This is a genomic window from Thermoflavimicrobium daqui, assembly GCF_003313465.1.
Taxonomy (GTDB): Bacteria; Bacillota; Bacilli; order Thermoactinomycetales; family Thermoactinomycetaceae; genus Thermoflavimicrobium; species Thermoflavimicrobium daqui.
The window spans coordinates 173,015-216,205 of the sequence record NZ_KZ845668.1; the positions used below are offsets into that span (position 1 = coordinate 173,015).

The following is a 43,191-nucleotide window of genomic DNA, read 5'->3' on the forward strand; positions in this document are numbered from 1 at the left end:
GCGAGTAAGACGAAAACGAGTGTTAGTTTGCTCAAATAAACCTGAGATCGTTTTATAGGTAGAGCAAGCAACTGCTTCCACCCTCCACCGATATGTTCACTACGACAAATGAGTGCAGAGTAGATTCCTGTTAAGATAGGCAAGATTAAAGGGCCATAAAAAATTTGTAACTGCGTCCATGCTTCAATCCAACCATTATCACCTGGGCCCATAAAAACCTCATAATTGCCAAAATAATTGCTTATACCAAATAAGATACCAAGTAGGGGACCGATTAGCATCAAAATCCATATTTTTAAACGACGGATTTTGATCCATTCGACTGCAAATAGTTTTATCATAACCAAACCCTCCCTTTAATAAATGTCACGACGCGCAAAGTCTTTGGCCCCAATGAATAACAGAACAATCCCAATTCCTAAACCAAGTAGATTCATCAGAAGTAAATCTGGATTGGGAACCATCCCCTTTTCCGACATGATAAAAGCGAAGGATTGGAGTGGATAAGCCCAAGGCAGCCAGCGCGTAAAATCACCGAAGTTTAGGAATAGTCCTACCATAGCTGATACGGTACCGATCGTAATGGAGAAAGCTTGGTTACGGATGACCATCGATAACCATAGTTGAAAGGCTATAATCGGTAGGGAGGAAATATAAGGACCAAAACTATTTTTGAAAAGGATGATCCAAGGAATCGGGTCTTTTGCACCCAAACAGAGTCCAAATAGAGCGAGTCCAACGGTTAGAAGTAATGCTGAAATCAACGAACAGATCACTGCCCAAGTAAATTTACTAACATAAACTCCTGTGCGTGACAAAGGAAGGGCTAGCGTATGTTTCCACCCTTTTGACTGATGTTCGGTATTGGCGATTACGGAGCATGTAATGGTAATCCCAACAGGAACAGCGAATACCATAATTCCGATTAAGATATTAAGATGGGTGGTCCACCAGTCTCCCGTTTTATTCACTTCTTTTACATAGTAATCGTAACGGATAAGCGATTCTGCTAGCTTCAGTAAGACAGTGACAAAGGGAACGAGTATCGTCACCAGCCATAAGGAAGTTCGTTTCATTTTCAGTTGATCTGAAGTTAATAGTTTTCCAATCATAAGCTTTCCCCCTTCCCAGTTAGCTCTAGGAAGATATCCTCCAAAGAAAGTTTCACTTCTTCTAACCGCGATACACGAAATCCTGCTTGTATTAGAGAGATATTAATATCTGCCGCCTGATCGTGATTAGTTTGTGGAAGCCAAATCGCTTCGTCTTCCACTTTCGCTGAAATCCCTTGTTTATGAAGGAACTGAACAGCATACTGAGGAGAATCGATGACGATTTTAAGTCGAGCACCACTTTGCTCTCGTAGAGTTTCGATCGAATTTTGGAAAATCATCTTTCCTTTATGGATGATTCCTACTTGTGTAGCCATTTGATCAATTTCGCTTAATAGATGGCTAGAGACAAGGATAGTCATACCATATTCCTTAGGTAGGTTTTTGATAAGCTCACGTATCTCTTGGATACCTGCTGGATCTAAACCATTAGTGGGTTCGTCGAGAATCAGTAATTTGGGCATTCCTAGCAATGCAGCGGCGATTCCCAATCTTTGTTTCATTCCCAAGGAATATTCTTTTACCAAGCGATTAGCTGATTCAGTTAAGCGAACAATATCGAGTACTTGATGGATACGATTAACAGGAGCTTCTAATAATCGACGAATAACCTCTAAATTTTCATAGCCAGTAAGATGTCCATAATAAGATGGTGATTCAACTAAAGAGCCAATTTGTCGTAGAATTTCTAAGCGATTCTGTTTTAATTCTTTATTAAAAATACGAACTTCCCCTGAAGTGGGCTTTATGAGATTCAGTAACATCCGAATGGTTGTTGTTTTTCCTGCTCCATTGGGTCCTAAAAAACCATAGATCTCACCTTCTTTTACCTGCATATTTAAGCGATTAACAGAGATGCGATCTCCATATTTTCTTGTCAACTGAAGGGTCTGTATAATCATTTCTGCCATGTTGATCACCTCGATATTCATTAAATAATGCTCAGGTTAAGTAGAAGGAAACCAAAGGTTAAATAGAGGTTAATCTTAAGCAAAAATGAATGTGTACAGGTTTTAATCCAAAAAAACAAGGGGTATTACAAAATTGGAATGATACTATACTTTTATTCTGTTATAAAATGAATGAAGATAAGGGAATATATTCTATCACCGAGGAGAAAAATCTTCATGTACCTTCGAATAAAAATGAAATGGATGACAAGTTGTTTATTCTCGCTACTCCTAATATGGGTAATTCCTTCGTCGATCAGGGCAGAAGAAAAAGAGAGCTTCCTTCCTCAATTGCAAGCAAAGTCTTTTGTTCTCATGGACGCAACAACAGGAAAAGTACTCATATCGAAAAATGCAGATCAGTCTTTACCGCCAGCAAGTATGACTAAAATGATGAGTGAGCTCCTTGTTCTTGATGCGATTCAATCAGGAAAATTAAAATGGACTGATAAAGTGAAGATGAGTTCACGAGTTGAATCGGTTGATGAATCGCAGATGTATTTGTTGGCAGGGGAAGAAGAGACGGTAAGAGAGCTATTTATTGGGATGGCTGTACGCTCAGCAAATGATGCAACCGTTGCGCTAGCTGAAAAAGTAGCGGGTAGTGAAGAACGATTTGTTGCTCAAATGAACCAAAAAGCGAAAAAAATAGGGATGAAGCATACTCACTTTTATGCTACAACGGGACTCGAAAAATCAGACTATAAATACCCGCCTAAAACTTCTGGAAATCATGTGATGTCTGCTTATGACTCAGCTCTTTTAGCCAGATATTTAATTAAAGAGCATCCTGAAGTACTAAAGATCACTTCATTACCACGTTATATATTTCGAAAAGGCACCCCACGTGAGCTTCAAAGTAATAGTACCAACCGCATGCTTATAGGGCTTCGAAACTATTATCAAGGAGTTGATGGGATAAAAACTGGCTATACAGATCAAGCAATGTTTTGCTTTACTGGAACCGCCAAGAGAAATGGAATGCGCTTGATTACCGTAGTAATGGGAGCACCTACTGCTGATTTAAGCTTTCAAGAGACCGCCAAACTTCTCGACTATGGTTTTACCAATTATCAAATAAAAACACTAATCAAAGGTCGTAAATCTCTGCCTAACTATCCATCGGTTCCAGTAGAAGATGGAGTGAAAGAATCGGTTTCGGTAGTGACCAAGAAAGATATTATTCTGCCTATTCGCAAGGGAGAAGAAAGTAAATATACGTATCAAGTAAGCTTACCCAAAAAAATAGAAGCCCCTAAGAAAAAGGGGGCAGTGATTGGAAAAATAGAGGTGATTTACGCTGGGAAAAAAGTAGGGAACAAAACAGATTTAGTTGTAGCCGAAGAGGTTGAAAAGTTAAGCTGGTTTAAGCAATTATTTCGTGATATCACGGCGAAATTTACCGCTATTTTTTAGAGGGGAATATATTTCACTATTTCATTAGAGCACCAGAATATCTAGATTTGGAGCGCTCTGTTATTCATAGAGGAGGAATAACAAAGCGCTCGTTTGCTAAAATAAAGGCGTTTGCCCTTTTTGTCGATCCAGTGAGCTTAAATATTTTCCAATTACCATGCACATTTCTTTAATACCCAAAGTTATTTCTTCTTCATCCACATTTGAGAAACTAAGGCGGAGGTGATTCCACTCGATATCACTGGGGAAGCAAGCTGAACCGGGTAAAAAGCTGATATTCTTTTGTTTACACATACTTAGTAGCTCGATGGTATTGGCACCTTTAGGAAGGGTAATCCAGATATTGAACCCTCCTTTGGGAGTCAGCCAAGACATACCAGGAGGAGCATACTCTTTCAGTAACTGTAAAGTAAGGTTTCTTTTCTGTTTAAGAGACTCACGAAGCTCTTTTAATAATCGTCTAATCCACTGGCTTTGGAAGATCGGTAAAATAACTTTTTGATTAAGAAGTGGATTTCCCATATCTGCATTTGTTTTCGCAGCGATAAGTCGATTTAGAATCATGTCTGAAGCGACCATAAAGCCAATTCTACAACCTGGGGAAAGAATCTTACTTAAACCTTTAAGATAGATCACATTTCCATAGCGATCCATCGCCTTTAGATGAAGAGGAGGAGACTGATCAAAAAAGATTTCACTCCAAGGATCATCCTCTAAAATCAAACAGTTGATATGGCGCGTGAGGTCAATGAGCTCCCTTCTTCTCTTCTGATTCATCACATAGCCTGTAGGATTTTGAAAGGTAGGCATGGTATAAATAAGTTTAGGTGTGTAAGTGTCAAGTAAAGCCGTAAGCTTGTCGATCCGCATACCTTCTTGATCCACCGGAACAGCGATAACTGTTGCGCCACGACTACGGAAAATATCAATAGCGGCGGTATACGTAGGTTCTTCTGTAAAAACAATGTCACCAGGCCCTAGAAAACAGCGAGCCACTAGATCAATGCCTTGCTGGGAACCGTTTGTAACAAGGATATCTTGAGGAGAAACTTTGATTCCCTCATTCATGAGATAATGGGCTAAGGCTTGCCTAAGTTCTATATCACCTTGGATCTCTCCGTACTGAGCGAGGATTTCAGGTTCCTTTTGGACAAGCTGACTAATACTTTGAGCTAATATTTCTGTCGGAAGTAAATCAGGATGTACGATGGGGCTTGAAAAGTTAATTTGTGCTAGTACTTGATTGTAGTACATTTGCTGTGTTCGATGTAGGTAGTCTGGAATTTGTAGAAAAAGGCTTCCATCCTCTCTCTCTTCTTCTGGTTCTTCAGTTTCCACATTATTTTTAACGGCTACGAATATCCCTTTTCCTTGAATTCGCTCAATAAGTTGTTGTTTTTCCAACAAGTCTAATGCTTGCATTACTGTTACAGGACTTACTTGAAGTGTTTTAGCCAACTGTCTTACTGAAGGTAGGCGAGTACCACTTGGAAAATAGCCAGATAAGATTCGATCTGTAAAGGATTGGTAAATTTGTTGTGCTAAGGGTACATGCGAGCTACGATTTATCTCAATTTTCATATAATCCGCTCCTGAGTGTTACATAATGTTATTGACTGTTACATTTAAGTGTATATAGAATCAAACTGAAAAACAATAAAAGCAACTAGTTTTTTCTAATCCCAATCCAATCCCATTTAGCACATAAACAATATGAATTACTAAGCACTGGTATTTTTGATAAAAGAGGAGGGAAACTCGATGGCGATTTATAAAGCATTAACAATTGCTGGATCAGATAGTAGCGGTGGTGCTGGACTTCAAGCTGACTTAAAAACGTTTCAAGAACGTGGCGTATATGGGATGACAGCCATTACTACTATCGTAGCCATGAGTCCAGAAAATTGGGATCATCAGGTGTTTCCTGTGGATTTAGACACTGTTCGTGCCCAATTAAAAACGATTTTTGAAGCAGTAGGTGTAGACGCGTTAAAAACAGGGATGCTAGGAACTCCTGAGCTGATTGAGCTCGTTGGCGAAGCCCTAGAAAAATATCAAGCAGATCGGATTGTTATTGATCCTGTGTTGGTCTGTAAAGGAACTGAAGAAGTATTAAGTCCAGAGACACTGATCAGTTTAAGAGAAGTATTGATACCTAAAGCGACGATTGCTGTACCAAACTTATATGAAGCGGGGCATTTAAGCCAATTTGGTGCGATTAAAACCGTTGATGATATGAAAGAAGCTGCAGCACGTATTTATGATTTAGGTGCGAAATACGTTCTGATCAAAGGTGGTGGCCGTCTCGAACATGAAAAAGCGGTTGATTTGCTATATGATGGGGAATCATTTGAGCTGCTTGAGTCGGATCGGATCGAGACCACTTATACCCATGGAGCTGGCTGTACTTACGCAGCGGCAATTACGGCAGAGTTAGCAAAAGGGAAATCGGTCAAAGAGGCTGTTTATACGGCGAAAGCATTTATTACTGCGGCTATTCGCCATTCATTCCCACTAAATCAACATTGTGGTCCGACACTTCATGCTGCCTATCGTCTATATGGGGATAAAGAATAGAACAACATAAAATAGCTTGTACTAAGACTGAAAAATGAGGTGCTCCTCAATAGCGGGGACGAGGGACACCTCAAACACATAGAACAACCTTTATAAAAACATATACGTATCTAGTTATACTACAAAATTGTAGTCATGTCGATGAACTAGAAGTAGGTAATGATAGAAAGGCATTTTTGACATCACTGACAAAACTGTGGAAACCGGAGGGGATATCATGAAAAGAGTAGGTACAGATCGTGTGAAACGTGGAATGGCTGAGATGCAAAAAGGTGGCGTTATCATGGATGTTGTTAACGCAGAACAGGCGAAAATTGCTGAAGCAGCAGGAGCAGTTGCAGTGATGGCGTTAGAACGTGTTCCAGCTGATATCCGTGCTGCAGGCGGTGTAGCTCGTATGGCAGATCCACGTATTGTCGAAGAAGTGATGAATGCAGTATCGATTCCTGTGATGGCAAAAGCGCGGATTGGTCACTTTGTAGAAGCACGCTTATTGGAAACACTTGGAGTTGACTATATTGATGAGAGTGAAGTGTTAACCCCAGCTGATGAAGTGTTTCATATTGATAAATCGCAGTTTACTGTTCCTTTTGTTTGCGGAGCACGTAATTTAGGTGAGGCTTTACGCCGGATTGGAGAAGGTGCTTCGATGATTCGGACCAAAGGGGAACCAGGAACTGGAAATGTAGTCGAAGCGGTACGTCATATGCGAACGATGCAAAGCCAGATTCGTAAAGTGCAAAATATGTCTCGCGATGAGCTAATGACTGAAGCCAAAGAATTAGGTGCTCCTTATGAATTACTTCTGCAAATTCATGAGACAGGCAAGCTCCCTGTAGTAAACTTTGCTGCTGGTGGTATCGCTACTCCCGCTGATGCAGCATTGATGATGCATTTAGGTGCAGATGGTGTATTTGTTGGGTCTGGCATTTTTAAATCGGAAAACCCTGAGAAATTTGCACGTGCGATTGTAGAAGCAACCACTCATTATGAAGATTTTGCCTTAATTGCAGAGCTGTCGAAAAATCTAGGGAACGCTATGACCGGGATCGAAATCTCCCAAATCAGCCCAAATGAACGGATGCAAGAGCGCGGTTGGTAAGGAGGAGAAGAATGAAAATAGGTGTATTGGCTTTACAAGGGGCTGTACAGGAGCATTTACATCTTCTCCAAAAACTGGGTGTAGAAGCTATTACAGTAAAAAGAGCAGAGCAATTGGAAGACTTAGATGGATTGATTTTACCAGGTGGAGAATCAACTACTATGGGGAAATTGCTCAAAAAATATGATTTAATCGAGTCTCTCTACCAAATGCATGAGCAAGGAAAGCCTCTATTTGGTACGTGTGCTGGTATGATCCTGTTAGCCAAAGAGATTGAAGGGCAAACAGAATCGCATTTAGGATTGATGGATGTCCATGTAAAGCGAAATGCTTTTGGTCGTCAAATTGCTAGTTTTGAAGCTAATTTAGTAATCAAAGAGGTAGCTGAAGATTTCCCTGCTGTCTTTATTCGAGCACCGTATATCGCATCTGTATCCCCCTCTGTTGATATACTAGCTGAAGTTGATGGTAAAGTAGTGATGGCTCGCCAAGGCCCCCTATTAGCTTCGGCATTTCACCCCGAGTTGACAGATGATGTGCGCGTTCATCAATATTTTGTAAAAATGGTACAAGAATCTATGGCTAAACCTAGTAGAGTTAGAGTATAATAAAGAATAAATCATTATTTAATAAATTAATGATAAATGAACGTGAAGAAGAGGCTAGTAACCATTTGACTTTGGTTTTCAGAGAGGCGATGGTGGGTGCAAATCGCTCCAAGCAAGTGGTGAATCCACCTCAGAGCGATACGTGAAAAAGCGAATGGCTTGAAGCGTAATCGGTAGCGAACCGTTATTTCGCAAAGAAGAGGATCAGTTATAGAATGCTGGTCAATGAGGGTGGCACCGCGGAACCTTCCGTCCCTTTGTGGAGGAAGGTTCTATTTTTATTTGAAGGGGGTTTTTTTATGCTTCATGCAAAAGTGTTACGTGAGCAACTGGAAGTCGTGAAAAATAAATTAGCAACACGGGGAGGAGATCTCCAAGATCTTGATTCGTTTGTAGATTATGATCGAAAAAGACGGGAACTTATCCAAAAAACAGAAGATCTAAAAAATCGTCGCAATACAGTTTCCCGGGAAATAGCTCAAATGAAAAAAGCGAAACAAGATGCTGAAGCCAAGATTTTGGAGATGCGCCAAGTTGGGGAAGAGATTAAACAATTGGATGAAGAAATTGGGCAGCTTGAAGAGAAGATGAACGATATTTTACTTACCTTACCCAATCTACCTCATGAAACAGTTCCGATTGGTGCTTCTGAGGAAGAAAACGTGGTTGTACGACATTGGGGAGAAGTGGCGGAAGCTGAATTTGCAGTGAAACCTCATTGGGAAGTAGGACTGGAATTAAATATCTTAGATTTTGAGCGAGCTGCCAAAGTATCTGGTTCACGTTATGTTTATTATCAAGGATTAGGTGCTCGCTTAGAACGGGCTTTGATCAATTTTATGTTAAATCTCCATACAAGCGAACATGGTTATGAAGAGATGGTAACCCCGTTTATTGTCCAACAAGATTGTATGGTGGGTACAGGACAACTCCCTAAGTTCGCAGAAGATGCCTATCGCCTGGAAGGAGAAGAATCTTATCTAATTCCGACAACAGAAGTACCACTGGTGAATTATTTCCGTGGAGAGATTTTAAAAGATGAAGATCTACCGAAATATGTAGCAGGCTATAGCCCGTGCTTTCGCTCGGAAGCTGGCTCGGCCGGTCGTGATACCCGTGGAGTAATCCGTTTACATCAATTTCATAAAGTTGAAATGGTAAAGTTAACGCATCCAGAGAAATCCTATGAAGAGCTGGAAAAATTAGTATCCAATGCTGAAAAAGTGTTACAACGACTAGAATTGCCCTATCGTGTGATTACACTATGCACAGGAGATCTTGGCTTTACGGCAACGAAGACGTATGACTTAGAAGTATGGTTGCCAAGCCAAGGAGCTTACCGAGAGATTTCTTCGTGTAGCAACTGTGAGGATTTCCAAGCGCGACGGGCTAATATTCGTTTCCGCCGTGATGCCAAATCGAAGCCGGAATTTGTTCATACCTTGAATGGATCTGGTCTCGCTGTCGATCGAACCATTGCAGCGATTCTGGAAAACTATCAACAAGCTGATGGGACTGTACAAATTCCTACAGCATTACAACCTTATATGGGCGGCATCACACAGATTAGCAAGTGATGATATCTTAACAACTCCCCTCATTCTTGTTATTTTGTTTGAATCAGGGGAGTTTATCTATTTTTTATTAAAAATAAATTACTTATCTCTTGACAAAAGCCTATATCCATGTATAATATATTCTTGTAGTTTCATTTTCCAACGTGGAGAGGTGGTCGAGTGGTTTAAGGCAGCGGTCTTGAAAACCGCCGATGTCGTGAGGCATCCGTGGGTTCGAATCCCACCCTCTCCGCCAAAGGATAAAAAACGCACTTACCGTTATGAAGCGGTCAAGTGCGTTTTTTGTGTTGTCTATTCTTGTATTTATAATCATACTAAACTTCGACTTTATAGCTGTCTTTTTATGATTATAACCTCAGTTTTCCACCCAATTGTATAATATAATCTATTCTATATAAAAAATAAATTTGCTAAGTCTTTGTGCCTTATACTACTTGGAGTTACATGCTGTTTTTTTACGATTAATTAAATGAATCCCGATGGGGCGGCTTTTATCCGGCATGGGGCTATACGTTTGATATAATGGACCAAGAGGATAGTCCTTAGAGTTTCTCTAGCCTGAAAATTGAATCACTGATATTGATATTACAATATGAAATTAGAATCTAAAAGAAGTTATTAACAACCTGTACATAAAATGTGAATAACTTGTGAATAAAACTTTTTATGCTGAAAAACAAGTGATTATTCGTGATTTTGAAACCGATGAGAAGCTGTCATAGTGGATAGCCCTTTGTACTACCTTTGAAGAAATTTTTTATCCCATATTTTGTAGATACTCCAACAATAGTAAGAATTATTAGGTTATGATATAGTCCATATAAAAATAGTAGGTAGGTGATAATATTGCGAACCCTCTTTCATCCGAGCCCGAGCGAGATTAGACTAAGTGCGGTTCTTGCATCATTGAGTGATCCGATCCGATTACAAATCATTAAACAGCTTGATGGATGCAATTTTGCAAGCCAAAGAACCTTTTTAATGAGATAGGTTCTTTTGAAGATGAAATTGCGAAAAGGAAAGTCAATGTGAATAGGGCTTGTGGATAACTTGTGAATAATTTTATTTATATATGATAAGATTATGTAAGAAAAGCCAGAGAAATTAGGCGAGTAGAACTCTATTCAAAGCAATTGATATTCTGTGTATAAATTGTGGATAACTTGTGAATAGACATTTTATCTACATTCTATGCCAGATCTTTTCTTATAGAGATTGTCGACTAATTTAACTAATAATTATTTTTGAGCTCATTCCATTAAGGATGCAGAGAGATCACATGTAATAATAATCCACTTTAAAAGTAGATAGTTCAATCGTTTCTACTTTACTTATATATAAAATTTATTTTATATACAGATGATCCAATCATATTGATTTTATAGCTTAATAGGAGAAATTGATTTTGTGGATAAATTATAAACAATTTGTGTATAAATTGTGGATAAGTAGAATTAGTTATCCACAGGTAGTAACTATTTTTGTGGATAACTTGTGTATAATTGCTTATTGATCATGAGATGGTCTTATTTATCTGCCTTTTATTAATAGATAGAAATAATGGTCACTCCAAACTGAGATAAGAGTGGCTTTTTTTTATGTTTCCATGAGAAAATAAAAAGTACATAATCGTTTTTTTATTATATAAGCTATACCTTACTAGGTTCAAATATAGGATAGACCTTGAAAAATAAAGAATGCTTGGTTTAAAGAAGTGTATCATAAATGGATCGTTATTCAATGAAAGATAGAAGGTGATGAAAATGAAAAGAAAGAAATTTGCTAAACGATATCAAATTATAGATGAAATAGCAAGTGGAGGGATGGCAACAGTTTATAAGGCACACGATACATTACTAGATCGTTATGTAGCCATTAAGATACTAGATCGTGACTTGATCAAAGATAAAGTGATTGTCAAACGTTTTGAGCGGGAAGCTAAAGCGATTGCGCAGCTTTCTCATTCGAATATTATTCATGTTTATGATTTTGGCTATGAGAAAGACCACTATTTTATTGTGATGGAATTAATCGAAGGACCCAATCTAAAAAAGCTATTAGCAAATCAAGGGGCGTTTTCTATTCATGAGGTAGTACAAATTGGCTGTGAAATCCCAGTGAATTAAAGCCATATATTCCTAAAGAAATGGATCGGGTTATATTAAAAGCACTTGCTAAAAATCCTTCAGATCGTTATCAAACCGCTGAAGAGATGAAAAAAGCCTTACAACAGATAGGAAGAAAGTATCCTCTGGCAACTCCTCAAACTTTTAGAACAAAAAAATCTGCAGTCCATCTTCATAAGAAATTAAATGATCGTTATCAAACGATTAAAGGGATCGGGACTAGTGGATTAGCTGATATATATAAAGGTTATGATACTTCTCTGGAAAGGTACGTAACGTTAAAAATTGATAAGGATGGACGATATAAATTAACTGATTTTTCAATCTTATGGATTGATTCAACTCTTTCTCCTACTTTAAGTCAAGATGAATTAGAAGCAGCTTTCTATTGTTCTCCAGAATATGCGAAGGGGGAGAAAGTGAGCTTTCAGTCCGATTTGTATTCGTTAGGCATTGTTTTATTCCGACTAGTTACAGGTCATCTTCCCTTTGAAGGAAATGATGTAGATACGATTTTTTCTAAACATATCAATGAATCACCCCCTCATCCAAAGGAATTTAACCCTAATATCCCTGATATACTTTGTCAAGTCATTTTAAAATCGTTGGGAAAAAATCCAGATGATCGATATCAATCACCGACACAAATGAAATCATTCCTAAGCCAGTCATCCCTTTTTTGATATATAGGCCTGTAAATATTCAGATGTATCGACATATCAGACAGTTTAATAACATGAAGAGTAGGTGAGCAGCTTGGAAGGCCAAAAACTAAATGATCGATATCTGATTATCAAACAGATTGGTAAAGGAGGTATGGGGAAGGTTTATCAAGCGAAAGATGAACGACTGGGGCGGAATGTAGCTATTAAAGTAATGTATGACAACTTAAAAGAAGATGAGGAGTTTGTTCGGCGTTTTATTCAGGAAGCCAAGGCATTGGCTAAGATCTCCCATCCACATGTCATACAAGTGTATAACGTAGATAGTGCGGATAAGACATCTTATATAGTATTGGAATTAATGAAAGGACCTACATTAAGGCAAAAACTAGACGAACAGGGAAAAATCCATTATAAAGAAACAATTTCCATTATAAGTAAAGTACTAAAAGGGCTAAGCAAGGCACATCAGTTTGGAATTATTCATCGTGATATTAAGCCTCATAATATTATGTTAGGAATGGATGGTCGTTGGAAGTTAATGGATTTAGGGGCTTCTAAATGGCTAACTTCTTTTTCAGACTTAACCAATTCGGTTGGCATTATAGGGACAGTACAATATTTCTCACCTGAACAAGCGCAAGGGAAACAAGTAGGAATTCCCTCAGACTTATATTCAGTTGGAATCGTTCTATATGAAATGTTAACAGGTCAGCTGCCTTTTCAGGCTAATGAAAAAATAGCAATTGCTCTAAAGCATGTGACTGAGCCTGTTCCAGATCCACAGGAATTTAACCCTGATTTACCAGATGAACTATGTCGAGTTTTATTAAAACTTTTAGAAAAAGATCCTTCCAAGCGATATCGATCTGGTGAAGAGCTAATGGTGTATTTAGAAAAATCGGTACTGAAAAGAAAAAAAGATGTACGTAAGGAAGAGATAAAGAAGTCTATTCAGATTAAGCAGAAAGAGGAGTTAAATAAAGCAAATCCACCATTTATTCCAGTGTGGAAGAGAAAGGGAATCTGGATAGGAGGAATCTTTAGTATCTTTTTATTAGCTACAGGTTATTTTATTTTGACTACAACGAGTGAAGCCGAATCGGCACTAAATCAAGAGCAAAAAAGTATCCAAAATATACTTGAGAGGTCATTGCGTAAAATGGAACAGATGAAGGGAATCCAACTTGAAATTGATGAACAACGTCAGTTAGGGAATTCCCTAGAAAAAACACAACAAGCTAATGTTGTATTACAAGGAAACCAATTGTTTGTGATGTTTGCGAGATCTGAAATCGCTGAACATATGGAAGGCTCGACATGCTATCGTGGTAAAATAAATGATAGTGAGTGGTTAGCTACAAAAGTCTGTATGTCTTCGATTTATAGAAACTATCACCCCAAAGAATTACTATTAAAAAGTAAACCATATATCCGAAAAATGTTAAAGAAAGAACAAGATGACACTTATATTATCCAAATGAAATTAAATGAGGAAGATCATTTTTATCCCCTTATTGATAAATATTGGGAAATGAGGGAAGTAAAACCGATGATGGTGGAGAAATGTTCTCTTCATATCAATATCGAAATTGATAAAAGTGATTTACAAGTTAAAGAAGTAGATATGAACTTAAATGTGAAACATAAAAATAAAAATTGGCTATCGAATTGGTTTGGTTTATCCCGTTTTTCTTCTATCCAAGCAAAGACTTATACGAAGGTAGTCGGGATTGGTTCCATTCGATCAAGCAATTAAAAGAGGTTTTTGATACACCTTTTCATATATATGACATAGGATAGTGGGTAGATATTGGCCTAAGGTGGGGATAGTTTATGTGCGGTATTGCTGGTTGGGTTAATTATGGGTATGACCTTCGTTTGCAAAAAGAAGTGGTTGAACGTATGAATCAGCAGCATTCTGTACGAGGTCCTGATGCGGAAGGGATTTGGTTAGGAAATCATGTCGCACTCGCCCATCGAAGATTAAGTATCATTGATCCAGAAGGCGGAGCTCAACCCATGGTTAAGTATGTGGATGGAAGAAAATATGTAATTACCTATAATGGTGAAATTTATAATATGCCTGAATTACAAGCAAAGCTACAAACACTCGGTTATTCACTCGATACACGTTCGGATACTGAATTAATTCTCACAGCATATATTCACTGGAAAGATCAATGTATTCATTATTTGAATGGGATTTTTGCATTTGCGATTTGGGATGAATTCAGACAAGAGTTGTTTTTAGCAAGAGATCGTATCGGTGTAAAGCCACTCTTTTATTTTCAGAAAGATAGTACATTTCTATTTGGTTCAGAGATCAAATCTTTACTTGTACATCCACTTGTAGAACCTATTTTAGATGAAGAAGGACTAGCCGAGATCTTGGTCATGGGGCCAGCTCGTACTCCTGGTGTAGGTGTTTTTTGTGGGATTAAGGAATGTAAACCAGGACATTTTATTCGTGTTTGCCGAGATCAGGTGATACAGAAGCCTTATTGGAGGCTAACAAGTCAAAGCCATAGGGATGATTTTGAGACAACGGTGGAGAAAGTACGAGAACTTTTTATCCAAGCTGTCCAGCGCCAATTGGTTTCGGATGTACCGATTGGTACGATGTTATCAGGTGGACTGGATTCTAGTGCAATTTCAGCATGTGCAGCGCAAGTTTTTGCGCAGGAAGGTAGAGCACCCTTACCTACCTTCTCGGTAGATTATGTTGATAATGATAAGTATTTTGCAACCAATGAATTTCAGCCCAATTCGGATGCACCTTGGGTTAAACGGATGGTTCAGCATATTCATTCCAATCATCACACCATTTATGTAGATAACCAAGAGTTGCTAGATTCTATTATTCCTGCGATGCGTGCTCGAGACTTGCCTGGAATGGCTGATATAGATGCTTCACTCATGCTCTTTTCCCGAGACATCAAAAAAGTATGTACTGTTGTTTTATCTGGGGAATGTGCTGATGAAGTGTTTGGTGGTTATCCTTGGTTCCATCGTAAAGAAATGGTGAATGCTGAGACATTTCCTTGGGCAAGGTTGGTATCCCAGCGCCTCCCCTTTATTCGTTCAGATATTGCTACACGGATTAGACCACTTGAATATGTAGAGGCACGTTATCAAGAAGCACTGGCCGAAGTTCCACGTCATGCTGAAGATGATTCGTATGAAACAAAGATGCGTGAACTATTTTATTTAAATTTAACACGTTGGATGCCAACCTTACTGGATCGGAAAGACAGAATGAGCATGGCTTACGGCTTAGAAGTACGTGTCCCCTTCTGTGACCATCATTTGGTCGAATATGTTTGGAATATACCTTGGTCGATGAAAGCATATGGAGGGCGTGAAAAGGGGTTACTCCGCTATGCCTTAAAAGGGATATTGCCTGATGAAATTATAGAAAGAAAGAAAAGCCCTTATCCTAAAACACATCATCCTGATTATTTAAGAACGATGCAAAAAGAAATATTGAAACTCACCGAAGACCCAAAATCTCCCCTGTTTCAACTTTTAGATCACCAGGTAGTAAAGGGTTTTGCTGAACAAGATTTATCACAAAAACATTTCCCGTGGTTTGGGCAATTGATGAATGTTCCAGCTTTATTAGCTTATTGGTTACAATTGAATGAATGGTTAAAGGAATATCAAGTGATCATTCGTTGAGTCTTTTAATCGTTAACCAAGAAAGCTTTTCTTCACCAGCTGATAAAAAATTAATTACCCGTATCATTTCATAAAGTATGATACGGGTTTCTAAACATCTCAAGAATCTAATAAGAAATAAGACTTAATCAACTAGTTTATTGCGATGAGCATAGATGGCGGCTTGGGTTCTGTCTGCTACTCCTAACTTAAAAAGAACATGGGTTACATGCGCTTTCACTGTTTTGATAGCAATTTTTAAATGGTCAGCGATTTCTTGATTACTTTTCCCTTCCCCGATTAGTCGTAGTACTTCCATTTCTCTAGGAGTAAGGTCATCATGTGGTTGAGGTTCTTTTTTACGGCGAAACTCTGAAAGGATTTTCCCTGCGACTAAACTTTCAAGTATCGACTGCCCTCTCATGACTGAGCGAATAGCATCGACAATCTTATTCGGTTCTGTTGTTTTTAGTAAGTAACTATGAGCTCCTGCTTGGATCGCTTGATATACTTTATCATCATCATGAAAGCTGGTTAAAACAATGATTTTAACATCGGGCAATCTATGTGTTTCAAGTAGAAATAAATTGATGAACAAAGGATTTTTTGGTGGATTTGTATTTACTTGAATAGAGGAATTGAGGTGACCGCTCGGCAGTATAGGATGAATGGTTTCGTTGTTCCTATCTTTGTTATGAAAATGACTTTGCCCCCGAAATAGTTGGTAACCCATATATAGTAGCAAAAGTGAGGTAGTAAGATGAAATAAAATAGGAGCATAAACAAACAATGTGATAAGCAGAAATAGAGAACCGAGTCGCTTATACCGATGAAAGAAGAATAGGATGCTAATAGGTAGGAAAAGAGTAAAGATTAGAAAAGTAGTATCCTCAATAATAATATATAAACAGATGTTTATGCTAATAATAAGGGCGATTGTACCGAGCAATTGTTTTATTGAAAGACGCATTTTCTTATCTCCTTGTTTTGAAAAGCAAAATCAATAGATATAAATATTTCCGTTTCTTGTTTGATTGATGACAGTAGATCTACCATCTTGGTATTTTCCTTTGATGTATTGGTTTGTTTTCTTTCCTTGTATGGGAAATCGACAGTCAATTGTTCCATGTGATGTATGGGCATAAATAAGAAATGGAATCTCTGATGGAAGATCAATAAAAGTGTTCCCATTTTGTACATCTGTTTCTAATGACTTTGTGAGACTACTGAAATGAGCACGTAAATTTCCTTTAATAAGACCAATTTTTAACATCCCTGAATAACGGGAGAAAGTGATATCGCCTTGTCCTACATTTAATAGGGTTTGCTTGGATGCTACATCCTTAACTTGAATATTTCCTATTGAATGATGATAGTTAAAGCGATCAACTTGGAGATTTTGAAATTTGCTATTTCCTGAATGTAAAGATACTTTGAGTTCCGCTAATTTCCATTTTTTTGTGGGACTATCACCATGAATTTGTAGATCACCTGACCCTTGAATCGATAAATTTTGATGAAAATCAGCTGGGATATATAAAGTTAGTTTGATTTGATTAGGTTCAACAAACCAAAAGAGCCAGTGCTTTTTGATGCGAAATTGGATTTGTTTATTTGTTTTTTTTATTTCTAAATCAATTAATTTTATTTTCTTTCCATTGGCTACGACTGTAATATCTTTTCGGTTTTCAGGAAGTACATTGACTTGAACAGGTGTATCAATGCTAATTTTTTCAATGCTTGCGTGAGAGACCGATTTTGATATAGGTTTTCCGCTGAATAGCCAGTTTCCAATTCCTAAACGATCAAAAGTGCTGATTAGTAATAAAAATCCACATACCATTAAAAACAAACCCACAATCCGTTTCATATTATCCTTCTCTTCTTTCCTCAAAAGTTGAAATAGGTTATTTTTATAAAGTTGAATGGGCTGTTTTACATGCCTAGAAATCAAATAAAATGGGAATCCAATTGGTAATCAACAATAATCCAATTATTAGGAGAATGGACCCTAATACCTTTTTCCCTGATGTTTTTGAAACAATGACTAGCATTCCTCCGAAATAGATTAAACCGAGTGACAGTAGATAAGTAAGAAACCCAAATATGTCACTCCCTTCTCCATTACCCAAAAAAGCCCAAGCACCTATTAGAAACAATCCAATTCCAATGATCAATCGGATAGATAATCTCATTATGATCCCTTCCTTTCCTTTATTAATCTAAAAGTAACAAATATTCGCGAATACTAACACGTTCCGGAGTTTTGTTTGAAATAAGACTTTGGTCTTATTAGCACTAAAGTCTTAAACAAAAGGAAACTAAAGTCCATTGTAGATTAAATAGCGATGGTCTAATTTGATAAGGAAAGCATAAACAATTGTAGTCAGGAGGGTAATTATGAGAAATAAAGTTACTCATTATTTATTGATTGTTCTGATTACCTTGGTTGGATGAGCTAGGAGGAGGAATATATGAGTTAGTTGTTTTCGCATCGAAATGGAGTGCTTCTCCACCTCAATCATTTGCTCTGCTTCAAGCACCACTAGGTCTTGAGCCAGGTATATTTTGGGCTCCACATCATTTTATTGTACAGTTGATGATTATCATTGTATTGTTCTTATGTTGGAAAGAAAAGAGAAGAAGGAATCTCATTCTAATCATTATAGGATTATACCTAGTATTGCGGATTCCCACATTTCTATATTTTATTCCTGAGCTGGGTGTATTTTCTAGTACACCTCCAAAAGGGGTTTTCTCTCAAGAACTAGCTGATCGTGCTAATATGTGGATCATGCTTAGTTGGGCTCGGTTAGGAATCATTTTAGGAGTGTACGTTCTTTTTTGGATGGCTATGGGTAATCATAAGAAGAAGGAAGTTGTGCTACGTAAAGGAGCATAAAAAAATGGAGATAAGTTGCTCTGTCATCAAATTAAACTTCTAAAAAACCGTCCGTTCATATGGACGGTTTTTTAGATTTATTGAGGGAATGGTTAGGTGTGCTTTTAGCATAGAGGCAGCCCTCTTAATCGGCCGCTCATCATCGCTTCCCCATTCACTCCCATAGCCTTAATCACTTAGAGCTTTGCTCTTAGAGAATCTTGTCCTTGGGAAAAGTCGATCCTACACAAAAACGATTCGCTTTAGTTCTAGGAATGATCTAGGTTTTGGCTCGAACTTTCAACAAGCTGTGTATCGAATAGGCTATTTGATATTTGGATAAGAAATTCATATTCAGATGATGGCTTATTGCGTATTAAAAAAATCTTCTGCCTTTTCTTTGTGTGTATCTGTTACATTGGAAGCGATTGCTGTAATTGCAGCTGTAATAATTGCAGCATCATCAGTTAGACCCAATCCAAGCAATACATCAGGAATTGTATCAACTGGAGTAATAAAATAAGCCAATGCACTAAAAGCAATCCCTTTAGCATAAAGTGGTGTTTTTGAATCAATCGCGCAATAATACATGGAAACAGCATCTTTTGTAAAAGGGACTTTTCCAGCGAATTTTTTTAGTTTCCACCAAAAATCTTTTTTAACCAGCCTTTCGTTTTCTTTACTAATCTCCAATTGCTCTTCTGATAAGTTTTCCTTTTCCAAAATTATCCTCCCTTATCACAGAATATTTATCGAATTTAATCTCTCTTATATTTAATCTGAATAGTATATAAAATTCATAGTGTGATATAAAGACTAATTATTACTCCTCTAAATAAGACTTCCATCAATTTAAGTATATCATCGACTGTTTTTATCTCCTAGCGTTTTGAGATCATTGTATTCTTATAAATACCAAAAGGTTGGGAAATGTTAAGTTAGAGCTTTATTTGGCTAGATTTAATTGTTAAAGATCAAGTACAGTAAATTTCGTCCAAAAATATTTCGTGAACAAAAAAATATATATGTTGACAATTGGTGAACCGAACATTATTATTTATATAGTTCGCATGCGAAATATTTATATGATAATTATCCGGGCGGTGAATTAAGTTGCAAGATCAACAAATGAGTCATCTTATATCTTTATTTAAGCAGGTTGTTAAGCAATTTCACCTTATTATTCGTGAAGAGCTTAAAGGATTTAATATCACTGTACCGCAAATACAAGTTCTTCGTGTTCTTAAAGAAGATGGTCCACAATCATTAGTTGAGCTTAGTAAAAAATTGGAATCCTCTACAAGTTCATTAAGTGGCATTGTAGATCGCTTGGAAAAAGAGGGATTAGTTATACGTCAGAGAGATCAAAAGGATCGACGTGTGGTGTGGATTAGTCTGACAGAAAAATGTGAAGAGCAATTTAAAAAATTCCCTATTACACAGGCTCAGTATATCCGAAAGTATTTAGAAAAAATGAACCCGGCTGATGTAGAAATTTTGATCGAAAAGCTAGAAAAATTTGTAGAAGTACTCAAAGAAGATTTTATAGAGAAGGAGAAAGAATAAATGAGGCGATGGATTATTAGTGTAATTGCAGCGATTATACTACTGGTAGCTGTTGGAGGTGGAGTATATTACTATAACCAACAATCCCAGTTTGTAACAACAGATAATGCACAAGTTAAAGTGGATATGGTTCCTATCACTGCACAAGCTATCGGTAAATTAAAAGAATGGCCTGTACATTTAGGAGATAAAGTCGAGAAAGATGGTGTACTTGGTACAGAAGAGATACGGGCAACATCCATACCTGGACAACTCCCTGAAGTGACAGATATCCCACAGATCAAGGATATTATTTCTCCTATTTCAGGGGTAGTCTTACAAACAAATGTACTTCCAGGACAAATAGTGACACCTGGCACCCCCATTGCTATGGTAGCGGACCTATCGCAGGCTTATGTTATAGCTTATATTGATGAAAATGAAATAGACGATATTTCTTTAAATAAAGATGTGGATATTATGTTAGATGCCTATCCAGATCAAACTTTCAAAGGCAAAGTATCAGAAATAGGAAAAACAGCAGGAAATGCACTAGCGGGAAGTGGTCTTATTACAAATAAACAAGATAAAAAAGAAGTGCAACGTGTTCCTGTAAAAATTACCTTTGATGATTTTGACGGAGAGCAAATAAAGGTCGGCTTAAATGCAACAGTAAAAATTCATAAGTAAGAAAGACTGTTGTATTCATTATAAAAATAAAGATGATACCTGAAGTGCAAAATCCATTTAAAATAATAAGTAGCTTATTTTTCAAAAGTTATGTGCTAAGAAATAGAGGAGGTTGAACTATGAAAACGGGGCGTCTGATTTTATTGAATTCCATTATTTTCCTCATAATTGTTGCACTTGGAATCGGAGGATATTATTACTATTTTAATCAAACGAATTACATTTCGACTGATGATGCTAAAGTATCTGGAGATATTATAAGTGTCGCTAGTGAAAGTGCAGGAAAACTAAGCGATTGGAAAGGGAAAAGTGGGACTACCTTTAAGCAAGGCGATGTAGTTGGCAAAGTTACAGTAGCTGGTGGGCAAACTATGGATATAACAGCTCCAATTGAAGGTACTATTATCCAAACGAAAACAGTAGATGGCCAAATGGTTTCACCAGGTCAATCTTTAGCACAAATGGTAAATACTAAAAGCCTATATATTTCAGCAAATATTGATGAAACTGAGATTAAAGATGTAAGTAAAGGACAAGAAGTAGATATTGTGGTGGATGCTTATCCAGACACAAAAATTAAAGGAAAAGTATCACAAATCGGATTAACGACAAATGCTACCTTTTCATTATTACCACCACAAAATGCAAGTGGGGAATATACAAAAGAAATACAAAGAATTCCTGTGAAAATTGAAATGGATCATTATCCGAATGGGCTTGTACCCGGAATGAATGTTACCATTAAAATCCATAAATAAAATAGTCAAGTTTTATGAAAGGAGGCGTTATGGATGGCAGATACGACTGCCGAAGCTACTTCATCATTTAATGAAAACATGAAGAAACAGCTACCACTTATTCTAATCCTAATGCTAGGTGTATTTATTTCGGTTTTGAACCAAACACTATTGAATGTAGCGATTCCTCATCTAATTAATGATTTTAATGTCGAGACGACAACTGCTCAGTGGCTACTAACAGGTTATATGTTGGTCAATGGAATCCTAATTCCACTGTCGGCTTATTTAATTGAACGAATGGGTGCACGGAAGCTATTTATTTTAGCGATGGTATGTTTTACAGGTGGTTCTCTCCTTTGTGGGATTGCCCCTAGTTTCTCCATCATGTTAATTGGGCGTCTAATCCAAGCTATTGGTGCTGGTGTTTTGATGCCACTCGTTATGACCATTATCTTGTCTATATTCCCTCCAGAATCTCGCGGGAAAGGAATGGGGATTTTCGGATTGGGGATTATGTTCGCTCCAGCAATCGGTCCAACTTTATCAGGTTGGGTGATCGAACATTATAGTTGGCGGGTTCTGTTTTATGGTATGGTACCACTTGGGCTAATTATCCTGATTTTATCTTTCTTCTTGCTGAAAGATGTTAAAGAAACCCGGAAAGTACCTTTTAGCTATCTTGATGCAATTATGTCTACACTCGGCTTTGGTCTTTTACTCTATGGAGTAAGTGAAGCAGGATCAAGAGGCTGGTCAGATAACCTTGTTCTAGCATGTATCGTGCTAGGAGTGCTATTTATAGTTGCTTTTGTGATTCGACAAATTCGATCGAGTTATCCTATGCTTAACTTCCAAGTCTTTAAGTACGATATGTTTTCATTAAGTAGCTTGATTAATATTGTTCTAACCATTGCAATGTTTTCAGGGATGTTTCTCCTACCTATTTATTTGCAAAACTTACGTGGCTTTTCTCCATTCGAATCGGGATTATTAATGCTACCTGGTGCGATTATTATGGGGATTATGTCACCTATTTCCGGATCATTATTTGATAAAATTGGTCCACGTCCTTTATGTGTTGTTGGGATGTTGATAACAACAGTTACAACATATGAATTTACCCAGTTGACTCTTCAAACAAGCTATACAACAATCTTAATCCTTTACATGGTACGTTCATTTGGGATGTCTCTGCTGATGATGGCTGTGATGACAGCCGGGATGAACCAGCTTCCAAGAGAGATGAATAGTCACGGAACAGCTATGGCTAATACGACACGGCAAATCGCAGGATCATTGGGAATTAGTATCTTTACGACTATCTTTAGCACACGTACCCAATTTCACTTTAGCAAGATTAGTGAAGGTACGAATATGATGGATCCCACATTTAGCCAGACATTTCAGTCTACGGCAAATCAACTTGCCCATTCACAAGGGATACCGATTGAGCAAGCGAACCAAATGTTAACAACCATGTTATCTGGGCAAGCTTATCAACAAGCAGCCGTAACAGGTATTAATGATGCCTTTATTTGGGCGACTGTGATTTCTGCAATTGCTCTGGTGCTCAGTTTCTTTATACGTGATGTACGGAAAGATCAAAAGAAATCAAGGCAGGTAGACAAAGAAGAAGAAACTGGAAATATCGAGCAAAAGACAGATCCGATTGTAGGAAATCAAGAAGCAGCAGCATCTGTATAAAAATTATCAAATAAATTTGGATATCGTTTTGTAACAGTAGTCGAATTGCATCGACTGCTGTTTTTTTTACACTTTCATAGATAAGAAATGAAGGTTCTAGTAAAATAAAATTGATTATTTTATCTCAGCAGCGATCGATTTTTTTGGGGGAGTTGATGAATTGGATACGATTACACACGGGCTGATCGGATATACACTTTATAAATCTGTCAAAAAAGAGGACATGCCCGTATCTATGCAGCGTGGATTGTTAGTTACAGCACTCATTGGAAGTCAAATTCCCGACATTGATGTTGTTGTTAAATTTACCGAAATCGGTCAGGTCATGGAACAGATGTGGCATCGTGGACTTACTCACTCTGTTTTTTTAGTGCCTTTTTGGGCTTTACTGATTTTCGGCTTAGTTGTATGGTTATTTAAAGTAAAAGATCGCCGGATTTTTTATACAGCTCTAACAGCAGTGTTTGTCCATGATACGATCGATTTGTTTAATGCATGGGGAACAGGCTATTTAGAACCGTTTTCATCTACGCGAATTACCATTGGTTCGATTCCGATTGTCGATGGTGTTTTTTGGGTTGTATTTATCACTGGCTTATTAATTACGCGATATAAGAAGTCCTTAGCTGCACATGTTGTATTTCGTTGGGTTGCTATTGTGATGTTGGCTCATGTAGGGTTGCAAACAGCCCAAGGATTATGGCTTGAACATCAAGTAAAAAAGGAGTATGAACAGGCCGAGTTAGCAGCAACTTTTGTTCCAGGACAGTTTCAGGTGATTGGCAAAAAAGGAGAGAAAGTAGATATTTATCATGGCTCCATTTTTACCTCGCTGACTAAGAAAATCTCCCTTGTTTCGAAAGAAAAGAGTGATTTAACACCACTATTAAAGAAAAACCCACGTGCTCATGTTCTAATAAAGTGGTCTCCATTTGTAGTCATCGTTGATGATTCAAAACGGCTCGGAATTTTCGATCCTCGTTTCTACAAAAATGGGCAATCATTTTTAAGTGAGTATATTAATAAAAATTGACAGATACCATACACAATTAAATAGAATCATGCTTATCATGGACCTATTTGAAGATGGTCATCAACTATTCATGAAGAATAGTAAATATGTGAGTGGATTTCGGGTGACATGCTGGAGGATGAACAAGATGCGTCATGAAAAAGTAGATATTATTTTTCAAGCTGCCGTGCAAGTGTTTGCAGAAAGTGGATTTGATCAAGCTAAAATGGATGACATAGCCAATGTTGCAGGAGTAGCAAAAGGAACGATTTATTATCATTTTAAAAGTAAAGAGGAACTATTTTCTGCCTTGATGGATGAGGGGATTGAGAGTTTAATTGACTGTGTCAAACGAAATGTCTCTTTATATTCTAATCCGATTGAACGTTTAAATGCACTAATCCATGCGCAAATTCAGTTTTTTATCGAAAATCAGAAGCTAGCAAAATTATTATTAAGTGAGGTATTTGGAACCAAAGAGAGGCAACAACTATTTCGGAAAAGAATCCGTGAGTATATGCAGCTAATCGAACAGATTTTACAAGATGGTAAGGAGTCAGGGGAATTATCTGTGATTCATTCCCATGAATTAGCTAGTGCGATCTTTGGAGCGGCAAGTATTTTGGTCTTGCATAAGATTTACAGTTTTGAAGGAAAAGAACTAGAAATAGAGGATGATTCTGTGACGGTGATGGTTGAAACAGTTAGGCATTTACTTTTTAACAGTTTAATGAACAGCAATCAAAATTAAGGGGAAATGGTTTACCAATCCCCCTTAATTAAAGTATAATTTGACTGACCAGTCAGTTTTCTGATTGTGGAGGGGAAGATTATGAAAACAAAATGGCAGCAAATTCGAACCTTATTAGGTTTAGACCATTTTCAACGATTGTGGCAGATTAAACCACTTCGTTTATCCTTATTAGGAATTCTATTGATCCCAGTGATGTATAGCTTTATTTATTTAGCCGCATTTTATGATCCGAATGAAAATCTAAAATATCTACCTGTTGCTGTAGTGAACGAGGATCATCCCGTAATGAAAGATGGAGAGAAAATTCAGATTGGTAATGACCTTGTGCAAAATCTACGAGAAAATTCTAAGTTGAAGTGGGAGTTTATGTCACGGGCAGACATGCAAAAAGGATTCAAGGAAGGAAAATATTATTTAGGAATCGTGATTCCCCATAATCTTTCAGCATTAGCAACAACGGTGGATAGCCCAAAACCTTTAAAAGGACAACTAAAGTATTATTTTGATAAAAGTTATAATTACTTGGCAGGAAGTAGTATTGGCGATGCCATGATCAAAGATGTCGAAAAAAACCTAGATAAAGAGCTAACGAATGCTTTTGTGGACAAGATTTTTGTCCAAATGAAAGATTCGACAAAGGATTTAGAAAAGGCAGCAGACGGAGCCAATAAGCTAGCAGATGGTACAAAAGAAGCAAAAAAAGGAAGCAAGCAACTAGCAGATGGCTTGGAAAAAGCCAAAGGAGCAACTGACCAACTAGAAGACGGGAATAAGCAAATTTATAATGGTCTTGGGGAATTAGCTCCTGGTGCTGAGAAGGTAGCAGGTGGCGTAAGTCAGATTGAAAAGAAAGCTCTTGAAATGCAAAAGATTGCTCATGATATCAATGACGCTATTCAAAAGCTAACCAAGAATCCCCCGATTCCCCAATTACCATCACAAAAGACAAATCAGCCTGCATCTCAACCCACAAATGGGACTCCATCTGACAAACTGATAGATGCTAAAGATAAAGCCAAGAATTTGAAAAAGCAATATCAAGATCTCATTTCAGGAAAACCTGAATTACAAAACGACCCAGCTGCCAAATCGGTATTAGAAAATATTGAGCAAATTATTCAGTCAAATGATGCAGCTGCACTAGAAATTTCTAAGATAAAAGATAAGGTTCCATCTTCTCCTGTGGATACAAAAAGTATTCAAGATGCTTTAAATAAAATTTCAAAAACAGCGAACGACAAAACTGCAGAGATTGATAAAAATGTGAATGATATAAAGAAATTAAGTAAAGGAGCGGATCAAGTAGCTGATGGGGCCAATAAGCTCTATAAAGGCTCCCAAAAAGTTTATCAAGGTCAAAAAGAGTTAAACAAAGGGATGGGCGATTTAAAAGATGGAGCTGGAAAACTGGATGATGGGTTAAAAGAAATCAATGATGGACAAAAAGAATTGGCTAAAGGGTTAACAGATGGAGTTAATGAAGCTAACCAGAAGTTACAAGGAGCGAATGCAAAAGGAAAGGTGATCTCTGATCCTGTTGATGTAGAACGTACAGACTTACATCCAGTTCCAAACTATGCAACGGGTTTTGCTCCTTATTTTATTTCCTTATCCATGTGGGTAGGAGCTATGCTTTTATTTACTATATTAGATTTGGAAAAAGCATCGAGGAAATTAGGAGGAAGACCACTTTCATTATGGGTAATTGGCGTGGTTGGTGTAGCACAGGTTTTGATCTGTATTTTTGCCTTAACCTGGGGACTAGATATTAAAGCTAAACTACCTGTTTGGTTATATCTGTTTACATTTATCGTGTCCTTTACCTTCATAGCTATTAATCAGATGCTAGCAGATCTACTGGGGAATGTAGGGCGTTTCTTAGCCATTTTGATTCTAATGTTCCAATTAACTTCAACAGGAGGAACTTACCCTACACAGTTAATTCCAGACTTTTATCAAGCACTTACTCCATATCTACCGATGACCTATTCGATCCATGGACTTCGGATGATTATCTCCAATGGAGATGTAAGTTCGATGCTACAGGATATATATATCTTACTAAGCTACTTCTTTGGAACTTTTGTAGTGACTCGTATTTATAAAATGTGGATCAAACCAAATATAAAAGGTTATTTTATAAAAAGACTTCAACATAAAAGTGCATAAAAAAGAATATATGTAGAAAATAATAGTATCACATCAGTTTCCTCATAAAGGAAACTGATTTCTTTTTATTAAAACGGAATAATTACGATTTACATAAATAAAAACCTATTATATAATAATAATGTCTAAAGAGGATAACGGACTCATTTCAATTTGGAGGTATTTTCATGTCTAGTAGAGTAAGGAATATATTTGTATTGTTTTTGATCGCTTTATTTAGTTTGACAGGCTGTGGAACTAGTAACCCTAGTGCTTCTAAATCAAATGGTAAACTAAAAGTTTATGTCAGCTTATATCCACTAGAAGATTTTGCTAAAAAAATAGGTGGAGAATATGTTCAAGTAACAAACTTAGTTCCTCCTGGTGTAGAACCACATGATTTTGAATTAACTGCGAAAGATATAGCAAAACTTCATGAAGCGAATGTGTTTATTTATCAAGGGGCAGGATTTGAAAATATTAAAAAGGTGAGTGAATCCTTAAATAAAGGTAAAACAGTGGTTATCGATGCAGCCACAGGGATCCCCTTGTTAAAAGGTACGGAAGCGCATGGACATGACCATGACCATGCAGAGCATGATCATCATCATGATTCAGTAGACCCGCATATTTGGTTAGACCCGCAATACGCCAAAAAAGAAGCTCAAAATATTCGTGATGCCTTTATTAAAGCAGACCAAAAACATCGAGCAGAATACGAAAAAAACTATCAAGAGTTAGCTAAAAAACTAGATCAATTAGATCAAGAATATCGTGAAATAACTAAGCTTGCAAAACAGAAGAAATTTGTGACTTCACATGCTGCCTTTGGTTATTTAGCAAAACGATATGAGCTTACACAAATACCCATTACAGGAATTTCTCCTACGCAGGAGCCGAGTCCACAAGAACTAAAAGAAATCATTGAGACGATTCAACATCATCAAGTAAAATATATCCTGTTTGAAACATTGGTTACTGGAAAAGTAGCTGAAACCGTACAGCGAGAGGTAAAAGCAGAATCACTCACTCTGAATCCTTTGGAAGGGCTAACCCGAGAAGAGATTGCGCAAAAAGCGGATTATTTTTCGGTTATGAGAAAGAATAAAGAAAATCTAGCTAAAGCTTTAGAGGTTCAACCATGAGTCAATATACAGTGAAAATTGAAGATGTTTCCTTTGCTTATGAAGTTCAACCTGTACTAAAAGATATTGATTTAAAGATGAAGTCAGGTGAGTTTCTAGGCATTTTAGGTCCAAATGGATCCGGAAAGTCGACATTAGTTAAATTAATTTTAAATCTATTAAAGCCACAAAAAGGGAACATAGAGGTCTTTGGACAACCTGTTCAGTCTTTAAAAGATCGATCATCGATTGGATATGTTTCGCAAAAAGCAAACAGCTTTCAGCGTGGGTTTCCAGCCACAGTGAAAGAAGTGGTTGCTTCAGGACTATATGGGAAGTTGGGTTTGTTTCGATGGATGAAGAAAAAAGACTTTGAACAAGTAGATCAAGCGATTGAGCAAGTGGGGCTTACTCCTTTTGCTAAAAGTAATATTGGAAGTTTATCAGGTGGTCAACAACAACGAGCTTTTATTGCACGTGCCTTAGTTAGTAAACCAAAGCTGCTTATTTTTGATGAACCAACCGTAGGTGTTGATACGAAATCAGTCAGTGAGTTTTACGATCTGATTAAAAAGCTGCATCAACAAGAACAGCTAACCCTTCTTTTGGTCACTCATGATATTTACTCAGCTCTTTCTTATGTAGATCGTGTTGTTTGTTTAAATAAGCAATTGATTTTTGATGGGGATAAAGAAGCGTTTATACGCCAAGATAAAGAAATATTATCGCGTGTTTTTGGAGACGTGCAAGGAACTCCTTATCTACATTACCGATAACTTGGGGGTAAAGGGGGATCATAGCGCCTAACCGATTAGGCGCTCTTTTACTATGTTTACAGACATCATTGAAATGTTTCAGTTGGAATTTATACGAAATGCACTAATTGCTGGTTTGATTTTAGCTATCATTTGTCCTATGATTGGGATTTTTCTTGTTGTTCGTCGTTTATCCTTAATAGCTGAAGCTCTTTCGCATGTTTCTTTGTCAGGAGTTGCTGCGGGATTGTTTTTACAAAAGCAATGGGGCTTATTAATGGGGATGAATCCGATATTTATGGGAATGATTTTTTCTATTTTTGGTTCATTATTTGTGGAAAGAGTTCGGAAGCTTTATCATAGTTATCAAGAACTAGCACTTCCTATTTTGCTTTCAGGCGGAATTGGAATAGGCGTTGTCTTAATTAGTGCAGCAGGCGGGTTTAATGCGGATGTAGCAGGTTATTTATTTGGTTCCATTGTTGCTATCAAAGAAGAACAATTAATAATGACAGTCATTGTAGGAGTTATTGTCCTCTTATTTGTCCTACTCTTTTATAAACAGTGTTTTTCTATATCTTTCGATGAAGAAAATGCTATTCTAACAGGAATTCCTAATCGTATGGTGAATTTATTCTTTATAATCATTGTTGCATTGGTTATATCTTCAGCGATTCAGGTTGTTGGTACCCTATTAGTATCCTCTTTAATAACAATCCCTGTTGCAACAAGTATGCAAATAGCTAGTAGTTTTAGACGAACAATGATCTATTCCATTATTTTTGCTGAACTAGCTGTGATGATTGGATTTTTCGCAGCGTATTCTTTAAACTTAGCATCAGGAGGGGCTATTGTTCTCGTTTCCATTTCGATTTGGATCGTGGTGGTGCTATATAAGCAAATCCGTAACAAGTTAAATGGAAGAGCTATTAGGAGCGAATAGAAGAATGGAACTAAAAGAAGCATTAACTATTTTAAAAAAGAATGGTTATAAGTATACTGATAAACGTGAGTTAATGTTGCATATTTTTCAGCGGGAAGGCCGTTATTTAACTGCGAAAGAAGTATTAGATTATATGCAATTAGATTACCCCGGTCTTAGCTTTGATACGATCTATCGTAACCTATCTTTATTTGAAGACTTAGGTATTATTGAGGGGACAGAGTGGGATGGTGAACGGAGATATCGTATTCACTGTAATAGTGATAACCATCATCATCACCTCATTTGTACTGAATGTGGAAAAACCTTAACCCTTCATGTTTGCCCAATGAATGCTATTCTAGGAAAGCCTGAGGACTTTGAGATTACAGGTCATAAGTTTGAAATATATGGTCGCTGTGCAGATTGTGGAAATCGGAGTGGAACTTATTGAATAGAATAAAGGAACATTTTTTCGGATTATATCGTTATATTTTGGTATTCGAATAAATGTTCCTTATTTTTTATTATGGTTAAGTAGGATTAAATGAGGATAGAATCATTTCACTTTTGCGTTTCGTAAATAAAGATTGATTGGAATCAGGCACTGAAGAGGTTGATATCAAAGGAGAAGAATGTAAAGTGAACGGAGAGCAGTGGATGTTAGAGGCTTTAGCTGAAGCGAAAAAAGCAGAAGCAATCGGTGAAGTTCCGATTGGAGCTATAATTGTCTATCAAGGAAAAGTGATTGGTCGAGGATATAACCTACGTGAAACGAACCAAGATCCGCTGGCCCATGCGGAAATGATGGCGATTAAGCAAGCCGCAGTAAGCTTGGGTAGTTGGCGATTAAATGACTGTGATCTTTATGTTACTCTTGAGCCATGCCCTATGTGTGCGGGAGCGATTATACAGGCGCGAATTCGTACAGTCATTTATGGAACAGAAGATCCAAAAGCAGGGTGTGCAGGAACTTTGATGAATCTTCTTACTGAAGAGCGATTTAATCACCAATCAGAAGTCATCTCAGGTATTCTAAAAGAGGAATGTAGTTCCATTTTAACAGAATTTTTTCAACGTATCCGTAATCAGAAGAAAGAACAGAAGAGACGAAAACGGGAATTAGAAGCCAACAAGTGAAAATCTCTTGACTTTTAAATTGAAAGGCTTTAAGATTATATATTGCATAGATATTATTTGAATGATGGAGAGATGTCCGAGTGGTTGAAGGAGGCGGTCTCGAAAACCGTTGTGCGGGAATTACCCGTACCGAGGGTTCGAATCCCTCTCTCTCCGCCAAAGAGAAAGGAAGTCGTCCGAATATAAGGCGGCTTCCTTATTTTTATGAGTATAAGGGGAATCTCAAGAGATTCCTGTTAAAAATATACGGAATTTTTAAAGGTGTGATTTAATTAACAAAAAAACGAAAAAAGTTATACAAAGACGTTACTTTGATGTGGATGGAAAAGCAGATATGGATATTGATTATACTAACCATGGAAATCCTAAACAGCATCCGAAGGTACCTCATCGTCATAATTGGACATGGAAAAACGGAAAGCCAGTACGAGGAAAGGGATATTAATACTAGGAGGGAGTATATTGAAAATCTCATATGAGGAATTGGAGGAATATTTATATTCCGGAAGGGAAATAGAGTTTACATATCAAGGTGATCAATACTCCATTACGAATACTCAGAATGGATTCTCATTTTGTAAGTTCTATAGTAATACACCACAGAATTTTACTACTCCCCAAATGCTTTTAGAAAATGTAAAAATTAATTGTAAAAGTCTTAAAGAAATATGGTCAGAAGTCGAGGTTGACATCCTTTACTAAGATTTATTTGATAGTGTTCAATACAGTAAGTACAGCCTGTATCGTATTGGGATTTATTTTTGCAATTAGTCAATCATCTATGATCGTCAAATGGAGTTAGTAATTTTCCAAGCCATTGGTGCTACCCCTCGAAACTTATTTGGTATGATTGTTTAGAAGGATTATTTATTGGGCTAAGTAGTGGAATCACTGGAATATTGGGTGGTATCCTTTTAGGATATAATATGATATTTATGTCAAAATTAAAGAGATTGATTATCCCGTGGGGACTGATTGGAATTTTGCTTTTAGCGTTGATCTTGATTGGTATATTTCAGCTTTTCTATCAGTCTTTCTGAAAGAGTACTCCCACTTCAAGTTTGCTAAGTGGAGGAAAAGTAACAGCTAAGATTATGAAAGAAATAAGCTAATAGAAGAATAGGGCTTATTTTACCGAAAAGAAGGTGATGATTATGAACAATAAATGGAGAAATGACTTACAAGGATAGATTCGAATTATAATGAAAAGGAGCTTTTCTATTGAGACAAGCTTTGTTAGTTATTGATGCCCAGAAAGAATTAATAGATGGCTATAAAGAAGAGAAGAGTGTTTTTAATAAAGAAAAACTATTGAGCAATATTAATGGGGTAATAAAAAAAGCATTAGAAACTAATAGTGAAGATGACTTGTTCCAACCAATCCATAATCATTTTCGATAAATAAACTAAGCTCAGTTTATTCAAGCAATCTCTCTAGAATTAAAAGTTCTAGAGAGATTGCTTTTCTACCCTACACAAAAACGATTTGCGGCTTCGTTTAGAAATAATTTGAGTTTTGGATCGAATTATGCAACATACTGTACTAGACTAGTTACTCTTATTATTTTTCCTAAACTTTTCTAAATTGGCTTTAGCACGTTCATTATTCTGACTTTGTTCCTTAAGAGTTTTGGCAAAGTAATGAAGATTGCTGCCGTCAAGCCTCGCTGTATAAAAACAATATACATGTTTGTCCGGGTTTAGAGCGGCATTTAAAGTTGCTTCTCCAGGATTACCGATTGGACCTGGTGGTAAACCTTTCGATTTATATGTATTATATTGCTTAATATTTTGGATTGCATCATAAGGTGTTTTATATTTATTCCCCTCCATTTTATTCGCAAAAACACTCGTAGCATCAATATTTAAATAGGGATATGTTGAGGGGTTATTCAGCCGATTATAGATGACCCCAGCGATTAATGGATATTCTTCTTGTTTAAAAGCTTCTTTTTGAATCATGGAGGCAATACTTACTACTCCAGATACTCCTAGGGGCTTTCCATTTTGTAATTTAATTGAACGAAACTTCTCTTTATTTTTTTGATGATACTTATCAAACTCCCCTAGCATTTGATCAACAATCTCTTCAGGATTTTGCCCCTTTGTGAGTAGATAGGTTTGAGGCATTAAATACCCCTCTAATTTATGGTAAGCGTCTGGATTATCTGGAATCTCTTTTTCAAACTCATATTTAGGTTGGCGGTTTTTGAGTGCTTTTAGAAACCCTTCGCTATCGAATCCTTTGGCTTTTAAAGAGTTGGCGATCTCTGGTATAGTGGCTCCTGGCACTACAGTAACATGAACTCGATCCTCTTTTCCCTTTGCTAGACGGGGGAGTAAGTAATAAACATGTTCATTTGGCTTTACATGATAAGTGCCAGCCTTAATTTCATAATTTTTATACTTGATGTAAAATGACAAAAACCAATCTTGATTCACCACTTTCTGTTCTTTTAACATTTGAACTACTTTATCAGTAGAAGTATTGGGTGGGATATCTATTACCACATCTTTATCGCGTTTTGGAGGATCTAGAGAATAAGCGAAGTAAAAATAACCGAGTCCAAGCCATGCAATAACTAATATAAAGCTATAGATCACTCTCCAGTGCTTCATAACACCTGCTCCCTCTAAAATAATCATGGTTAATTTTAAGTTAGCATAGATTTCGTAGTAAAATAGTGACTATTTTTTTATTTATTATTAAAGTATCAGTTTAAAAAACAGTATATCTAAAGGAGAGGTCTTAAAGTGTTTGATGAAGACGAGTTGCAGGGTGATCATAACGGAATACAATGGGAACTAAAGATGGTTTGAAAGGAGCCAAAAGATGTATCCAATCTATCCGTATCTAGGATGGGATATGAGATGTACTCAAGTCCCTATCGCCTTTTTACCACAACATCAGGATAGACAGCCCGGATTTGAATATGTTATGATACCTCGACCCATTGCAGAGAATCCTAGTTATAAAGGAAGTGGGAAGCTGAAAAATAAGGTAGCGATTATTACAGGAGGTGATAGTGGAATTGGGCGCGCGGTAGCCATCGCCTTTGCTAAAGAAGGAGCTGATCTAGTCATCGCTTATCTGGATGAACATCAAGATGCAGCTGAAACAAAGGAGGCCATAGAGCAGCTAGGGCAACGCTGTTTAACCATTGCTACCGATTTAAGGAAAGAAGATTCTTGTATTTATGTGGTGGAAAAGACGGTTGAAACTTTGGGTCAAATCGACATTTTGGTTAATAATCATGCTGTCCAGTTTCCTAGACAAACCATTCTAGACATTACAGCGAAACAACTAAAAAATACGTTCCAAACCAATATTATTTCTTTTTTCTATATGACTAAGGCTGCACTTCCTTATCTATGTGCAGGAAGTGCAATTATTAATACGACTTCAGTTACAGCTTATCGAGGGGAAAAGACATTAATTGACTATTCAGCTACAAAAGGTGCGATTGTATCCTTTACCCGTTCTTTATCTTTATCTCTCATTGAACAAGGAATTCGCGTGAATGGAGTTGCACCTGGTCCAATTTGGACACCACTTATTCCGAGCTCATTTTCAGCAAGCCGGGTTAAAAGGTTTGGAACGGAAACACCGATGAAGCGGGCAGGACAGCCGTTTGAGTTAGCGCCTACCTATGTATATCTAGCGTCAGAGGATTCCGCTTATGTGACTGGACAAATTCTTCATGTCAATGGTGGGGAAATGGTTGAATCATAAAAAGCATCATATAACTGTTTTTTTGGGTATATACAGAATTACTATTTTAAATATTTCGATATAACTAGATAAAATGATTATTTATTAAATATAAAAATAAATATAAACTAATTTACTTTAAAAATATAACAATAGAAAATTGATTTATTTTATGTTGAGGGTACATTATAAATCTATGGTGTACCCTTTTACATTTATTTAAAAAAATTGATAGAATTATTTATATAACAAGTGTTAAAATCTATTAAACATACCTCCTATTATTTTTTATATACTTAAGAATAGGGATTTTGATAAATGTTGGTGAAGGTATAAGGATAGAAAAATGATAAATAAGTATGTGTAATATATAAATATTTTATTATTTCTTAATATTATCATGCGAAAAAATATCAGAATTATTTTTATATAAAATTAATTGGACGGTGGGATTATTGATGGAAGAATTTTTATCAAGGAAGGTGACTTATTCACGAGGTCGTAGAAAGTACGGTAAACGGGAACGGGACTGGATATGGTGGGTCTTAGGTGGATGTTTAGCTGTGCTTATTGTAGCTGTTATAAGTATTTTTGTGGTTACTTGGAGTATTGATGCCGTATCAATCGAAAAAATAAATGAAGTTGATTATTCTTCATATGTTTACGATCAAAGTGGAGCTGAATTAGGTCGATTGGGAGCTGAACAGCAAGAATATCTTCGCTTGGAGGAGATTGAAAAATTAAATCCTGATTTGCCCAAAGCTTTCATTAAAGTAGAAGATGAGCGTTTTTATGAGCATCGGGGGATAGATTGGGAAGGGATATTGCGAGCGATTTGGTCCAATATCAAAGCTTTTGGTAAGGCGGAAGGAGGTGGTACGATTACGATGCAAGTCGCCCGCAACGTATTGTTGGAGGATCGTACGAAAAGTTTGACTAGAAAGTTAAAAGAGATGAAAGCTGCTAGGGTTTTAGAAGAAGCGTATGACAAACGGAAAATTATCGAAACCTATATGAACCAAATTGACTTCGGTTATCAGGTCAAAGGAGTGCAAATGGCTTCTAAAATTTATTTTGGTAAAGACTTGACTAAACAAAAGCTCGAACCACATGAAATGGCACTTTTGGCAGGATTACCTAAAGCTCCATATGGTTATAACCCTTTTGGGACAGCTGAGCAGCGAAAGAAGGCACTGAATCGTCGAAATATTGTGCTGATGAAAATGGCAGAAGATACGACTTTTCCAGCCCTAATTACAGCCAAAGAAAAAGAGCAGTATCAAAAGAAGGACTTGGGGGTTAATAAGAAATACTTAAATAAGTATTTAAGATCAAAGGAATACGGTGCTTATAAGGATTTGGTTCGTAAAGAAATGAAAGAACGATTCAATATTAATGAGGATCAAGTGATCAGCGAAGGATATCAAATTTATACTGGGATGAATCCAGTGGCACAGAAAGCTGTAGAACAAGCTCTGAAGGATGATGCTTTATTTGCCAATAAGGAAAATGAGAAATTAATCAATGCTGGAGTGATGATGATCAATCCACAAAATGGCCTAGTCGAGGCAGTAGGTGGAGGTAGAAACTATCATGCAGCCAGTAATAATTGGTCTCTACAGCCACTACGGGTCGAATCGGCTATTCAGCCGTTAACTGTATTTGCACCAGCTGTTCAGCTTAGAAACTTCAATGAATATACTGAACTTTCGTTTGACAATCGCTCTCCTGTTTTGTTTGGTAAAGTAGTATCACGTTCATTGTCGGAACCGATGGTCAAATTATTAAAGAGAGATGTAACCATTCAAAAGTCATGGGAATATGGAAAAAGGCTCCAATTACCTGTTACGAAGCTAGATCAGAATGTAACAGCAATGAACTTGGGGTATTTGAAGAATGGAACCAGTGTCAAAGATGTTGCTCAAGCTTATACGGTTTTTGCAAACCAAGGAAAGATGGTTCAAGCCCATGCGATCGTAAAGGTGTTAGACTATCAAGGAAAAGAGATTAAACCAATTAAAGGAAAAGAAATCGATCAAAATGGAAACCCTATATCTATTTTTACTAAGAAAACAGCTTGGGATATAACTCGCATGTTAAAGCATGCTCTTGAAAATAGGCAAGGAACAACTTATCATACTATGAACTTAGTGAATCAATATTCCATAGCAGGGTATAGTGGCGATTGGATGAGTAAAAGTAGTGGGTGGTTTATCGGGTATACGCCGAGTTTAGTGACTGCGGTGGCGGTTTTTAATGACACAGTGAATAATGAAACTGGAAAAGCTAAGGTTACAGAGTATAAGATCCCAGAGAAAATTTTTAATCGAGTGATGTTAGATACGTTAAAAGGAAAACGTATAGAATGGTTTCAAAAACCTGTTGGCATGGAAGATCCAAAACCCTCCAATAGGGGGAAAAGAGGATGACCTTCAGAGAAGATAAAGGAATCCATCCGGATTCCCACTTGTTGGGAATTGAATACAACAGTTGCTTTTACTTAAATAACTGTGTTATAGTAAAAATACTTATCGCGCTAGGTGGGGAGTTGGCCGTGCCCTGTAACCCGCAATCGGCCTTAGCGGGGCTGAATTCCTTCCCGAGGTTCTTTTTGTGTAAGGTCTGGTTTGTCTTGAAGGCGTTGACGATTGGGTCCTACGCAACGGGTGCTTTCGAACCGTGTCAGGTCCTGGCGGAAGCAGCACTAAGGGAGATTTCTCGTGTGCCGTAGGGGTGCCTGGTTTGAGCTGGATGGGCAAAGTCCGCTTGGGCAGATTGGATCAGAGGTAGGTGCGCGGTAGTACCTTAATTTCATACTTTAACACAAAAAGCAAAGTCAAGTCGAATACTTGGCTTTTTTTATTTGCCTAAAATGAGAAGTAGATGAATCATGGATCGAATATGCTATTCATCTTTAAATGAAAGGTGAATGCATTTTTTAGCAGTAGTGTTGATGAACCAGAAATAGATAGAGAGGGAGAAGTATTTTTTGGTCGACCTTATGATGGACACTACTAATTTTTGATCAAAGGGCTAGAAGAGCTCCAAAAGCAATCATCAGTTTTTACCTGTGGATAACCCTGTGGATAACCCTGTGTATAACTTCTGGATAAATTTGTGGATAATTTTCAAAGTTTAGAAGGAACAAGGGATTGAGAGGCGAATAAACAAATAGGAACAATTTCCTATATAAGTAAAAAAGAAGGATCGTAAAAGGACGGATGAAATGGTTAGGTTTCATCTTTATTAAAGTGATTTGAAATGGAGATGAATTGATTACCTGATGGTTAGCAAGTTGAAGTGTGATCAAATTGATGGAAGTCATGGGGTTTGCTTCTGATCAACTTAGATAAATTTCCAAGCAAAGAGATGATTAATTATCGTTTCAAGGTAAGCGATTGAGTGGTGGTATAAATATGATGAAAACAAGTCTAGAGATGATGACAGAAACACATCGGAAACAATCGTATCATTCACCTTCCCTAGATCCAGATACTTCTTATATTCACATGGCTACTCGATTGATTTCTCATATTCAAGTAGGAGTAATGCTCTTAGATGAAGAGAGAAGATTAATCGAGATCAATCGGATGGCTAGTCAATATTTAGGTTTAGAAAGAACTTCTGTTTTATTTCATCCAATTGAAGAGATTATTTCTTGCTTAAGCCATGAGCAACCTGACTTTAACCGTTTAGTTTCTTTTTTAACTTCCTCTCTAGAAAAACAAGATCAATTAGAAATCAAATGGATTATGAGAGGAAGAATCAACAAACTACTGATCACAGCAACTCCTACAGATCGCTTGGAATGTGATTGTAGAGGCACCTATTTCTTTATCGAAAATGTAACGAAGGTGCGTGCTCTAGAAGAGCAGGTTCGTTGTAATCAACGATTAGCTACAATAGGACAGATTGCGGCGGGAGCAGCACATGAAATTAGAAACCCACTTACCTCCCTTCGTGGTTTTTTACAAGTTATTGGGTATCGACTGAAAGAGATTGGTCAAAAAAAAGAACAGGGTTACATCGATATTATGTTAAAAGAGATTAATCGCATTAATCATTTAGTTAGTGAATTTTTATCATTGAGCAAACCAGATAATGTTAACCTTAAGCCTGTTCGTGTAAGTAAGGTTCTAGGTGAGATTCTGCCAATTATAAAGAGTGAGGCAATTTTGCATAATATCGATGTGATGATCCAAACACCTTGTAAGTTGACAAAAGTGATTGCGGATGAAGAATTATTAAAGCAGGTTTTTTTGAATATATGCAAAAATGGAATTGAAGCAATTGGTGAAGGTGGATTATTAACAATCGGATTCCGTCGTGATGAATCCAATGACTATTTTATCGTTGATATTACAGATACAGGATCAGGTATTCCAGAAAGTCTTCGTGATAAAATATTTGAGCCATTTTTTACAACAAAAGAAAATGGTACAGGACTTGGTTTACCGATATGTCAACAAATTATTAGAGAAATAGGTGGTGCTATTACTCTAAAAACAGGCTCTTATGGAACGACATTTAGTGTGTATCTTCCTGATACGATGCTATAATCTTCATTCTTAAAGGGATATGAGCTAGTTGACGAATTAGGTTAATGATGAAAAAATTATCAACAAACTGTGTTCTCACCTTTATAGGTGAGGTCTTTTTTTTGTAAAAATGAGCATGAGTATAGTATGATAAGGTAAGTAAATCCTAAGTCCCTAAAAGGGAATAGCTGGAGTGGTAAGTGTGTCTTATCAGGCATTATATCGTGTGTGGAGACCACAACGATTTGAAGATATTGTCGGACAAGAACATGTCACACAAACCTTAAAGAATGCCTTAAAAGAGGGGCATCTCTCCCATGCCTACTTGTTTAATGGACCACGAGGTACGGGGAAAACGAGTGCAGCTAAGATTTTAGCTAAAGCTGTCAATTGTGTTGATGGTCTGAGTCCTGAACCTTGTAATCAGTGTATTGCATGTCAACGAATTACAGAAGGTTCATTACTAGATGTTGTTGAAATTGATGCGGCTTCTAATCGGGGTGTAGATGAAATTCGTGATCTGAGAGATAAGGTCAAATATGCACCGACAGAAGTTCGGTATAAGGTTTATATTATTGATGAAGTTCATATGTTAACCACGGAAGCTTTTAATGCGTTGCTGAAAACCTTAGAAGAACCTCCAAGACATGTACTTTTCATTTTAGCGACAACTGAACCCCATAAACTCCCAGCGACGATCCTTTCCCGATGTCAGCGTTTTACTTTTCGGCGTATATCCTTTGAGAAGATCGTTCATCATTTAAAAAAAATCTGCGAAGTAAAACAAGTATCTTATACCGAGCAAGCACTATTTGCTATTACAAATGCAGCTGATGGTGGTATGCGTGATGCACTAAGTCTATTGGATCAAGCATTAGCATTAGGCGGAAACACTATAGAAGAAGAAACAATCTTAAGTATCACTGGCTCTGTATCAAAACAGACAATATTTACTCTTCTACAAGCGATTGTCCAAAGAAAGGCTGCTGAAGCATTAAATTATTTGGATGATTTGATAACACAAGGTGTAGAAGCGGAAAGAATTATGCAAGATTTGACTTATGCTTGTCGTGATCTTTTACTGATTAAGAGTGCACCTCAGTTAGAAAAAAACCAAGGCTTAATTGAACTTACTGAAAGTAATCATGAATTAATTGAGCAATGTACAATTCAACAGTTAACTGAAATGCTAGATATCTTCATTCATTATCAGCAACAGATGAAGTTTGTAGCCCATCACCGTATTTTACTTGAGGTGGTTATTGTTCGTTTGTGTCAGTTATCTGTAACTGCTGATTACCGCGAAAATCCGCAAATGAAGCAATTAGAGGAGGAGATCGCAAAATTAAAGTTAACTATTACAGATCTAAAGAAAAGTCTTGAACAAAAGCGTTCTCCAGCATCTAATACCTCTGAAGTCGGAAAATCGAAAGTATCGGCATTAGTATCTCCATCACCAGCACCAAGTATGATACAGAGTGATTGGTTAAAGCAAGCTTCCGAAGACCAACTGTTAAGAGTCAAAAAGGCTTGGGGAGATATTCTTCAGCTTGTCAAAAAGGAACGAGTGACTGTACATGCTTGGCTAATCGATGGAGAGCCTGTTGCTGCCTCCGATCAGGTGATTTTGGTGGCGTTTCAGACCAAGATTCATCGAAATACGATTGAGAAGTCTGAGATGAAGTCAATGGTAGAAAAGATGATTGCCCAAGTATTAGGATCTTCATATCGATTGCAGACAATGATGGTGGATGAATGGAAACAAATACAAAAAGAAGTAGAGCCTAAAGCAAAATTACCCTCTTCATCTTCTGAGGATGTGTATAAAAAAACAGACCATGTTAAGGCAGAAGATGATATAGTAAAAAGAGCAGTCAAATTGTTTGGTGAAGAATTAGTCGAGATTTATGAGTGAACTAAAGGAGTGATTAGATATGCGTAACATGAACCAAATGATGAAACAAGTAAAAAAGATGCAACAAGAAATGGCGAAAGCTCAACAAGAACTAGAAAAAAAAGAAGTAGTAGGTACAGCCGGTGGTGGGGTCGTCAAAGTAACGATGAATGGACATAAACAACTGGTTAGTATTGAGATTTCTCCTGATGTAGTCGATGCAGATGATGTAGAGATGTTACAGGATTTAGTAATGGCTGCATTTAATGAGGCAATGAAAAAGGTAGATGAAATGGTATCTAATGACTTAGGTAAATTTACATCTGGCCTAAATATTCCTGGTCTTTTCTAAAGTATATAATGGGAGTGTCTACAAGTGTATGTGCCAGAGCCGATATCAAAGCTGATTGATGGTTTTATGAGGTTGCCGGGCATTGGTCCAAAAACGGCCCAACGCTTGGCTTTCTTTGTACTTGGGATGGAAGAAGATGATGTGCTTGATTTAGCCAAAGCACTTGTTCGAGCAAAGAGGGATCTCAGTACGTGTTCGGTTTGTGCGAATATTACAGATCAAGACCCATGCCATATCTGTGTAGATAAAAGAAGAGATCGCTCCATAATTTGTGTTGTCCAAGATCCACGGGATTTAATGGCAATGGAACGTACGCGTGAATACAATGGTCTTTATCATGTCTTACATGGAGCGATTTCTCCAATGGAAGGTGTAGGTCCCGACGACCTAAAAATTCCTGATTTACTCAGACGCCTAGGAGATGAGACGGTCAAAGAGCTTATTTTAGCAACAAACCCGAATATTGAAGGAGAAGCTACTGCTATGTATCTTTCTAAATTGGTTAAGCCATTTGGAATCCAAGTAACTCGGATTGCTCATGGAATGCCGGTTGGTGGTGACATCGAATTTATTGATGAAGTTACACTAACCAAAGCTTTAGAAGGTAGGCGTGAGCTCTCATAGATGAAGCGGCCACTTATGGTCGCTTTTTTTGTTGTTCTAATTATTATTCTTATCTCATAAAACTGATATAGCTTGTATTAGTTTGTAGGTGGAGGGGATTTTACTTGACAATAGATATGAAGTGGTGGTTTATTATTGGACTAGTTGGGATTGTTTTTTTTATGATTATGAATCGCTCGATCAAGCAGCCTCTCAAGTGGATGGGTTATAGTATTTTATACACAATTGTGGGAGCTATTGTCCTCTTTATCATCAATTTACTTGGACAGTATATTCAACTACATATACCGATTAATCCGATTACTGCCCTAATCACTGGTGGACTAGGTCTTCCGGGTATCTTATGTTTAATTGCTGTAAAATGGTTTATCATCGGATAATAGAAAATCTAGATTCAAACCAGAAAATCTTAAAAAAGGTGTTGACACCTATTTATATGTGTGTTAAATTATTAAATGTCGCCGCAAGAAAGCGGTGAAACAACAGAAAGTGTTCCTTGAAAACTAAAGAGTGAACATGACTCGTTAATTCTGATGAGCAATCAAACTAGTAGCGGTAGCCCTAGAATCGTAGATTTCGGGACAAGAAGTACTAAGCTATCGCTAAGAACTTTTTTGAGAGTTTGATCCTGGCTCAGGATGAACGCTGGCGGCGTGCCTAATACATGCAAGTCGAGCGGGGAGTTTTCCTTCGGGAAAACTCCTAGCGGCGAACGGGTGAGTAACACGTGGGCAACTTGCCCCTAAGACTGGGATAACTCCGGGAAACCGGGGCTAATACCAGATAATCTTTTCGCTCGCATGAGCGAATCGTAAAAGGTTTCGACCACTTAGGGATGGGCCCGCGGCGCATTAGCTTGTTGGTGA

39 protein-coding genes, 2 tRNA genes, 1 rRNA gene, 1 other RNA gene and 1 other annotated feature (1 of these 44 running past the window's edge) are annotated in these 43,191 nt (G+C 37.2%); of the genes, 34 read left to right on the forward strand and 9 right to left on the reverse strand.

All coding sequences use genetic code 11. The features are described from left to right. The 3 genes in view from DL897_RS12105 to DL897_RS12115 are tightly spaced (at most 15 nt apart) and all read right to left on the reverse strand, a layout consistent with a single transcriptional unit that may run on beyond the window. A protein-coding gene (locus tag DL897_RS12105; RefSeq protein WP_113659404.1) for an ABC transporter permease crosses the window boundary here: on the reverse strand, window positions 1-341 show its 5' end (the start). The gene continues 397 nt to the left of window position 1, outside the view; the window shows 341 of its 738 coding nt (coding positions 1-341); the start codon lies at window positions 339-341; its stop codon lies off the left edge, out of view. Between the two features lie 15 nt (window positions 342-356). Then, on the reverse strand, window positions 357-1,112 hold the full coding sequence (locus DL897_RS12110; protein ID WP_113659405.1) for an ABC transporter permease: 756 nt from the start codon (window positions 1,110-1,112) through the stop codon (window positions 357-359). After that, window positions 1,109-2,023, reverse strand: coding sequence for an ABC transporter ATP-binding protein (locus DL897_RS12115; RefSeq protein WP_113659406.1), 915 nt, complete (start codon window positions 2,021-2,023; stop codon window positions 1,109-1,111). Before DL897_RS12115 ends, DL897_RS12110 begins: the two co-directional genes overlap by 4 nt. Window positions 2,024-2,239: 216 nt before the next feature. Here DL897_RS12115 and DL897_RS12120 point away from each other — a divergent pair, with 216 nt between their 5' ends. Further along, window positions 2,240-3,478, forward strand: a complete 1,239-nt coding sequence (locus tag DL897_RS12120; RefSeq protein ID WP_168188778.1) for a D-alanyl-D-alanine carboxypeptidase family protein — start codon at window positions 2,240-2,242, stop codon at window positions 3,476-3,478. Window positions 3,479-3,574: 96 nt separating this feature from the next. Here DL897_RS12120 and pdxR read toward each other — a convergent pair whose 3' ends face one another. Further along, window positions 3,575-5,059: a MocR-like pyridoxine biosynthesis transcription factor PdxR gene (gene pdxR / locus DL897_RS12125; protein WP_113659408.1), complete on the reverse strand. Its 1,485-nt coding sequence runs from the start codon at window positions 5,057-5,059 to the stop codon at window positions 3,575-3,577. Between the two features lie 180 nt (window positions 5,060-5,239). On the opposite strand from pdxR, the gene pdxK reads away from it, so the two are divergent. The 9 genes from pdxK to asnB all read left to right on the forward strand — a co-directional run bounded on the left by pdxK (window position 5,240) and on the right by asnB (window position 15,811). Beyond that, the gene (gene pdxK / locus DL897_RS12130; protein ID WP_113659409.1) at window positions 5,240-6,055 is read left to right on the forward strand and encodes a pyridoxine/pyridoxal/pyridoxamine kinase; all 816 of its coding nucleotides are present in this window, start codon (window positions 5,240-5,242) and stop codon (window positions 6,053-6,055) included. A gap of 217 nt (window positions 6,056-6,272) precedes the next feature. Then, window positions 6,273-7,157 carry a pyridoxal 5'-phosphate synthase lyase subunit PdxS gene (gene pdxS, locus DL897_RS12135; protein ID WP_113659410.1) on the forward strand — a complete coding sequence of 295 codons (885 nt, stop codon included), beginning with the start codon at window positions 6,273-6,275 and terminating at the stop codon, window positions 7,155-7,157. Between the two features lie 11 nt (window positions 7,158-7,168). After that, entirely contained in the window at window positions 7,169-7,765 is a 597-nt protein-coding gene (gene pdxT, locus DL897_RS12140; RefSeq protein WP_113659411.1) for a pyridoxal 5'-phosphate synthase glutaminase subunit PdxT, read from the forward strand. A 36-nt stretch (window positions 7,766-7,801) separates the two neighbouring features. Continuing rightward, window positions 7,802-8,025 (forward strand) — a binding site (T-box leader). Between the two features lie 39 nt (window positions 8,026-8,064). Then, the gene (gene serS / locus DL897_RS12145) at window positions 8,065-9,342 is read left to right on the forward strand and encodes a serine--tRNA ligase (protein ID WP_113659412.1); all 1,278 of its coding nucleotides are present in this window, start codon (window positions 8,065-8,067) and stop codon (window positions 9,340-9,342) included. A 145-nt stretch (window positions 9,343-9,487) separates the two neighbouring features. Then, a tRNA-Ser gene (locus DL897_RS12150) sits at window positions 9,488-9,577 on the forward strand. A 1,528-nt stretch (window positions 9,578-11,105) separates the two neighbouring features. Continuing rightward, the gene (locus tag DL897_RS12160; RefSeq protein WP_168188779.1) at window positions 11,106-11,468 is read left to right on the forward strand and encodes a protein kinase domain-containing protein; all 363 of its coding nucleotides are present in this window, start codon (window positions 11,106-11,108) and stop codon (window positions 11,466-11,468) included. A 20-nt stretch (window positions 11,469-11,488) separates the two neighbouring features. Beyond that, a complete protein-coding gene (locus DL897_RS12165; protein ID WP_113659414.1) occupies window positions 11,489-12,151 on the forward strand; it encodes a protein kinase domain-containing protein in 663 nt (220 codons plus the stop codon). 73 nt (window positions 12,152-12,224) lie between these two features. Then, window positions 12,225-13,889, forward strand: a complete 1,665-nt coding sequence (locus DL897_RS12170) for a protein kinase domain-containing protein (protein WP_113659415.1) — start codon at window positions 12,225-12,227, stop codon at window positions 13,887-13,889. Between the two features lie 77 nt (window positions 13,890-13,966). Beyond that, entirely contained in the window at window positions 13,967-15,811 is a 1,845-nt protein-coding gene (asnB, locus tag DL897_RS12175) for an asparagine synthase (glutamine-hydrolyzing) (RefSeq protein ID WP_113659416.1), read from the forward strand. Window positions 15,812-15,935: 124 nt separating this feature from the next. On the opposite strand, the gene DL897_RS12180 is transcribed toward asnB, so the two are convergent. From DL897_RS12180 to DL897_RS12190, 3 genes are all read right to left on the reverse strand, one after another. Beyond that, entirely contained in the window at window positions 15,936-16,760 is an 825-nt protein-coding gene (locus tag DL897_RS12180) for a LuxR C-terminal-related transcriptional regulator (protein ID WP_240627414.1), read from the reverse strand. A gap of 30 nt (window positions 16,761-16,790) precedes the next feature. Beyond that, the gene (locus DL897_RS12185) at window positions 16,791-17,660 is read right to left on the reverse strand and encodes a DUF4097 family beta strand repeat-containing protein (protein WP_113659417.1); all 870 of its coding nucleotides are present in this window, start codon (window positions 17,658-17,660) and stop codon (window positions 16,791-16,793) included. 73 nt (window positions 17,661-17,733) lie between these two features. Further along, complete coding sequence (locus DL897_RS12190) at window positions 17,734-17,985, reverse strand: hypothetical protein (RefSeq protein WP_113659418.1); 252 nt, start codon at window positions 17,983-17,985, stop codon at window positions 17,734-17,736. A 254-nt stretch (window positions 17,986-18,239) separates the two neighbouring features. On the opposite strand from DL897_RS12190, the gene DL897_RS12195 reads away from it, so the two are divergent. After that, window positions 18,240-18,692 carry a hypothetical protein gene (locus DL897_RS12195; RefSeq protein WP_113659419.1) on the forward strand — a complete coding sequence of 151 codons (453 nt, stop codon included), beginning with the start codon at window positions 18,240-18,242 and terminating at the stop codon, window positions 18,690-18,692. Window positions 18,693-19,037: 345 nt separating this feature from the next. Here the strand turns inward: DL897_RS12195 and DL897_RS12200 are convergent, their stop codons facing one another. After that, window positions 19,038-19,394, reverse strand: a complete 357-nt coding sequence (locus DL897_RS12200) for a YkvA family protein (RefSeq protein ID WP_240627416.1) — start codon at window positions 19,392-19,394, stop codon at window positions 19,038-19,040. Between the two features lie 390 nt (window positions 19,395-19,784). Here DL897_RS12200 and DL897_RS12205 point away from each other — a divergent pair, with 390 nt between their 5' ends. The 14 genes from DL897_RS12205 to DL897_RS12275 all read left to right on the forward strand — a co-directional run bounded on the left by DL897_RS12205 (window position 19,785) and on the right by DL897_RS12275 (window position 32,606). Continuing rightward, window positions 19,785-20,237 carry a MarR family winged helix-turn-helix transcriptional regulator gene (locus DL897_RS12205; RefSeq protein ID WP_113659421.1) on the forward strand — a complete coding sequence of 151 codons (453 nt, stop codon included), beginning with the start codon at window positions 19,785-19,787 and terminating at the stop codon, window positions 20,235-20,237. Further along, window positions 20,238-20,906, forward strand: a complete 669-nt coding sequence (locus DL897_RS12210) for an HlyD family secretion protein (RefSeq protein WP_113659422.1) — start codon at window positions 20,238-20,240, stop codon at window positions 20,904-20,906. It abuts the gene before it with no gap. Between the two features lie 119 nt (window positions 20,907-21,025). Beyond that, entirely contained in the window at window positions 21,026-21,664 is a 639-nt protein-coding gene (locus DL897_RS12215; RefSeq protein ID WP_113659423.1) for an HlyD family efflux transporter periplasmic adaptor subunit, read from the forward strand. Between the two features lie 33 nt (window positions 21,665-21,697). After that, window positions 21,698-23,350: a DHA2 family efflux MFS transporter permease subunit gene (locus DL897_RS12220; protein ID WP_113659424.1), complete on the forward strand. Its 1,653-nt coding sequence runs from the start codon at window positions 21,698-21,700 to the stop codon at window positions 23,348-23,350. 160 nt (window positions 23,351-23,510) lie between these two features. Then, on the forward strand, window positions 23,511-24,383 hold the full coding sequence (locus tag DL897_RS12225) for a metal-dependent hydrolase (RefSeq protein WP_113659425.1): 873 nt from the start codon (window positions 23,511-23,513) through the stop codon (window positions 24,381-24,383). A 127-nt stretch (window positions 24,384-24,510) separates the two neighbouring features. Then, entirely contained in the window at window positions 24,511-25,113 is a 603-nt protein-coding gene (locus DL897_RS12230; RefSeq protein WP_168188780.1) for a TetR/AcrR family transcriptional regulator, read from the forward strand. 81 nt (window positions 25,114-25,194) lie between these two features. After that, window positions 25,195-27,285 (forward strand): YhgE/Pip domain-containing protein, encoded by a 2,091-nt coding sequence (locus DL897_RS12235; protein WP_113659427.1) that lies wholly within the window; start codon window positions 25,195-25,197, stop codon window positions 27,283-27,285. A 167-nt stretch (window positions 27,286-27,452) separates the two neighbouring features. Then, window positions 27,453-28,409 (forward strand): metal ABC transporter substrate-binding protein, encoded by a 957-nt coding sequence (locus DL897_RS12240; protein WP_113659428.1) that lies wholly within the window; start codon window positions 27,453-27,455, stop codon window positions 28,407-28,409. Next, entirely contained in the window at window positions 28,406-29,164 is a 759-nt protein-coding gene (locus DL897_RS12245; protein WP_113659429.1) for a metal ABC transporter ATP-binding protein, read from the forward strand. Before DL897_RS12240 ends, DL897_RS12245 begins: the two co-directional genes overlap by 4 nt. 52 nt (window positions 29,165-29,216) lie before the next feature. Then, complete coding sequence (locus DL897_RS12250; RefSeq protein ID WP_113659430.1) at window positions 29,217-30,086, forward strand: metal ABC transporter permease; 870 nt, start codon at window positions 29,217-29,219, stop codon at window positions 30,084-30,086. Window positions 30,087-30,090: 4 nt separating this feature from the next. Beyond that, window positions 30,091-30,519 (forward strand): Fur family transcriptional regulator, encoded by a 429-nt coding sequence (locus DL897_RS12255; RefSeq protein ID WP_113659431.1) that lies wholly within the window; start codon window positions 30,091-30,093, stop codon window positions 30,517-30,519. Window positions 30,520-30,707: 188 nt separating this feature from the next. Continuing rightward, window positions 30,708-31,205 carry a tRNA adenosine(34) deaminase TadA gene (tadA, locus tag DL897_RS12260; RefSeq protein ID WP_113659432.1) on the forward strand — a complete coding sequence of 166 codons (498 nt, stop codon included), beginning with the start codon at window positions 30,708-30,710 and terminating at the stop codon, window positions 31,203-31,205. Between the two features lie 66 nt (window positions 31,206-31,271). After that, window positions 31,272-31,364, forward strand: a tRNA-Ser gene (locus tag DL897_RS12265). Between the two features lie 1,062 nt (window positions 31,365-32,426). Next, window positions 32,427-32,606, forward strand: a complete 180-nt coding sequence (locus tag DL897_RS12275; protein WP_113659434.1) for a cysteine hydrolase family protein — start codon at window positions 32,427-32,429, stop codon at window positions 32,604-32,606. 147 nt (window positions 32,607-32,753) lie between these two features. Here DL897_RS12275 and mltG read toward each other — a convergent pair whose 3' ends face one another. Beyond that, a complete protein-coding gene (gene mltG, locus DL897_RS12280) occupies window positions 32,754-33,824 on the reverse strand; it encodes an endolytic transglycosylase MltG (protein ID WP_168188781.1) in 1,071 nt (356 codons plus the stop codon). A 214-nt stretch (window positions 33,825-34,038) separates the two neighbouring features. On the opposite strand from mltG, the gene DL897_RS12285 reads away from it, so the two are divergent. From DL897_RS12285 to DL897_RS12325, 9 genes are all read left to right on the forward strand, one after another. After that, window positions 34,039-34,938, forward strand: a complete 900-nt coding sequence (locus tag DL897_RS12285; protein WP_113659436.1) for an SDR family oxidoreductase — start codon at window positions 34,039-34,041, stop codon at window positions 34,936-34,938. A 437-nt stretch (window positions 34,939-35,375) separates the two neighbouring features. Beyond that, a complete protein-coding gene (locus DL897_RS12290) occupies window positions 35,376-37,346 on the forward strand; it encodes a transglycosylase domain-containing protein (RefSeq protein ID WP_113659437.1) in 1,971 nt (656 codons plus the stop codon). Between the two features lie 102 nt (window positions 37,347-37,448). Beyond that, window positions 37,449-37,715: signal recognition particle sRNA large type (gene ffs, locus DL897_RS12295), an RNA gene on the forward strand. A 618-nt stretch (window positions 37,716-38,333) separates the two neighbouring features. After that, entirely contained in the window at window positions 38,334-39,476 is a 1,143-nt protein-coding gene (locus tag DL897_RS12300; protein ID WP_113659438.1) for an ATP-binding protein, read from the forward strand. Between the two features lie 181 nt (window positions 39,477-39,657). Beyond that, on the forward strand, window positions 39,658-41,370 hold the full coding sequence (gene dnaX / locus DL897_RS12305) for a DNA polymerase III subunit gamma/tau (RefSeq protein WP_168188782.1): 1,713 nt from the start codon (window positions 39,658-39,660) through the stop codon (window positions 41,368-41,370). 19 nt (window positions 41,371-41,389) lie between these two features. After that, on the forward strand, window positions 41,390-41,701 hold the full coding sequence (locus DL897_RS12310) for a YbaB/EbfC family nucleoid-associated protein (protein WP_113659440.1): 312 nt from the start codon (window positions 41,390-41,392) through the stop codon (window positions 41,699-41,701). A gap of 24 nt (window positions 41,702-41,725) precedes the next feature. Next, window positions 41,726-42,325 (forward strand): recombination mediator RecR, encoded by a 600-nt coding sequence (gene recR, locus DL897_RS12315; protein WP_113659441.1) that lies wholly within the window; start codon window positions 41,726-41,728, stop codon window positions 42,323-42,325. A 104-nt stretch (window positions 42,326-42,429) separates the two neighbouring features. Beyond that, window positions 42,430-42,705, forward strand: coding sequence for a pro-sigmaK processing inhibitor BofA family protein (locus DL897_RS12320; RefSeq protein ID WP_113659442.1), 276 nt, complete (start codon window positions 42,430-42,432; stop codon window positions 42,703-42,705). Window positions 42,706-42,935: 230 nt separating this feature from the next. Continuing rightward, window positions 42,936-43,191, forward strand: a 16S ribosomal RNA gene (locus DL897_RS12325); the annotation flags it as partial.

Excerpts from the sequence above, each read along its gene's own strand:
- DL897_RS12210 (WP_113659422.1), top strand. The coding sequence starts at position 20,238 with ATGAGGCGATGGATTATTAGTGTAATTGCAGCGATTATACTACTGGTA.
- DL897_RS12250 (WP_113659430.1), top strand. The coding sequence starts at position 29,217 with ATGTTTACAGACATCATTGAAATGTTTCAGTTGGAATTTATACGAAAT.
- DL897_RS12285 (WP_113659436.1), top strand. The coding sequence starts at position 34,039 with ATGTATCCAATCTATCCGTATCTAGGATGGGATATGAGATGTACTCAA.
- pdxK (WP_113659409.1), top strand. The coding sequence starts at position 5,240 with ATGGCGATTTATAAAGCATTAACAATTGCTGGATCAGATAGTAGCGGT.
- DL897_RS12190 (WP_113659418.1), bottom strand. The coding sequence starts at position 17,985 with ATGAGATTATCTATCCGATTGATCATTGGAATTGGATTGTTTCTAATA.
- pdxR (WP_113659408.1), bottom strand. The coding sequence starts at position 5,059 with ATGAAAATTGAGATAAATCGTAGCTCGCATGTACCCTTAGCACAACAA.
- DL897_RS12230 (WP_168188780.1), top strand. The coding sequence starts at position 24,511 with ATGCGTCATGAAAAAGTAGATATTATTTTTCAAGCTGCCGTGCAAGTG.
- DL897_RS12215 (WP_113659423.1), top strand. The coding sequence starts at position 21,026 with ATGAAAACGGGGCGTCTGATTTTATTGAATTCCATTATTTTCCTCATA.
- DL897_RS12240 (WP_113659428.1), top strand. The coding sequence starts at position 27,453 with ATGTCTAGTAGAGTAAGGAATATATTTGTATTGTTTTTGATCGCTTTA.
- DL897_RS12115 (WP_113659406.1), bottom strand. The coding sequence starts at position 2,023 with ATGGCAGAAATGATTATACAGACCCTTCAGTTGACAAGAAAATATGGA.
- DL897_RS12110 (WP_113659405.1), bottom strand. The coding sequence starts at position 1,112 with ATGATTGGAAAACTATTAACTTCAGATCAACTGAAAATGAAACGAACT.
- pdxS (WP_113659410.1), top strand. The coding sequence starts at position 6,273 with ATGAAAAGAGTAGGTACAGATCGTGTGAAACGTGGAATGGCTGAGATG.
- pdxT (WP_113659411.1), top strand. The coding sequence starts at position 7,169 with ATGAAAATAGGTGTATTGGCTTTACAAGGGGCTGTACAGGAGCATTTA.
- DL897_RS12255 (WP_113659431.1), top strand. The coding sequence starts at position 30,091 with ATGGAACTAAAAGAAGCATTAACTATTTTAAAAAAGAATGGTTATAAG.
- mltG (WP_168188781.1), bottom strand. The coding sequence starts at position 33,824 with ATGAAGCACTGGAGAGTGATCTATAGCTTTATATTAGTTATTGCATGG.
- DL897_RS12165 (WP_113659414.1), top strand. The coding sequence starts at position 11,489 with ATGGATCGGGTTATATTAAAAGCACTTGCTAAAAATCCTTCAGATCGT.
- DL897_RS12290 (WP_113659437.1), top strand. The coding sequence starts at position 35,376 with ATGGAAGAATTTTTATCAAGGAAGGTGACTTATTCACGAGGTCGTAGA.
- DL897_RS12235 (WP_113659427.1), top strand. The coding sequence starts at position 25,195 with ATGAAAACAAAATGGCAGCAAATTCGAACCTTATTAGGTTTAGACCAT.
- asnB (WP_113659416.1), top strand. The coding sequence starts at position 13,967 with ATGTGCGGTATTGCTGGTTGGGTTAATTATGGGTATGACCTTCGTTTG.
- DL897_RS12185 (WP_113659417.1), bottom strand. The coding sequence starts at position 17,660 with ATGAAACGGATTGTGGGTTTGTTTTTAATGGTATGTGGATTTTTATTA.
- DL897_RS12245 (WP_113659429.1), top strand. The coding sequence starts at position 28,406 with ATGAGTCAATATACAGTGAAAATTGAAGATGTTTCCTTTGCTTATGAA.
- DL897_RS12160 (WP_168188779.1), top strand. The coding sequence starts at position 11,106 with ATGAAAAGAAAGAAATTTGCTAAACGATATCAAATTATAGATGAAATA.
- DL897_RS12220 (WP_113659424.1), top strand. The coding sequence starts at position 21,698 with ATGGCAGATACGACTGCCGAAGCTACTTCATCATTTAATGAAAACATG.
- serS (WP_113659412.1), top strand. The coding sequence starts at position 8,065 with ATGCTTCATGCAAAAGTGTTACGTGAGCAACTGGAAGTCGTGAAAAAT.
- DL897_RS12310 (WP_113659440.1), top strand. The coding sequence starts at position 41,390 with ATGCGTAACATGAACCAAATGATGAAACAAGTAAAAAAGATGCAACAA.
- DL897_RS12180 (WP_240627414.1), bottom strand. The coding sequence starts at position 16,760 with ATGCGTCTTTCAATAAAACAATTGCTCGGTACAATCGCCCTTATTATT.
- DL897_RS12300 (WP_113659438.1), top strand. The coding sequence starts at position 38,334 with ATGATGAAAACAAGTCTAGAGATGATGACAGAAACACATCGGAAACAA.
- DL897_RS12120 (WP_168188778.1), top strand. The coding sequence starts at position 2,240 with ATGTACCTTCGAATAAAAATGAAATGGATGACAAGTTGTTTATTCTCG.